43 protein-coding genes (1 of these 43 cut by a window edge) are annotated in these 56,998 nt (G+C 53.1%); 24 read left to right on the forward strand and 19 right to left on the reverse strand.

Annotation, left to right across the window (positions count from 1 at the left end):
- The 3 genes in view from BUE18_RS15335 to hsdR are tightly spaced (at most 18 nt apart) and all read right to left on the reverse strand, a layout consistent with a single transcriptional unit that may run on beyond the window.
- Nucleotides 1-1,007, reverse strand: partial view of a restriction endonuclease subunit S gene (locus BUE18_RS15335; protein WP_073477035.1) — the 5' portion only. The gene continues 511 nt to the left of window position 1, outside the view; the window shows 1,007 of its 1,518 coding nt (coding positions 1-1,007); it begins with the start codon at nt 1,005-1,007; its stop codon lies beyond the left edge, outside the window.
- Entirely contained in the window at nt 991-2,439 is a 1,449-nt protein-coding gene (locus BUE18_RS15340) for a class I SAM-dependent DNA methyltransferase (RefSeq protein WP_073477037.1), read from the reverse strand. The genes BUE18_RS15335 and BUE18_RS15340 overlap by 17 nt, the downstream gene beginning before the upstream one ends.
- 18 nt (nt 2,440-2,457) lie before the next feature.
- Nucleotides 2,458-5,886, reverse strand: a complete 3,429-nt coding sequence (gene hsdR, locus BUE18_RS15345; RefSeq protein ID WP_073477039.1) for a type I restriction-modification system endonuclease — start codon at nt 5,884-5,886, stop codon at nt 2,458-2,460.
- Nucleotides 5,887-6,106: 220 nt separating this feature from the next.
- Here hsdR and BUE18_RS15350 point away from each other — a divergent pair, with 220 nt between their 5' ends.
- Complete coding sequence (locus BUE18_RS15350; RefSeq protein WP_139264762.1) at nt 6,107-6,811, forward strand: hypothetical protein; 705 nt, start codon at nt 6,107-6,109, stop codon at nt 6,809-6,811.
- Between the two features lie 209 nt (nt 6,812-7,020).
- On the forward strand, nt 7,021-8,334 hold the full coding sequence (locus tag BUE18_RS15355; RefSeq protein ID WP_073477043.1) for a sigma 54-interacting transcriptional regulator: 1,314 nt from the start codon (nt 7,021-7,023) through the stop codon (nt 8,332-8,334).
- 10 nt (nt 8,335-8,344) lie between these two features.
- On the opposite strand, the gene BUE18_RS15360 is transcribed toward BUE18_RS15355, so the two are convergent.
- Together BUE18_RS15360 and BUE18_RS15365 are read right to left on the reverse strand one after the other, a co-directional pair.
- Nucleotides 8,345-9,454: a tyrosine-type recombinase/integrase gene (locus BUE18_RS15360; protein WP_073477045.1), complete on the reverse strand. Its 1,110-nt coding sequence runs from the start codon at nt 9,452-9,454 to the stop codon at nt 8,345-8,347.
- Between the two features lie 130 nt (nt 9,455-9,584).
- Nucleotides 9,585-10,646 carry a sensor domain-containing diguanylate cyclase gene (locus tag BUE18_RS15365; RefSeq protein WP_073477047.1) on the reverse strand — a complete coding sequence of 354 codons (1,062 nt, stop codon included), beginning with the start codon at nt 10,644-10,646 and terminating at the stop codon, nt 9,585-9,587.
- Nucleotides 10,647-10,925: 279 nt separating this feature from the next.
- On the opposite strand from BUE18_RS15365, the gene BUE18_RS15370 reads away from it, so the two are divergent.
- Nucleotides 10,926-11,663 carry a methyltransferase family protein gene (locus BUE18_RS15370; RefSeq protein WP_073477049.1) on the forward strand — a complete coding sequence of 246 codons (738 nt, stop codon included), beginning with the start codon at nt 10,926-10,928 and terminating at the stop codon, nt 11,661-11,663.
- Nucleotides 11,664-11,665: 2 nt separating this feature from the next.
- On the opposite strand, the gene BUE18_RS28515 is transcribed toward BUE18_RS15370, so the two are convergent.
- Nucleotides 11,666-13,564, reverse strand: coding sequence for a YecA family protein (locus BUE18_RS28515; RefSeq protein WP_244549331.1), 1,899 nt, complete (start codon nt 13,562-13,564; stop codon nt 11,666-11,668).
- Between the two features lie 385 nt (nt 13,565-13,949).
- Here BUE18_RS28515 and BUE18_RS15380 point away from each other — a divergent pair, with 385 nt between their 5' ends.
- Entirely contained in the window at nt 13,950-14,549 is a 600-nt protein-coding gene (locus BUE18_RS15380; RefSeq protein ID WP_073477051.1) for a TetR/AcrR family transcriptional regulator, read from the forward strand.
- 9 nt (nt 14,550-14,558) lie between these two features.
- Here BUE18_RS15380 and BUE18_RS15385 read toward each other — a convergent pair whose 3' ends face one another.
- Together BUE18_RS15385 and BUE18_RS15390 are read right to left on the reverse strand one after the other, a co-directional pair.
- Entirely contained in the window at nt 14,559-15,389 is an 831-nt protein-coding gene (locus tag BUE18_RS15385) for an ion transporter (protein WP_073477053.1), read from the reverse strand.
- A gap of 51 nt (nt 15,390-15,440) precedes the next feature.
- Nucleotides 15,441-16,619, reverse strand: coding sequence for a cyclic nucleotide-binding domain-containing protein (locus BUE18_RS15390; RefSeq protein ID WP_073477055.1), 1,179 nt, complete (start codon nt 16,617-16,619; stop codon nt 15,441-15,443).
- 415 nt (nt 16,620-17,034) lie between these two features.
- Here BUE18_RS15390 and BUE18_RS15400 point away from each other — a divergent pair, with 415 nt between their 5' ends.
- From BUE18_RS15400 to BUE18_RS15415, 4 genes are all read left to right on the forward strand, one after another.
- Nucleotides 17,035-18,348, forward strand: coding sequence for an amidohydrolase family protein (locus BUE18_RS15400; protein ID WP_170868379.1), 1,314 nt, complete (start codon nt 17,035-17,037; stop codon nt 18,346-18,348).
- A gap of 5 nt (nt 18,349-18,353) precedes the next feature.
- Nucleotides 18,354-19,367, forward strand: coding sequence for a fumarylacetoacetate hydrolase family protein (locus BUE18_RS15405; RefSeq protein WP_073477061.1), 1,014 nt, complete (start codon nt 18,354-18,356; stop codon nt 19,365-19,367).
- A 193-nt stretch (nt 19,368-19,560) separates the two neighbouring features.
- Entirely contained in the window at nt 19,561-20,412 is an 852-nt protein-coding gene (locus tag BUE18_RS15410; RefSeq protein WP_073477063.1) for a DUF7689 domain-containing protein, read from the forward strand.
- A gap of 187 nt (nt 20,413-20,599) precedes the next feature.
- Entirely contained in the window at nt 20,600-23,608 is a 3,009-nt protein-coding gene (locus tag BUE18_RS15415) for a DEAD/DEAH box helicase (RefSeq protein WP_073477064.1), read from the forward strand.
- A gap of 304 nt (nt 23,609-23,912) precedes the next feature.
- Here BUE18_RS15415 and BUE18_RS15425 read toward each other — a convergent pair whose 3' ends face one another.
- Nucleotides 23,913-24,197 (reverse strand): AbrB/MazE/SpoVT family DNA-binding domain-containing protein, encoded by a 285-nt coding sequence (locus BUE18_RS15425; RefSeq protein WP_073477127.1) that lies wholly within the window; start codon nt 24,195-24,197, stop codon nt 23,913-23,915.
- A 354-nt stretch (nt 24,198-24,551) separates the two neighbouring features.
- Here BUE18_RS15425 and sat point away from each other — a divergent pair, with 354 nt between their 5' ends.
- From sat to BUE18_RS15440, 3 genes are all read left to right on the forward strand, one after another.
- Nucleotides 24,552-25,826 (forward strand): sulfate adenylyltransferase, encoded by a 1,275-nt coding sequence (sat, locus tag BUE18_RS15430; protein ID WP_073477067.1) that lies wholly within the window; start codon nt 24,552-24,554, stop codon nt 25,824-25,826.
- 259 nt (nt 25,827-26,085) lie between these two features.
- Nucleotides 26,086-27,279 (forward strand): (Fe-S)-binding protein, encoded by a 1,194-nt coding sequence (locus BUE18_RS15435; RefSeq protein ID WP_073477069.1) that lies wholly within the window; start codon nt 26,086-26,088, stop codon nt 27,277-27,279.
- A 103-nt stretch (nt 27,280-27,382) separates the two neighbouring features.
- Nucleotides 27,383-27,934: a tetratricopeptide repeat protein gene (locus tag BUE18_RS15440; protein ID WP_073477071.1), complete on the forward strand. Its 552-nt coding sequence runs from the start codon at nt 27,383-27,385 to the stop codon at nt 27,932-27,934.
- A gap of 642 nt (nt 27,935-28,576) precedes the next feature.
- Here the strand turns inward: BUE18_RS15440 and BUE18_RS15450 are convergent.
- The 3 genes from BUE18_RS15450 to BUE18_RS15465 form a co-directional block, all read right to left on the reverse strand.
- Nucleotides 28,577-30,448: an acyl-CoA synthetase gene (locus BUE18_RS15450; RefSeq protein WP_073477075.1), complete on the reverse strand. Its 1,872-nt coding sequence runs from the start codon at nt 30,446-30,448 to the stop codon at nt 28,577-28,579.
- A gap of 470 nt (nt 30,449-30,918) precedes the next feature.
- Nucleotides 30,919-32,556: an ArnT family glycosyltransferase gene (locus tag BUE18_RS15460; RefSeq protein WP_073477079.1), complete on the reverse strand. Its 1,638-nt coding sequence runs from the start codon at nt 32,554-32,556 to the stop codon at nt 30,919-30,921.
- 100 nt (nt 32,557-32,656) lie between these two features.
- A complete protein-coding gene (locus BUE18_RS15465) occupies nt 32,657-33,826 on the reverse strand; it encodes a hypothetical protein (RefSeq protein WP_073477081.1) in 1,170 nt (389 codons plus the stop codon).
- 499 nt (nt 33,827-34,325) lie between these two features.
- Here BUE18_RS15465 and BUE18_RS15475 point away from each other — a divergent pair, with 499 nt between their 5' ends.
- The 8 genes from BUE18_RS15475 to BUE18_RS15510 all read left to right on the forward strand — a co-directional run bounded on the left by BUE18_RS15475 (nt 34,326) and on the right by BUE18_RS15510 (nt 43,760).
- On the forward strand, nt 34,326-35,054 hold the full coding sequence (locus tag BUE18_RS15475; protein ID WP_073477085.1) for a class I SAM-dependent methyltransferase: 729 nt from the start codon (nt 34,326-34,328) through the stop codon (nt 35,052-35,054).
- A complete protein-coding gene (locus BUE18_RS15480) occupies nt 35,044-36,123 on the forward strand; it encodes a phenyltransferase domain-containing protein (RefSeq protein WP_073477086.1) in 1,080 nt (359 codons plus the stop codon). The genes BUE18_RS15475 and BUE18_RS15480 overlap by 11 nt, the downstream gene beginning before the upstream one ends.
- Nucleotides 36,124-36,135: 12 nt before the next feature.
- Nucleotides 36,136-36,936 (forward strand): acyltransferase, encoded by an 801-nt coding sequence (locus BUE18_RS15485; protein WP_073477088.1) that lies wholly within the window; start codon nt 36,136-36,138, stop codon nt 36,934-36,936.
- Between the two features lie 40 nt (nt 36,937-36,976).
- Nucleotides 36,977-37,729 carry an alpha/beta fold hydrolase gene (locus tag BUE18_RS15490; RefSeq protein ID WP_073477089.1) on the forward strand — a complete coding sequence of 251 codons (753 nt, stop codon included), beginning with the start codon at nt 36,977-36,979 and terminating at the stop codon, nt 37,727-37,729.
- 4 nt (nt 37,730-37,733) lie between these two features.
- On the forward strand, nt 37,734-38,591 hold the full coding sequence (locus BUE18_RS15495; protein WP_073477091.1) for a rhomboid family intramembrane serine protease: 858 nt from the start codon (nt 37,734-37,736) through the stop codon (nt 38,589-38,591).
- 263 nt (nt 38,592-38,854) lie between these two features.
- Nucleotides 38,855-41,509, forward strand: a complete 2,655-nt coding sequence (locus BUE18_RS15500; protein WP_073477093.1) for a methyl-accepting chemotaxis protein — start codon at nt 38,855-38,857, stop codon at nt 41,507-41,509.
- A gap of 222 nt (nt 41,510-41,731) precedes the next feature.
- Nucleotides 41,732-41,932 (forward strand): cold-shock protein, encoded by a 201-nt coding sequence (locus tag BUE18_RS15505; RefSeq protein WP_015947224.1) that lies wholly within the window; start codon nt 41,732-41,734, stop codon nt 41,930-41,932.
- A gap of 535 nt (nt 41,933-42,467) precedes the next feature.
- Nucleotides 42,468-43,760 (forward strand): DEAD/DEAH box helicase, encoded by a 1,293-nt coding sequence (locus tag BUE18_RS15510; RefSeq protein ID WP_073477095.1) that lies wholly within the window; start codon nt 42,468-42,470, stop codon nt 43,758-43,760.
- 81 nt (nt 43,761-43,841) lie between these two features.
- On the opposite strand, the gene BUE18_RS15515 is transcribed toward BUE18_RS15510, so the two are convergent.
- The 6 genes from BUE18_RS15515 to BUE18_RS15540 form a co-directional block, all read right to left on the reverse strand.
- Nucleotides 43,842-44,879 carry a methyltransferase gene (locus BUE18_RS15515; protein ID WP_073477096.1) on the reverse strand — a complete coding sequence of 346 codons (1,038 nt, stop codon included), beginning with the start codon at nt 44,877-44,879 and terminating at the stop codon, nt 43,842-43,844.
- Nucleotides 44,880-44,936: 57 nt separating this feature from the next.
- Nucleotides 44,937-45,566 carry a TetR/AcrR family transcriptional regulator gene (locus BUE18_RS15520; protein ID WP_073477098.1) on the reverse strand — a complete coding sequence of 210 codons (630 nt, stop codon included), beginning with the start codon at nt 45,564-45,566 and terminating at the stop codon, nt 44,937-44,939.
- A 179-nt stretch (nt 45,567-45,745) separates the two neighbouring features.
- Nucleotides 45,746-46,993, reverse strand: a complete 1,248-nt coding sequence (locus tag BUE18_RS15525) for a mandelate racemase/muconate lactonizing enzyme family protein (RefSeq protein WP_073477100.1) — start codon at nt 46,991-46,993, stop codon at nt 45,746-45,748.
- Nucleotides 46,990-48,663, reverse strand: coding sequence for a PP2C family protein-serine/threonine phosphatase (locus BUE18_RS15530; RefSeq protein ID WP_139264765.1), 1,674 nt, complete (start codon nt 48,661-48,663; stop codon nt 46,990-46,992). The genes BUE18_RS15525 and BUE18_RS15530 overlap by 4 nt, the downstream gene beginning before the upstream one ends.
- Before the next feature lie 138 nt (nt 48,664-48,801).
- Nucleotides 48,802-50,601 (reverse strand): hypothetical protein, encoded by a 1,800-nt coding sequence (locus tag BUE18_RS15535; RefSeq protein WP_073477104.1) that lies wholly within the window; start codon nt 50,599-50,601, stop codon nt 48,802-48,804.
- 25 nt (nt 50,602-50,626) lie between these two features.
- Nucleotides 50,627-50,857, reverse strand: a complete 231-nt coding sequence (locus tag BUE18_RS15540; RefSeq protein ID WP_073477106.1) for an amphi-Trp domain-containing protein — start codon at nt 50,855-50,857, stop codon at nt 50,627-50,629.
- A gap of 304 nt (nt 50,858-51,161) precedes the next feature.
- Here BUE18_RS15540 and BUE18_RS15545 point away from each other — a divergent pair, with 304 nt between their 5' ends.
- The 5 genes from BUE18_RS15545 to BUE18_RS15565 all read left to right on the forward strand — a co-directional run bounded on the left by BUE18_RS15545 (nt 51,162) and on the right by BUE18_RS15565 (nt 56,125).
- Complete coding sequence (locus BUE18_RS15545) at nt 51,162-51,860, forward strand: histidine phosphatase family protein (RefSeq protein ID WP_073477108.1); 699 nt, start codon at nt 51,162-51,164, stop codon at nt 51,858-51,860.
- Between the two features lie 15 nt (nt 51,861-51,875).
- Nucleotides 51,876-53,081, forward strand: coding sequence for an acyl-CoA dehydrogenase family protein (locus tag BUE18_RS15550; protein WP_073477110.1), 1,206 nt, complete (start codon nt 51,876-51,878; stop codon nt 53,079-53,081).
- An 87-nt stretch (nt 53,082-53,168) separates the two neighbouring features.
- Entirely contained in the window at nt 53,169-53,870 is a 702-nt protein-coding gene (locus BUE18_RS15555) for a TetR/AcrR family transcriptional regulator (RefSeq protein WP_073477112.1), read from the forward strand.
- Nucleotides 53,871-53,877: 7 nt separating this feature from the next.
- Entirely contained in the window at nt 53,878-54,951 is a 1,074-nt protein-coding gene (locus tag BUE18_RS15560) for a phosphotransferase family protein (protein WP_073477114.1), read from the forward strand.
- A gap of 100 nt (nt 54,952-55,051) precedes the next feature.
- Nucleotides 55,052-56,125: a phosphotransferase family protein gene (locus BUE18_RS15565; protein WP_073477116.1), complete on the forward strand. Its 1,074-nt coding sequence runs from the start codon at nt 55,052-55,054 to the stop codon at nt 56,123-56,125.
- A gap of 143 nt (nt 56,126-56,268) precedes the next feature.
- Here BUE18_RS15565 and BUE18_RS15570 read toward each other — a convergent pair.
- Nucleotides 56,269-56,998, reverse strand: a 730-nt coding sequence (locus BUE18_RS15570) for an RHS repeat domain-containing protein (RefSeq protein ID WP_139264766.1), incomplete at its 5' end; no start/stop codon positions are given.

Here is a 56,998-nt window from a genome sequence, read left to right on the forward strand (position 1 = left end):
AGCCTGCTTTTCTTGAGCTTCTCATCAAAATCTTCCAGTATGTAAGCTAAATTTTCTTGCTCATAGCCATAAGGTCTTACGTTCTGGCAACGGAGAAATGGGATGCCATTTTCAACATACCTTGATTTCATCGGGCCAACATGCCCAACAGTTATCTCCCAGGCACATTGCTCAAAGCTCGCCCAACACCACCCCTCCGGCAATTCGGGCAGATCTGTCTTATCCACCGGCTCCGGTTCTTTATATTTCTTTTTCCATTTGTCGTCTTTGGGGGTTTTGCCTTTGGCTTCCATTTTAGCAAGTTCAGCTTCCTCCCAAAGGCGGCGGCGTTCTTTTTTTATCTTTTCCAGAAGAACGGATGCTGGCTCCACATCCGGGTTTTGGGCTCTCCATTCAGCGGTTAAATCACCACGAAAAGCAGACGCAAGAACTGATTGCCTGAATTTCTCCAATAAGGGCGGTATGGCTTCCAGAGCTTCCCTCGCCCGGTTTGACTTTTCTTGGAGTGCTTCTATCTTGGCAACTATTCGGGATTGTTCGTTCAGAGGCGGCAGGCTAATTACAAATTTTTTAACTTCTTGTGGTCTGCACCGGGTAAGTGAGCCGCCAACGCCAGAAACATTAGCACAAAGATTTTCTCTAAATTTCTCTTCTCTCAATCTGTGCATCATAAACCTTGAGTCAATGTCCTTGTTTCTGAGCACGATCCATTCGGTAGAGGCAATTTGAGGGTAGTCCTTTTTAGGGCCTACGAGCCAAACTCGATTTATTCTTGGATTGATTTTACAGAGCAAAACATCTTCAGGAATAACGCTCTGCTTATTTGAGCCCACCTCTTTACCCTTTACCATTTCAGGGGCATCATTTGGATAGGCTGGAACGCTCCATAGCTCGAATGTAGTTTCCGGTGATTCGGATGGTTTGATTAAAGTAGTTTTCTGAATCCCAAGGACTTCCAAGGACGCGGTAGCCCATCCCAGAGGCAATTTTTCAGGAAGACTTCCCATTGGTTGCCTCCCCGTTTTCCAGCAATTCCATTAGCCCTTCCATCTCTTCCATGGCCACCTTGAGATTATCCAAAATCTCGACGGCGATATCTTCAGGATCGGGCAACTTTTCACCATTCCCATTGCTTTCATCCCTAAGCCAGATGATATCCAGATTTTCCGCCCTGGCCTTTATTTGCTCACGAGTGAAGACTCGAAATCTGCTTTCTTCTCCTTGATCCCCTCTCTCGCCATCACCGAAAGGATCTTCTCCAAAGCATTTTTCAAAATCATCGAAATGCTCGCGGGTTAAGGGAGTTCTTTTACCAAAGGAGGGCATATTGGTTCGTAGATCATAGACCCAGACATTTTTTGTATTGCCTGTATCTTTACCCACAGCCCGAGTGAAGAAAAGCACGTTGGTCTTGACGCCTGGGGAATAAAATATCCCTGTGGGAAGCCTCAAAATTGTGTGAAGATTGCACTTATCCATAAGGTCTGCACGGATTTTCTGTCCCACCCCGTCCTCAAAAAGCACGTTGTCAGGCAAAACCACAGCCGCCCGACCTCCGGGCTTCAGCCCACGGTAGATGTGTTGCAAAAATGCAAGCTGCTTGTTGCTTGTGGGATAGGTAAAATCTTCCCGTGTTGGCTTTCCACCGCCCTTCTTTGTGCCGAACGGAGGATTGGTCAAAATAACATCTGCCTTAGGAAGCCGTTCTCCCTGGGGTGACAATGTGTCTCCAAGAAGAATGTCTCCCTCAATGCCATGCAGCATCATATTCATAAGAGCCAGGCGATGAGCATCCTGAACCAGTTCCATTCCATAGAAAGCCTGTTTGCGCTGGAAATTCTGCTCTTGTTCGGAGAGGTCAAATAGGTCGTCGGTGCGCTCTTTGATGTAAGCATCTGCAACTCGCAAAAATCCGCCAGTACCACAAGCCGGGTCTTGGACAAACTCTCCAGGCGCGGGTTTGATCAAATCCACCATGCACTCAATCAATGGGCGAGGGGTAAAATACTGACCGGCTCCACTCTTCTTTTCCCCTGCATTCTTCTCTAACAACCCTTCATAGAGATCGCCAAGACCTTCCTGCCGGGCGCTATACCAATCCAAAGAATCTATGCTTGTAATGAGCTTCTGAAGGTTCTTGGGTTGCCTAATAGAGGTGGTTGCGTTGGCAAAGATCGCCTGAACTCTACCAGAGCCTTCCGAACCCAACTGGACAAGTAAGATTCGATAGAAGTCCAAAAGCTCTGTACCGTCTTTATTTATCAGGTTAGCCCAACGGTATTCTTCTGGGAGATTCGATTCAGCCCCAGTCTCCTGGGCCATTTTCAGAAATAGAAGAAAGGTCAACTCGGTGACATATTGATGATAGGTGATTCCATCATCCCGTAGGACGTGGCAAAGACTCCAGAGTTTCGCGACAATATCTTGCGTGGTGCTCATGTTCTGTAAATGCCTATTCTAAGCGGATTCCGCCCATAATTCTTCGTTAATATCATCCAAAATAGTTTGGAGCTTCCCGTCAAAAACCTTGTTTAAACGATTGAAACCGCCTTGCGCCGCAAAAGATCCCTTATCCAGGGAATCCCTGTCTACGATAGTCTCCACCTTGAGTTGCTTGCCAATGCGTTCCAGCCATTTTCTTTGGGGAGCCGTCCATTGCGTACTTGCAATTATTTTCTGCATCGCACGGTCCACTCTTTCCGAATACGGGACCAGGGGAGAGCCCAAAGCCATACCACGGATATAACCGATGATGGAAGCTGCAATGTCTTGGTTTGTGGTCTCTCGATATGCAGTTTCGAGATTTGGTTCAGTGTAACCGGCATTATCCAAGGTGAGTTTGAGTTCTTTGAGTTGCTTCCGGGTTAGCTCCCTTGGGCGCTGGGTCACGATCATGAGAGCAGGAATTTCATTAATGTTATCTTGAATGAACTTCTTAAAAGATTCTAAATAGTCTTCAGGCTTCTTGCTCTCCCCATAGCCTCTTTCAACTCTCCGAAATTGGTCTTCATGTTCAGAAATAACAATCTTTTGACCTCCCATTGTAACTTTATCCAGAAAGGTCAGTAGTTCTGAGTGTTCTGCAAACCAATCAGTTATTTGCTTAGGCGTCCATTGGCGTAATTCTTTTATGAAATCTGAGGGAGTGCCGCCAGCAAGGGTTTGAAAATTTTCAAGGCTCTTACCCTTGAGTCTGCTTTTCTTCCTGTTCAACTTGGCCAAGAGTTGATCCTTGACCTGTTTCAGAGCCTCTTCATCTTCCAACGTTTCTAATTCGTTCACTAATTGAGCGAATGGAATGTTAGGATTGACCACCACTGGCTTCATCGTGTTATGTGAATCAAGGGCGGCGTACAAATCAACAGCGTCAAAAATCTTAAAACGCTCTTTATCTTCCCCCTCCCCAAAAAGGCCTGGGCATAACCGGGTGCCCCTCCCAAGCATCTGCTCATATAGTATTCGACTACGGACGCGCCGCATGAACACAATGTTGACGATCTCAGGAACATCAACCCCTGTGGTGAGAAGGTCTACCGTAACAGCTATTGAAGGCAGCCTCTCATTTTTATATCTCCGAATCAGTTCCAGAGGTTTGTCAGAGGCCCCCGTAATTTTGACTACGGCATCGTCTTCAATTTCCCCGTATTCCTCATCAAACGCCTTTTTAAGTTTATCCACCACAATGTCCGCATGAGCATCAGTGGCGCAAAAGATTAGAGTTTTTCCCGGAAGCTCAGGATCGATGTGATGTACTAACTCTCGACAAATCGTTTCGTTGAAGGGTTCTGTGACAACACGCTTATTGAATTCATCTATCTCAATCTTAACATCGTCGGGAACCTGGAAGAGGGATAGCTGTTCATTCTTAGCATCATAAACCTGCATCTCCTCTCCCTTTGCCCATTTAATGCCCTCTTCAGCCAATTGGGTGACGATTCTTATCGGTGGTTCATGATCAGATAACCAGCCGTCCACGACAGCCTGTCGATAAGAATAGGTAAAAATTGGAGGGCCAAATATCTCGGTAGTATGGAGAGCAGGGGTGGCAGTGAGCCCTATCTTCACCGCATCAAAGTATTCCAAAACCCTTGTGTACTTAGAAACGTAATCCATTTCGCTGCGAAATGTGAGTTCTGCATCAGACATCTCCCGGTCAAGGTTATACCCCCGATGGCATTCATCAATCACGATGCAGTCGTATTGATCCACTGGAATGGGAGAATTTTCATCAGATGGGAAGAGCAGCCTTTTAATCATGCCCTGAATGGTCGCCACTTGAAGCCGTGTGTCTGGTTCAGGCGCAACGTCTCCAAGCTCTTTGATGTCGTATATGTCGGCAAAACTTTGAAGATTTTCCAGGCGCACATCCTTAAACGCGCCGGTTGCCTGATCTCCCAGAGCCGTCCGATCAACCAAGAAGAGAATACGACGAAATCTTTTCACTTTGCATAGCCGATACACAAGCCCCAAACAGGTTATGGTCTTGCCTGTCCCAGTAGCCATGGCGACCATTATTTCTCTTCTGCCTTCTTCAATACCCTTTTCCACTGCATGAACTGCCTCGGCTTGATAGTCACGCAAGGGGAGATAATCCGTGGGTTCCTGCTTAAGTTTTTCGTTGGCTGCTTGTTTATCTTTTTGAAGTTCTGCCAATAGGCCTTCTGGAGAATACCACCCTAATAAAGGATAGGGATGGTTAGTAGAAATCCGGGCATCCAGAAACCAAATTCCGCTTTTAGTTTGAATTTGTTTGAGATAGGGACGGGCGTTGGTGGCAAAAAGGAATGGAATTTTGTAGTCGCCCCATGGGCCACCCGGAAGAACCTCGTCAGCCTTTATCGTGTATCCCTTGCTGTATCTCTTAGCCTGTTCAATGATGCCTGGAACATCTTTAACCTTGCGTTTTGCCTCGACAATAGCAAGAGGCTTTAAGCCAGCAAACAGTACGTAGTCCGCCGGTCCTTTCTCTGTGGGCCATTCAGCGATGGCAAGATTTTTCCCCTTCTGAGGACGAACTCCCTTTTTGTAAGAGATCGCCTGGGTATCGGCTTCCCATCCAGCGTCTCTGAGTTGAGAATCTACAATTTTCCGAGTATCGGCTTCATCCAGATCCAGGTCTTCCCCTGCTGTTTTTGCAGACTCAACTATAAGCGACATCTGCTCCTTTGTCGCCGAAGCGGTCTTTGCCTGAAGAGCTTGCAAACGGTCTTCAAACTCAATTTTCTGTTGATGAAGCTGCGCCTCCGTTTCTTCTGCCAATTCCATCGCGGCGGAAAGCTCATTGTACGCTTCTTGGGCCTTAGCTTGGGCTTCCGCTCTGCGGCGGGCTTCTTCCTTTGCAGTCTCCTTGGCAGCCTTTGCAGTCTCCTTGGCAGCCTTTGCAGTATCTTCATATTCTATTAATTTGGCCTGGAGATGCTTTAGCTCCTCTTGAAGCTCTTGAGTTGCGTCTTTTGGTTCAGGGGGAGGGACAAAACCTCCTGGCTTAAAACTGGGATCATGTCCGAATGTTTTATGAAACCAGACGGCAAGCGTTCTGGCAAACTTCAGTTGATGTAGGGCTTCCCCCTGAGTACCTGCATTTTTATGAACCGCTGCATTGCCTACTTTTCTAATTTGATGAAAGAGTTGGGAGACTTCGTCTGTTAAAATACCCCTGTTCCAAAGGCGATTAATGATGGCGAGTAGGTTATCTTCATTCTCAACATAGAGTCCTGAGTATGCGGCTGCATGTTGTGCAAGAACCTCAGCAAACTGCCTCAATTTGAAAAGGGCGGTGTTTGGATCATCAAAAACATACCTCTCCGCCTGTGAAGCATATCGAACCAATATCGGATCGTGTTTATCTAAAAAATTGAAATTTGGAGATTTTGGAATAGATGCCATTTACGCGCTCTCTTCACTCAATACTCAAACAAAATTTCTTGATAGACGACGGGGAGGTACTCATTATTTATCCTCCTTTAGCCATAAAAAGTCAATACCCACTTGAGAATTCAAGGATTTAGTGATAACGATTATTAACGAATTAGCAGGTCAATATCCAGGCGCGAACACTTACCAAGGATAGACTTGCAAGATTTTTCAACTGTGGGATCAATCAGCCTTGGACCAAACCAGAAACCCAAAACAGAGAACAGACCAATACGGACGCCCCTATGCAGGCAGTCAGCGCCTAATTCAGACCTATGTAAATTTCAGGCAGGATGCTCTGAATAGTGCGCTTCTTTCAGCTATCCCGGACTTCCCATCTGCTGGAGGTCTGGTCTGGGTATCTCCCTTGGAAAAAGATAATTTCGCAGAATACCAGGATCGGGCCTTTCTTGAAGCGTTGGGTATAGGTCATTACTGGGATAGGCTTCAATCTTTCTGGCCAAGACGTGGACCTGTGTGGGACGCCTTAGCCAGAATTGAGAACCAGGTTACAGACCAGGTCGAAGGTGTGGTTCTCGTCGAAGCAAAGAGCCACATAGATGAGATATACGGAAACGGATGCCAAGCCTTGAATCAATCCAGAAAACTCATTGATAAGGCTCTGGGTAAGGTTAAGGACTTTCTTGGTGTAGCTGCCGAAAATGACTGGACCGGGCCTTTATATCAGTCAGCAAATAGGATCGCCCACTTGTACTTTTTCAGGGAGATTTGCCAAGTGCGGGCGTGGCTGATCAATGTGTACTTCACTGAAGATCCCAACTACCCAACTTCGGCTGACAGTTGGAGAAGGGCTTTACCGAGGGTGAAGGATGATCTTGGGTTGGGGGATATAACTGTGGACGGATTGGTGGAGGTGGTTTTGGGGGCGGGAGATTAACTGCTGTTTTTAACCTTTAAAATTTGAAGTTCTTGAAAACCAGTTCATTTTCTGATTAATTTTACCTGTCTAAACACAGAATGCAGCAGACTGCGCCGGACGTAAAATCCCAATTTTTCAAGGAGGTCCGGGGCTAAGGCTCTCATCCTTGCATTTCTAACGGTCTTAGCAGCCCGGTTTTTGAACTATACTTTTTGAGGGAATTTGTCATGGGTAAGGTTGGCCTTAAACTGTCCGATCAGCATTTGACCCGTTACGTTGAACTTATTTTAGATAGTGGCAATATTGATTGGGTGCATCTTGAGGATCAATATAAGGCTCCTACGGGAGAAACGATCGATGATGTAGACGTGTTAATTTATGACCCTCACTTTAAATTTCAAAAAACTGAAGATCCATACAAATCTAAAGTATCTTGGTTTCCACTTTCTGAAGTTCGTTCTTTTACAAAGGGTTTTTCAGAAATACAAAGAGATGTACCAATAATTATTGCATCGGACTATTTTGACAAAAAGGCGGCGAAAGAAGCTCAAGAAATTGGAGCCATCGATTATATCTATTTAAAAGCTCCCTTTCCCGATGATCCTTCAAATCAGTTTGAGGCTCAACGACTTTTGGGAGAAGTTCAGTTTATTCTTGCTGATGATAATGAGCCATTATTCGACATACCTTTTTACCAGTCCGTATTTAGCAAGTTTAAGTTTTATAGCGAAGATGGATGGACGCAGGATCTATGTCGAAGAATTGTATTAGCCTCAAGACGCGATGATATAGTTTTATTGAGCGGAAACTCTATTGAAATTGCAAAATCGGTAGCAAGAGCTATTTATCACCTAAGCATTAGGAGGCGAAGAAGTAAAAGGATAGTTCATTATAAGGAAATTAACCTGGGAGGTACTCGTGAAAATAATTCGATTGATGAGACTCTTTTTGGAGTTGAAAACGCTGATGGGACTCTGGGCAAAGTAGGTGTCTTTGAAAAGCATCCAGGCGGAACAGTGTTGTTAACTAGACTTGACAAGTTATCTGGGTCTGACTGGGGCACCTGGGACACACTAATGAGGTTTATTGAGGAGGGGGATTTTTACAGGATTAATGGCAAAGAGCTTATTAAACCTGATTGTAGATTAATCGTTTGGTCCCCCGAGCCTATTGCAGAATTATCAATTTGGAATGCTATAGAGATAAGTTTGGGACGGCAGGGCGATGAAGGCCTTGCTTCTCAGGATCAGGGCATGGAAATTCAAGATGAGCGAAAAAAGGCAATTGTTAGTAAAGCCGCATCTGAAAACCGCGCGAAGGGCTGGGAAAAACATAATGAAGGGAAGCAAAAGGCCATTAAAATTGCTGAGGAACGATGGAAAAATGGAGATAAAACACTTCATCATGAAATGGCTGTGGAGCTATGCAAACAGTTGCAACCTGAGTACCCTAAATTAACGAAAGATATTATCAGAAAGGCTTTGAAAGAGACTGCCAAAAAGTATAATCGCTTGTTTGGAGTAAAAGGGGTTAAAAAGTGAACCTGACTAACTAATCCTCTTTCTTTTTCGAAATCATCGCCCCAAGTTTATTTGAAGCATCCAAAAGAGACTTATCCCGAAGGTGTGCATACCGCTGGGTCATCTGGGGACTCCGATGGCGCATTAATTTCATTAAATGATATAGGTCAACCTCACCACTTTCTGCCAGAGCACTTGCGTAGGCGTGCCTTAGACCATGCCATGGGCGAAAATCATCGGGAAGTTTCGCCATTTTTTTAATTCTTTGTGCAACCTTGGAATCTCCCCTCTTTTTCCCCGATCTACCGGGAAAGACGTATTCACTGTCAAATTTGGGATGAGTTTTCAAAGTTTCGTAAAGTAAGTCATTCATGGGAATCTTTTCCGGTTCGCCAGATTTTGGATTAGAAATGCGGATAATCCTATGTAGGAAGTCTATATCCTCCCACTTAAGACCAAATATCTCAGATTTTCTAAGCCCACCGAAAGCTGCAATTCGAACCATATTAGCGGATGCTTGGTTAGGATACTCATTCAGAGCGGCTTTCAGGCGCTCCCATTCTTCAGGAGAAAGAACCTCTGTCTTCTCGCTATTTCTTTTTGGCATCTTTAGTTTAAACGACAAAGGAGGAGACAAATTTCTGTCGGCTCCGAAATTTACTATCCGCCTAAACAGCTCTAGCACATTCCAAATGGTGCCAGCAGACTTTTCCCTATTTTTCAGATCCTTGATTAGTTTATCTATATCTAACTGAGTGATCACCCCAGGCTCCTTACTTCCAAGGCCAATCTTCAAATGATTCTCCCAACGATTTTCATCGTTTCGAATACTTTTAATGAGTGCTCCTGGCCCCTTAAAATACCTCTCGGACAGTTCGTTGCAGGTCAAAGGCCTTTCTTTTTTTCGGGGTAGATCTTCTCCATGACGAATAGACCTAATACGTTCTGCTCGAATATGAGCGGCAGTTTGCGGTGTGTATTTTTCTGAAGCCCATCCAATTTTCTCTCTGACCATTTTGTCTTGAGCGTTCCGGTATCGAATATAATAACACCGATCAGGACGCCCGTTGTGCCTCCTATTGGTTGATTCGTAATACTGCACCCCTACCCACTTTTTTCCTGCAGTGACAAACTTAGGCATGTCATACTCCATTGATGCTTATCTATCCATCAACCCAAAGGTATAAATTAGTCACGTATTAGTCACAAACTGCGTGATATGGGGTGATCCTAAGTGATTTCTTTAAAAAAGTCAATTTAAGAATTTCGTTCTAAAATGAATAGTTGTGATATAGAATGATCCTGAATGAATAGCATAGCAATCGGGTCAGGAACCCGCGCATTTCCTCTTCGGAAACCAATTCCTCGGCCTTTTTTTCAAGAATTTTTTGCTCGTACATTTTCAGGTCCGCTTTGCGAAGCACGCTGTCCATGTTTTCGGCCCGGGCTGCGTGGACCCCGATGCTCAACCCCAGGGAAACGCCGGGGATGGCGGGGTCCTGATTCCATTGCTCCAGCAGGTTCCGGATCCGCAAAGCCAGCTTGTCGCCGTCCTCCTGGCCGGCAAAAGGCATGAGGACGACGAATTCGTCCCCGCCGTATCGCGCCAGGATGTCGGATTTTCTCACGGACTGCTTCAGCACATCGGCCACCTGGACAAGCACCTGATCCCCTATCAGGTGCCCCAACCGGTCGTTGATGCCTTTTAAGCCGTTCACGTCCATGAACAGTATGCACAAGGTCTTTTTATACCGTTTAACCCGGTCCACTTCCCTGCGGATGGCCTCGTTGAAATACAACCGGTTGTTGATTCCCGTCAGAGAGTCGATCATGGCCATTTCGCGAACCCGCTGGTGCAAAAAGGCGTTTTCGGCGGCAATGCCCGTAAAGGCGCCGATGGAGTTGAGAATTTCCATATCCTCCTGCGTGAAGGATTGAAGACCGTCGTCGCCCTTTCCATCCGGGGACAATTTATTGATGAGTTCGATGGCGCCCACCACCTTGTTGCCGCCGTTCACCAACGGCACGCAAACCACGGAATGGGTCTTGAAACCCAGCAACTCGTCCACCCGGGGGCTGAACCTGGCGTCTTCCCGGACGTTCTCTATGACCAGGGGTTTCGCGTTCTGGCAAACCCAGCCCACAATGCCCTCCCCGCACTCCAGATAAAACCGGCGCAGTTTGGTCGCGTCCACGCCCATGACGATCTCAAAGCGCAGCCGTCCTGTGTCCTTGTCCACCAGAAGCAGGGACCAGTTTCGCGGGTTGAAGTGCTCGCCCACAAGGGCCATCACCCGTTCAAAGACGACCTTTGGGTCCAGGGAGGACGTCAAAATTCTCCCGATTCTGCAAAAAATGTTAGGGCTCATGTTGCAACCGTGCGTTGTTTGTTCGGAAAGATTGTTTGTCATAGTATGGCGCTCTAACGATCCTGGAGGTTTAAGGTGTTCTGCGGGGCGTTGCTCTATGGCGGCGTCCGGTGTTTTTGAACGATGATTATCACGACGACTGCATGGAGAGCAAGCCCGCGCCCCGCAAAATAAATTGTCCATGTGATCAATTCCTGCTATACCTCGCTATAAAGGATGCAATTTTCACACCAGGAGCGGAGCATGCGAAGTATTGTTTACGGCGGTTTGACCGCCTGGGGCGTCTTGGCCTTCCACCTGCCCCAAATGTGGCTGATGGTTTTCCTGCTTTTTCCCAAAACCGGGCCGGGAACCTGGCGGGATGCGGTTTTCAACGCCCTGATATTCGCCGCCTGGGGCTTGATGCACAGCATCCTGGCGCGGGACTTCTCCCACAGGATCATGGCGAGACTCGTGGGCGAGGATTTTGTTAAGCTGCTTTACGTCTCCATCGCCGGACTGACCCAGTGCGCCTTAATTTTTTTATGGAGGCCGCTGGAAGGGGTGTTCTGGCAGGCGGAAGGGGTTTGGCGCGGGGTGTTGATCGCCGCTTTTCTGGCCGCAGCCGGCGCAGTCTGGGTCACGTCCATTCTATTGGACTACATGGAAGCCTTAGGCGTGCGCGCCGTAATCAGGCGCTGGAAAAGGCAGGAGGCGCCGCCGCCGGCTCTGTCCATGAAAGGCCCCTACGCCCATTGCCGCCACCCGGTGTATTTTTTCACCCTGTTCTTCCTCTGGATCGGACCGGTCATGAACGCAACCCGCCTGGAATTCGCCCTTTTGGGGACGATTTACGTGCTGGCGGGCATGCGCCTGGAAGACAGGGACACGGCCAGAATTCTCGGGGAGGATTACCGGGAGTACCAGAAACACGTGCCTATCCTCATCCCCAGGCTCAAACCCTGGCGGCGGGAAAAAGGCGATCCGGCCGCCGGGATTTAATGCTATTTGTTCAAGCAGCATTTCTTGTATTTTTTGCCGCTCCCGCAGGGGCAAGGGTCGTTCCGGCCCACTTTAGGCGTCTCCCTGCGATAGGTTTCCTGGTCCTGAAACCCCATGAACGGATCATCCGGTTCGTCGTCCAGGTAGTCGTCAGCGAAGTCGACATCGTCGTCTTCAACGTAATCGTCTTCATAACGGTAGTCATCCCCTTCAAAAAATTCGTCATCATCCTCCTCTTCGTAAAAGCCCCCCTCCATGGCTTCTTTTACCAATTTGCCCGCCCAACCGCCTATGGATTTCCTGATTTCAACCAATTCCTCCTTCTCGGGAATGTCCTTTCCATGGAGCGCGGCCAGCGTTTCCAGGCCGTCCGCAACAATTTCATCGAATCCGTCATGAAAAAGATCCTGCAGAAAGGAAATCCCCCTTTCATCCCCGATCATCTTTAGCGTTTGGGCCAGGTCTTCCGCATCTTCGTCATCACCTTCACACTTCTCCCAATTGTCCACGGCGGCGTCAAAGGCTTCGGCGAAGGGAGCATTTTCAAACAGCATGATTTTTTCATGGGGTTCCAGCCATGTACTCTTCAAGACCGCCTCAAACAAAGGCTCCTGGGCGGCAATGGTGAAGCTTCCCAAAACCGTCATGGCGGCGTCCCTTATCATTTCATCGTCCCCGAAATTCTCCATCAAACGCATCAGGGAGGGGATAAACATTTTATTTTTCATCCTGAGCATTAAAGTCAAAGCCCATTTTAATCCTCGAAACGAAGGGCCGCTGTCCACATACTCAGACAAGGCCTGGGGGGCGCCATTGTTAACAAGAGCATTGGCAAGCGCCACAGGCATCCGGTCTTCAACGGCTTCCAGGGCGGACGTCTGGTCCTGGGGGGAGGCGCCCGGGGACAAAGCCTTTTTGATGAGGCCCCGGGCGTAGAATGTCAAAAAGCATGCTGTGGCGCCGCGGGACATGTCCAGAAAAATGCTGTTCTGATGTCCCGGATCGGCCCACCAGAACTCGTGGGAGGCGAAATGCCGCAGGATGGCCGCGGCAACCCGGTCCATCCCATGAATTTCCTCCATTTCCGCGGAGATTTCCTCTCCGGAGTAGCGTTCAGCAACCAGGTTCTCCGCTTCCTCGGCCAGGACGGCGGCATAATTCCGGTATTGTTTGCGCTTAAGGTGAACGGCGGCTTTTTCCAGAAAACCCCGTGAATCTTCAACCCAGGGCGCCATGCGGGACAGGTATTCCATAACTCCGGGAAACTCCTTCCGCAACTGGGGCGCCCGAAAATTCCGGAGCCATTCCAAATAAAGATTGCCATCCACGGAGAGGACAAGGTCCTTCAGAACATGCAAAGGAGACTTGGCGCCGCCCTGTTCCAAGTAAGGATCAAGAACCTCCGCCACATCCTCCGGCCGGCCGAACTTCAGCAATTTCATGCCGACATCGATCTTTTCATACAGGGGAGACTCTTTATAGAGATCCTTCAGCGCCTGGCGGCACTCTTCGATCCCTGTCCCGGCCAGGTAATCCTCCACGGATTCCCTCATGACGCCGTCGTATTCGGAGCCTGAGCGCCAAAGCCGGACAAGATCCGCAGCCACATCTTTGGCGCCCATTTCGATCAGGGCGTCTATTCCTATTTCCTGGTTAAGATCATATTCCGTCCAGATCAGGTCCATGATTTTAGGGGCATATTGAACGGCCTTGGAAGAGCCTAAAAGCCTCATCAGGCTGGGAATCATTTCGTCAGGCGGATTGTCCAGCAGGTTCTCAACCTCCTGCGGGCAGGACTCCGGGTATAAATTGGCTAAATTCTGCAAAGCCCACAATCTGACTAAAAGGTCTTCATGATTCAAGCGGCCAACGTAATCATTTTCCGTCCAAAGAAGCTGCATGGTTTCCTCCTCACTATTCATATTCCTGGGTAAGATAGGGTCCTTTATCAATGACACATCCCCCTTTCGGAGTCAAAAAGAGTCGGCCAATACCTAAAAACCATCCTTGGATTGGCGCCGGCCTCAAAAATCTTTATAAATGGGAACTTTTCCCCCACTGCCGGAAAGGCCATGCAAAGGTTCCTTTCCCTCATGCGCCTTCCATAGGCAATGCATAAATACTGAAAAATATATCATTAAAAAATATTAAATATATCATTTATCAATGAATAAATTCATTATGGAAAAATCTGTTTTCCGGGGGGCGTTCCCATAGCCTAAAAGCAATTCCGGCTTGCATCTCCTTGGCATTAATAATAATATGGCGCGCAGGGAGGATTGAACTATGCCGAAAAAGCGGAAACCCCATGGAAGGGATGAGGTAATGGCCTCGGTTTTGGAAGCCGCTTCGGAGCTGTTTGCCAATAAAGGCGTGGCAGGCGTGTCTGTAAGGGATATTGCGGCCAAGGCGGGAGTGAATCATGGATTGATTCATCGCCATTTTGGCTCCAAGGAAGTACTGCGCCGGCAGACGCAGGAAAAGCTGTCGGCCGATTTAATTGGCGAAATGGGCCCGGGATCAAGTTTTGAAGAAACCATGTCCATGGCTTGGGCGGCCCTGCTGAAGCACGACGCCTATTGGAGGGTGCTCGCCCGCACTCTGCTGGACGGAAAATGGCAGGGGGAAATCCAAAGCGATTTTCCGTTTGTGGACCTGGCTGTGCAAATGGCAAAAAAGGAGCAAGAACAGGGGCGGATCATTGAGGACGCCGACCCCGAAATGATCGTGGCCGGCATCATGGCCATGGCGTTGGGCCTGGAGGTTTTTCAGGATTACATACTCACAGCCGCCAAGCTAACGGACGGAGATCCATTGGAAACCAAGGCGAACATCCTGAATTTTTGGAGAAATCTGATAAAGCTAAAAGAAGAGCCCCCTGAGTGAAACCGCTTTCTATAGCGGAGCGCCGCAGTATTTGCAATATTCAGCATCCGGGTCGTGCCCCTCTTTGCTGCATTGAGGGCACGCCTGAGTGCTGATTTTTTTTTGCCCCGGGCCTTTGACCAGCTCCGCGGAGACAATCCCCGTGGGCACGGCGATGATGGCGTATCCCAAAATCATCACCAGGGCGGCCAGGGCCTGCCCGGGCGCGGTTTTGGGGGAAATGTCCCCGTAGCCGACCGTGGTGAGCGTTACCACAGCCCAATAAATGCTGGCGGGAATGGAGACGAACCCGTTTTTCTCGCCTTCGATCACGTACATGGCCGAGCCCAGGATGACCACCATGGCGGCCACGGCGAATAAAAACACCGTAATCTTGCGTCTGCTGGAAGCCAAAGCGCCCATGAGCACATTGGCCTCCCCCACGTATTGAGCCAGCTTGAGGACCCGAAAGACGCGGAGAAGCCGCAAAACGCGGATGACGGTCAGGTAATGGCTGCCGGGGATGAGAACGCTCAGGTAGGTGGGCAGAATCGCCAACAGATCGACTATTCCGAAAAAGCTGCCGGCGTAGCGCAGGGGCTTGCCCACGCAAATCAGACGCAGGACGTACTCCACGGTAAACAGCACGGTGAAACCCCACTCTAAAACATAAAGCGCCTTGCCGTATTGAACCTGGATGCTGTGAACGGAGTCGGCCATGACCACCAGCACGGAAAGCATGATGCTGATGATGAGAATCACATCAAAGGCTTTTCCGGCCGGGGTGTCGGCTTCAAAAATGATCTCATGGCCTAAGGCGCGAAGGCCGCCGGGCCGCAAATCCTTTTTATAAGTAGTCATGAGAGCTGATGATTGAAAACCGCCCGCGGAATAAACCCGCCCCTCGCCCGGCTATCTTTTCCGGGTCATTTTTTCAAAATCGCAGGCAATCAGGGTGGTCACGGAAACGCAGGCGGCCACGTGGTCCAAAATCGCCCGGATCATGGGGGAAGCCTCATCGTACTCCTGCTGCACAAGCTCCAGATCCAAAGGCGCCAGTTTGACGTCTTCCGTGGCGTACAGGGCCGCGCCCGAAGGCTCGTGCCCGGTGTTTATGCAGGGAATGTTCCCCACGTAATCCCCTTTTTCCAAAAACGCCAAAGGGATTGGGCCTTTTTTGGTCTTGCGCACCACGCAGACTTCGCCTTCTTCGATCAAGTGAGCCTGCTCGTCCGTAGAGCCCTGCTCCATGAGCAGGCGTTTTCCGGCCAGCACTTCCTTGACGTTCAATTGTTTCAGGTGAATGTCCACAACCGTATCCGTGGCTTGACGCAACCTTTTATCCAGACTTACCGCAATGGACCGGAACTTGGGCGTCAAAATGGAAAATTCCGTGTGGATGCGCTGCATGTCCAGCACGCCCAGGGCGACCCGGCCCCTGGCCACCAAAGTGGCGGTTCTGACGCTTTTGGTGCTCATGAGGGAAGAGATGTTGCCGATGAGCGATCCGGGCCCCAAACGGGTGATTGTCACCCCGTCCTTGGGCGTCTGGCGAATAACGTCCGCGTATCCGTCCAGCATCACGCATATCCAGTCCCCGTGCCGCCCCTGGGTCACGATATTCTTTCCGTTGGCGACTTCCTCCTCGTCAAGCACGTAGGAGTAGTTGGAGATAGGCCTTCTGACGACGGGCAGGTTGGAGCCGTCCGTGGTATTTTGGTCGTCTTGAGTGAACGCCTCTTCCGGACCTTTTTTGGCAATCTTTCCGTCGTCCAGCATCCGGGTGCCGTCCAGGATGATTTCCATCATTCCCGCTTTTATCACCCGGGAGGCGGTGACTTTTTCCGTGGAAAAAGTAAAAGTTCCTTCCACCCAGCCAAATAATTCATACAGGGCTTCTATGCCGCTTTTATCTTCAGCCAGGGCGTCAAGGGCCGCGCCTTTGCTAAAATAAACCACCCCCGGCGTCGGAGTGTATGGATTTTTAACCCGTAAAATACCCGAACAAGTATTGGTATGGAGAAGCTGCAGCACATCAGGCAAGGTCAAAAACTCCAGATTGCCGGACAAAGCGCTCGTATCAACAGTCATATCTATATTGCCCCTGTCGGTGGGTTAGTTTAAACAGGTTCGTTTTTAATAATTGAAAAATCGGCCTTCTATCTTCAATAACCCTAACAAATGCACCCCGGATTTGGCAAGCCTTTTGTAATCCGCCTTTCGTGAGGAATTTCACTGGAGCCCCATGAATTTTATCACTATTATTCATAGTTTTTACTTTCCCGGGCAGCAAGGAACTGTCATGCGCACCCTCTTTTCGCCGCTGTTTCGCCCTGCCCCCAATTTTTTCCATGATGGGCCTGAAAACCCAGCCATTGCATTTTCGGCAATTCTGTCGGATACACTAAGGAGTTTTCTCCGGCGGCCTGCAAAGGCCCAAGAAACCCGGCCAATGATCCCGGGGCGGTGCAAAAAACCATGCAGCCTCATGAAGAAAGGCGCCCTCATGACATACGACCTGATTATTGAAAACGGAATTTTGCTTACAGTGGACGCGGACTCCCATATTTATGAAGACGGTCTAATTTGCGTCGCCGGCGGCGAAATCATGTTCGCCGGCCCCAGGGAAAAGGCTCCGGAAGGCAAGGACGCCCGGCAAGTCCTTGACGCCGGCGGCGGAATCATCATGCCGGGCCTCGTAAACTCGCACACCCACGTTCCCATGAGCATCTTCCGGGGGCTGGCCGACGACCTGCCCCTGGAAACATGGCTGAACGAACACATATTCCCGGCGGAAGCCGCGCACATCAACCCTCAAACGGTCCGAATCGGGACCCTGCTTTCCTGCGCGGAAATGCTGCTTTCAGGAACCACCTGCTTCTGCGACGGCTATTTTTACGAAGACGCCGTGGCTCAGGCTGCGTCGGAGACCGGCCTCCGCGCCGTCCTGGCCCACGGAATCATAGACTTCCCGGCGCCCGGCGTTCCCGACCCCAGCCAAAACGTGCAGGCCTCGGTCAGCTACGCAAAGGAATGGAAAGGAAAAACGCCGCTTATCACGCCGTCCATCTTTTGCCACTCGGCCTATACCTGTTCGGCGGAAACCATTCAAAACGCCAAAAAGGAGGCCGCCGCCCTGGGCGTGCTCCTTCAAATCCACGCGGCCGAGTCCAAATTTGAGCACACGCAAAGCATGGAGCGGCACGGCCTTTCTCCGGTCCAATATTTGGACGGGCTGGGCGTCCTGGATCAAAACACCCTTCTGGTGCACGGCGTATGGGTGGACGACAAGGACATGGAAATCCTCTCTCAAAAAAAAGCCGCCGTGTCCGTGACCACGCACAGCGAAATGAAGCTGGCTTCGGGCGTGGCGCCCATCCCAGCCTACTTGCGCGCCGGAGTAAGGGTGGGCCTGGGTACGGACGGTCCGGCGTCCAACAACAACCACGATATGTTCGGCGAAACGGGCCTGACCGCCAAAATCCATAAGGCCCTGGATCTGGACCCCACGGAACTGGATGCAGCGACCGCCATCGCCCTGGCCTCCAGGATGTCGGCCGACGCCATCGGCCTGGGAGCTGTGACGGGCTCCCTGGAAAAGGGAAAAAGAGCGGACATCATTGTCATTGACCTGAACGCGCCCAATATGACGCCCATGTATCACCCGGACTCGGCGGTGGTCTATGCGGCTTCGGCGGACAATGTCAAGCACGTGTTCGTCGACGGCCGGCAGTTGGTTGAAGACGGACGCCTGACCGGCATGGACATAGGGCAAATCATGCATGAAGTGCGGGGTCTTGCAAAAATAATTGGGGGGTAAACAATATGAAACTATCCAGTTTTCAAGTAGACGCGGAATCCCGCCCCAAAATCCGCTTTGGGGCCTTGATGAAAAATGGAACAACCCTGGTCAGCTTCGCCGACGCAGCTCAGGCCCTGGACGGGAAAAAGCCCCGGGCTCTGGCCAATGCCCTGGCGTTTTTGGAAGGGGGCCCAAAGGCAAAGGAGCAGGCGTCAGACATTCTGGAAAGAGCGGAAAAGGAAAAACCAAGCGGAACCTGCTTTCCTGTGGACTCCGTCAGCCTGCTGGCGCCCGTCCCCAGGCCCGTGTCCATCCGGGATTGCCTGGCCTTTGAAAAACACCTGAACCAGAGCGCCCAGACCGTCATCAAGTGGCGCTCCCCGGCTTTGGCCGCGGCGAACCGGCTATTCGCCAAATATAAGGGAAGCCCTTTAATCAAGCCGCCCAAAATCTGGTACAAATTTCCGGTTTATTATACCGGCAACCCCATGTGCATGGTGGGGCCGGATCATGACATCCAGTGGCCGTCCTACTCCAAAAAACTGGATTACGAACTGGAGATGGGAATCTACATCGGCAAACAGGGAAAAAACATCCCAAGGGATGAGGCGGCCTCTTACATCGCTGGATACACCATATTCAACGACTTCTCGGCCAGGGACATGCAAATGCGGGAGATGGCAGGCAGGCTGGGACCGGCAAAAGGCAAGAATTTCGATACATCCTACGTCACCGGCCCCTGGCTGGTCACCCCGGACGAAATTCCCAATCCCTACAACCTGACCATGATCGCCCGGGTTAACGGCGAGGAATGGTCCCGGGGCAATTCAGGCGAGATGTATCATAAATTTGAAGACATGATCCGCCACATATCCCAGGACGAAACCCTCTACCCCGGAGAGTTGATCGGCTCCGGCACCGTGGGCGGAGGCTGCGGCCTGGAGCTGGACCGCTGGCTTTCCCCCGGCGACGTGGTGGAACTGGAAATTGAAGGCCTGGGCGTTTTGAAAAACCGCATCGTTCGACCCGCTGACTGAGTCTCTCCACGATAATTCTCCTCCTTTCTTCGGCCGAAATAAGTCTTGACCAAAATGTGTAGTATGTAGTAATCAATAAATAACCATCCAACAATTCCCCAAAAGCCAAGGAGGTGATGCCGCCCTGCGCCAGGACCAAGGCCGTTTGCCTTACTTTTCCGCTCATGACCCTACAAACTACAAGGAGAAAACCATGGACAGAGAGATGACCCCGTCTGAAAAGGCGGAATACAAAAGACACTTTCCCAACCTGGACGTAGACAGAGCCCGGGTTACGGACAACGCCACCGGCGTTTACAACTGCATTGCCTGGACCGTGGATGTGGATTGGGATTGGTTATGGCCCGGGTCCACCATCAATGAATTTGACGTGTTTTATCAAGGCTATGGCTTCGTGCGTCAAAATTCCGGCCCCGTGGCGGTTTGGGCGCTTAACGGCGACTACAACCAGATGACCCACGGATGCATATCCGGCCCTGGACACGGCCCGCGGTGGGAGTCCAAGTGCGGTGCAGGCCTTCGAATCCAGCATGGGCTGACGGAGTTGGAAGGGGCGATTTATGGACAGGTGATCGCGTATTATGCTAAATCAAGGGATTCCCGCGTGTTGGATAAAGCCGCCATGCTGAAAGACGAGGTGAGGAAAAGCAAGGAGGTGGGCGCCATGCTGCTGGACGAGTACCAGAAAAAAGCACTGGATGGTTTGAAGGAGGCTATCCCCAAGGACACGGTGGAGGCCTTTGAAAACCGCTTTAGCGCCTGGAAGGAGACCTGGAAATCCGGCCACCGGATATTGCTCTCCGACACCAGTTACGTCAGGCACAGCGATGAATTCGTTGAATTGGCCGGCATGGGCAAGGAAATAATGCCTCTGCTGATTGAGAAACTTGTGGAACCCGACAATTTTCGGGCTTTGCACCTTTATGACGCCTTGCAGACGGATAAATTCCTGAAAGTACCGGTCGGCGGCAGCGAGGAAGTCATCCTGAAAGGAGAGCGTTTCAGGGCCGAGGAAGTGGTCAAGCTGTTCCTTTCCAACACTTAGCCCCTTTTCTGCTGCGCCTCCTCTGTGGTCAAGCGGAGGCGCAGGTTCGTTCCTTTCCCTGGCGGCGCCATAAACCCACGCTCAACATGCCCTTGCTGTACGCCTTGCCCCGTGCTAAAACCTTTTTGGTCAAACAATTTACAACGGATAATCAGCAATTACTTATAGAACCAAGACCTCGCAAACAATGCCCCCAAAACCCGACAAAGTGGCGGAGTACATTAACGCCCTCAAAGCCTCCTCGCGCATGGCCGATCAGGTGGTGACCCACCGGTCTTTTCCCAAATCCAGGGCGCAGTACGGCCACCCCGAGGCGCCGTGGCCGGACCCCATATGCGGAATCCTTCAAGAGGCGGGCGTCAAAAAGCTGTTCAAGCATCAGGTGCAGGCCATTGACCTGATCCGGAGGGGCGAAAATATTGTGGCGGCCACGCCCACGGCCAGCGGCAAAACCTTTATGTACAACCTGCCCGTGCTTGAGGCTTTGGCGCAGGATCCCGGCGCTCATGCCCTGTACATGTTTCCGTTAAAAGCCCTGACCCAGGACCAGATCAAGACCTTCCGCAAGCTGGCTGCGAGCATGGAAAACGGGCCCACGGCCGAAATCTACGACGGAGACACCACGTCTTACCGGCGCCGTAAAATCAAGGAGGCGCCGCCCAACGCCATATTTACCAACCCGGAAATGCTGCATTTGGGTTTTTTGCCCTATCATCACAATTGGGAGGGTTTTTTCGGCAAGCTGAAATATATTGTCGTGGATGAGGTCCATACTTACCGGGGCGTCATGGGCTCCCACATGGCCTGGGTCTTTGCACGGCTTTTGCGGGTGTGCCGCTATTACGGCTCCGACCCCCAATTCGTGATGTGTTCGGCCACCATCGCCAATCCCCGTGATCTGGCGTGCAGGCTCACCGGCCGGGATTTTAAGCTGGTGGAAAAAAGTACGGCCCCCCGAGGCGCACGCCACGTGGTGTTCATGAATCCCCAGACAGGCCCGGCCCAGACGGCCATCATGCTTCTTAAGGCGGCCCTGGCAAGGGGGCTTCGCACCATTGTCTACACCCAATCGCGCAAAATGACCGAGCTAATCTCCATGTGGGCGTCCGAGCGGGCCGGGGAGTTCAAAGACAAAATCAGCGCCTACCGGGCCGGATATCTTCCGGAGGAGAGGCGCGAAATCGAAACAAAACTGGCCAGCGGCGAACTGCTGGCCGTGGTTTCCACCAGCGCCCTGGAACTGGGGATAGACATAGGCGCCCTGGACCTGTGCATCCTGGTGGGATATCCCGGCACGGTCATGGCCACCTGGCAGCGGAGCGGACGCGTGGGCCGGGATTTGTCCGAGTCGGCCATGGTGCTCATCGCCGGGGAGGACGCCCTGGACCAATATTTCATGCGCAACCCGGAGGATTTTTTCTCCCGCAGTGTGGAAAACGCGGTCATCAATCCCCTGAACCCGGTCATCAGCGCCAGGCATATTGAGTGCGCCGCCGCAGAGCTTCCCCTGAACCTGGACGACCCCATTCTCCAATCCGGCGCATTGGAAAAGACTATTTTCGGCCTGGAGCAGGAAGGCAAGCTGCTAAGGGACGCCAAGGGAAGCCGGCTGTACGCCTCCAAAAAGAAGCCCCAGCGGGACGTGGACCTGCGCGGCTCGGGCAGCCAGTTCACCATCATGGTCGCCGATCCTGAAGACCCGGAAGGCCCCGGCGGCCAGAGCGTGGGCCAGATCGACCTGTTCCGGGCTTTCCGCGAAACCCATCCCGGCGCCATTTACCTGCACCTGGGCAGAACCTACCGGGTGGACGCCCTGGATCTTGCCCGCAGGACCGTGTTTGCAAGGCCCGCCCAGGTGGATTATTACACCCAGGCCAGGGGCGACAAGGACACGGAAATCCTGGAGATCTTCGACGAAAGAACCGTGTGGGGAACCCGGGTGTATTGCGGCAGGCTGAAGGTTACGGACAAGGTGACGGGTTTTGAAAGCAAAAAGGTGCGCACCCGCAAAAGCCTGGGAATCACGCCCCTGGACCTGCCGTCCAACACCTTTGAAACCCAGGGATTATGGTTTGAAATCCCCGGCCATACCCAAAAGGCCGTGGAAGACAAGTTCATGCACTTCATGGGGGGCATCCACGCTATTGAGCATGCGGCCATCGGCATAGCCCCCTTGATCGTCATGGCCGACCGCAACGACCTGGGGGGCATTTCCACCCCCTTTCACCCCCAAATGGGAGGCCCGGCGGTTTTCATCTACGACGGCGTGCCCGGCGGCGTAGGGCTTTCCCTCATCGCCTTTAAAAAAGCCCTGGAGTTGTTCGCCAAAACCATGCAGGCCATCAAGTCCTGCCCCTGCGAAACGGGTTGCCCCAGTTGCGTGCACTCCCCCAAATGCGGATCCGGCAACCGGCCCATCGACAAGGAAGCATCTCTTTTTATATTGGAGTCCATCAGAGGCGCCAAGCCGGAAAAACGGAAAAGAATCGTTCTTAATAAACCTGAAGAGGCGAACAAGGCGGCTGAGCAGGCCCCGCCCCCGGAAAAACCGGCCATAAATATACAATCATCTGAAAACAAAGGTGTTGACCTGGGGCAAGCCTACGCCGCCGCCATTGACGCATTCATCCAACCGGAAAAAGAGCATAACCCCTTCAAGCCCCTGGAAAATTATGGAGTTCTGGACATAGAAACCCGGCGCAGCGCCGCGGAAGTGGGGGGATGGGGCAACGCCTACCGCATGGGAGTCAGCTGCTCCGTGCTTTACGACTCCCGGGATGACAAATTCCACGAATACTTTCAGGACGACACCGACGCCCTGGCCCAACACCTGACCCAGCTGGATTTGGTGGTGGGGTTTAATATTATAAGGTTCGACTACCAGGTGCTTTCGGCGCACACGGCCTTTGATTTTTCCGCCATCCCCACCCTGGACATGCTCCAGAAAATCTACGGCGTCTTGGGATACCGCATTTCCCTGGATAAACTGGCCCAGCACACCCTTGGAACGCAAAAGACCGCGGACGGCCTCCAAGCCTTAAAGTGGTGGAAGCAGGGAAAAATGGACAAGATCCTGAAATACTGCCGGGCCGACGTGGCCATTACCCGGGACTTGTTCCTATACGGCCGGGAGCACGGCCATCTTTTGTTCCAAAACAAAGCCAAAAAGGTGGTCCGGGTTCCGGTCAAGTGGTGAAAATGCAGTTTGGCTATCGAACAGCAAATTAAATCAATAAGGTTTAATGGTTACGGCTTTTCCAAAATGTCGTGGGCTCCAATATTTCTCAAGGTATAGACGTCTTCGTCGAGCTGAAATGTGAATCGATAGGATTTGGTTGCCCGAGCTTCCCAGATGTCTGGAACGCCCTGCATTTTCTTCATATTTAAAGAGGGGTGATTGGGGGCGGAAAGCAAGAGCCCCAACGGTTTGTCCGTTGCTTCCCGTATCTGCCGGGGCAGCTTTTTATATGCTTTGACGAATCTGTTTGTGAAGCTCAGCTTCATTCTTTGGCGTCTTTGAGAGCTTTTAGAGCATCGTCAATGTTGTCAAATGGGCCGGTCACGTTTCCTTCGGAAATATCCCGATCCGCTTCCGCCTCGCCCCTCTGCCACTCTTTGGTGTAAAACCAGGAATCTTCGGCATTGATAATCTTGGCGGGTTTGAGCACAACCCGCCCCTCCTCCAGTTCGGCATTCACAAAATCCCCGACCTTCAGCCCCAACGCTTTCCGGATTCGGGCGGGCAGGGTGACAGAGCCGTTGCTGGTGATTTTTATGGTCGTCATTTTCATAACCTCGTAATATATGAATTCCTTAATTTCATAACAGTACAATTTAGAAATTTGTCAAGCTATCCAGATCGGCTAACATGGGTCGGGTATGTTGAATAATTGTTCAAGACGTCCCTTGGCTGGACTGGCCAGGATCGTTGGGGAACAAATCGAAAAATGCTTAATTTCAGGCAATTATATTTGAGGCCATCATCATTTATTCTGGTTTGAGGGTTTCTCTTGACAAGTGTGCGCTTTGCATAATAAGGTGCTGTGTCTTTTTTCACATGCTCTATAAGGACCTGGTGAGAAAGCTCCGCAGGGCCGCGGGGCTGGTTTTTACAATAAAAAGCAAAAGGAGATCAACACATGTCGAATCTTATTCCCCCCCATGGCGGCAAAGGTCTAGTATGCTGCCTCCTGGAAGGCGCAGAACTCGAAGCTGAAAAGAAAAAGGCCGAAGGCCTGCCCAAGCTGAACATCAGCTCCCGTGCAAAGGGCGACCTGATCATGATGGGCATCGGCGGGTTCTCCCCCCTGGACGGCTTCATGACCAAAGCTGACTGGAAGGGCGTTTGCGAAAACTTTCTGATGGCCGATGGCACCTTCTGGCCCATCCCCGTTACCTTGGATGCTTCCGCTGACGACGCCGCCAAGATCAACGTGGGCGATGAAATCGCTCTGTACTATCCCAAACGGGATGAGATCATGGCCACCATGAAGGTCACCGAAAAATACGAAATGACCGAAGAAGACAAAAAGTTCGAGTGCGAAAAAGTCTTCATGGGCGAAGGCACCCCGACTGCGGAGGAATTCTGGAAGATCGCCAAGGATGATCATCCGGGCGTCCAGATGGTTATGCAACAGGGCGAATTCAACCTGGCCGGTCCCGTCAAGGTTCTGTCCGAAGCTGAATACCCCACGGAATATCCTGGAATCTATCAGCGTCCCGCAGAGTCCCGCGCCATCTTCGAGGAAAGAGGCTGGAAAGAAATCGCTGCCATGCAGCTTCGCAACCCCATGCACCGCTCCCACGAGTACCTCTGCAAGATCGCAGTGGAAGTGTGCGACGGCTGCTTCATCCACTCCCTCATCGGCAACCTGAAGCCCGGCGACATTCCGGCTGACGTCCGCGTCAAGTGCATCGACGCGCTGGTGAAGAATTACTTCGTGGAAGACAAAGTGGTTCAGGGCGGTTACCCCCTGGATATGCGTTACGCCGGCCCCCGCGAAGGCCTGCTGCACGCCACCTTCCGTCAAAACTACGGCTGCTCCCGTATGATCATCGGCCGCGACCACGCCGGCGTCGGCGATTTCTACGGCATGTTCGAAGCCCAGACCATCTTCGACAAAATCCCTTGCCCCACCGAAGAAGGCAAGGCTCTGCTCTGCACGCCTCTGAAGATTGACTGGACCTTCTACTGCTACAAGTGCGACGGCATGGCTTCCCTCCGGACCTGCCCCCACGACAAAGCCGACCGCGTGCTCCTGTCCGGCACCATGCTCCGCAAAATGCTGTCCGAAGGCGGAGAGCTTCCGGATCACTTCGGCCGCGACGAAGTTGTGGCTATCCTTCGCGAGTACTACGAAGGCCTCACCGAGAAGGTGGAAGTCAAGCTGCACGGCGCCGCAACCGGCAACTAGAAGTAAATCCTCCGGGATTCATTCCGGTTGAGTATTTGAGGGGAGTCCATTGGGGCTCCCCTCTTTTTTTGACCAAAGCGCCTCCTTTCCCATATCTCTCTGTAAAAAGTAAAATCCTCTCTTTAATTACTAGTTACTTAATGCTATACAAGTAATGTTGAACTTAACGATCGTGGAATTCCTGGCGGAAATTCCTTGAACCTTGTCTTCAAACCTTGGCCTTTATCCATCATCACGCTTGACTACGGAGGGGGATGTCATGAGCTTTATGGATTGCTGCGACTGGACCAAATGCACCCAATGCGGAACCTGTTTGAATAACTGCCCGGTTCTTAAACTGGATAACAAGGAAGGGGGAGAAACCATCCTTCACATGATTGAGGGGGGGCTGCCTGATTCCATCTTAAACCAATGCACTTTGTGCATGAGTTGCAACTCGTTTTGCCCGGAAGGCTTGAGGCCTTACGAACTCATCCTTCAACGGGTTTCCGAACAGCCCAAAAGAAAAGACGCCCTGCCCGGTCTGGTTCCTTATTTCCTCATGGGAACTCCCGGCCCGGTGTTTTTTCCCGACTTGTACGCCATGCAGAACCAGGAGGAAAAGGCCGTCCTGGACAAATGGGGCGAATTTCCCGAACCGTCGGACGAACTTTTGTGGATCGGCTGCATAGGCCGCCTGTTTTGCAAGGACTTGGAGAATTCCAAGGTCCTGGCCTCCCTGCCCAAGTTCAGCCCGGCGGACCTTTGCTGCGGAGAGCTTCACTACCGCACAGGCCAGTGGGACGCTTTCATGGAAAATACGGACAAGGTGTTTTCCGTGCTCAGCAAGGTGGAAACCAAACGGCTGGTTTGCTACTGCGGCTCCTGCTGCACCTTTCTGGGGACTATTCTGCCCGAGGTCGCGGGTAAAAAATTGCCTTATGAGGTGATATCCCTCTACCAATGGCTGCTGGAAAAACATCAGGCCGGGGAGTTGGAGTTGAAAAAGCCCCTGGGCTATGCAGCCGCAGTGCATGAATCCTGCTACGCCACGGAGCTGGGGGACGGATTTCAGCAAACCCTCAGGGACGTATATCAGGCGGCCGGGTGCCAGGTTGTGGAAATGGAGCACACGGGCGCCAGCGCCCTGACTTGCGGCGCGGCCAGCGTGGCCCGGGATTTTGACCTGGCCTCCGTGGTGAAGGTGCAGGCCAAAAGGCTTAAGGAAGTCAAAGAGGCCGGAACCCGGAATATGGCGCTCAACTGCCCCGGCTGTTATCTGACCCTGGCGCCCCACAGCTGGGTCAAGCGGGTGCGGCTGAAATACATGCCCGAGGAACTGCTCAAGGCCTTTGGCGACGAGATTTCCGCGCCCATCTCCCGGCTGATGCCCCGGGTCATCTATACTCTGGGCAAACGCGCGCCCCTCGCCTGGAAGAAGGCCGACCCCAAAACCATGCGGATTGTTAGTTGATTCGTCGGGGCGAGTTTCCGATCTGTTTTGATAAACGGCGAAAAATCTGCTAAAAACGCTGAGGCCTTACTCGTCACTTGGAAAATCAATACGGAAGATCGCCATGGGTGGAAAATTGGATTTTCGGGGGTGGTTTGCAAGAAACGCTTTCTTGATACTGTTCTGCCTGATTATGGCCGGGGGAATGGCCTACTTGTTCTGGCCTGAATCCCGCAGCGCGGAAGACCATCTGGAAGACCTGGAGAAAAAAGCCAACTACGCTTATACGGTGGGCAACTACGATCAGGCGGAGTCCCTGTGCCGGGAATTTTTGTCCGAATCGGAAAAAGCCTACGGGCTTTTTCACCCCAACGTGGCCTTCGCCCTCAACAACCTGGCCCTGGTGCTCCAGGCCAAAAATCGTCCCGAGGAGGCCCTGCCCTTGCTGCAACGCTCCCTGGCCATTAATGAGACGGCATGGGGCCCCAATCATAGGGACGTGGTGAAATCCCTTTGCAACCTGGCCTTATTAATGGAATCCATGGAAAACAACCAGGAGGCCGCCAGATTGTTCGGAAAGGCCGCCGCCTCGGCTAAGGCCGGCCTTCCTCCCTCGGATCCGCTTATACCCTACATCCAAGACAATTTGGATCGTTTGAATGAATCCGATTCCTAAAAAAGGTAAGGCCGGATCGTCACCTGATGTGACGATCCGGCCCTTGCGCAAGACCACCGGCTAACTAACCCCCCTTTTCTTGGATTTGTCCCCCCAGATCAAACCCGTGTACGGCTCGCCGGAGCCTCGGCCATAGGAAACCGGGCTCCTTGTTATGCCGCTGATTGTTACGCCGGATGTCCCCCTTACTTTGCATCCAGGCGGGTCGCGCAAAAAAGTGCACCCCTACTACGATTAAATCACCCTACCATGATACTGAAGATTCCTTCATAACCGACGGACGGGAGTGTTTTTCGCGTCCATCTGGCCTTCTATATATAGCTAATTCCGTGCCAAAAATTAACTGCCTGAAAACATGATATTTCCGTTTGGCGAAGTAAATTTAACAAGGGTAGAAACCGGACTAATGGGGAAAGAATGCCTCACAGGAAGGCATTGCGAGGCATTGTGTCCGGGTAAATACATCGCAGCGCGGCAAGCTCTGCTGGGAAAAATCTATCATGGAGCAAGGGCTCAAATTCCAGGGAGTTTAGGGGAAAGGCTGTGCGAAAGGCGGGCTGAAAGGTGCTGCAAAAAAAACAACCCCGCCCTTCCCTTGAAGATGCGGAAAGGCGGGGCTGTATATTTTTTTGAAGGCGGAAGCTATTCCACGGTCACTTCATGGTACACGGTGTAGCGGGCCAGGATTTCAGAGACCTTGTCCTTGATGGCCTGGGCGTCCTGTCCTGAGGCGGCCTTCACTTTGATTTCCGCGATGGTGCCGTGCACTTTATGCTCGCCCACGGCGACTTCCACGGAATCAGCCAAATCGCCGAGCGCTTCCAGTTCTTTTTCGTACATGCGCTTGGTGGCGTCCCAACGCAGGGCGGGCTTGAATATCTTTCCCACCGGAGTGAGGGGGATTTCAGGCGTGATGACGATTTCCTTGGGCACCGCGGCCTTTTCGCCCACATGCTCCTTGGCCCAGGCCATGACCTGTTCTTCGGTGAGGCCGGAGTTTTCCGCCACTTCCACGTAAGCCACGGGCACTTCGCCGGCATGGGCGTCGGGGCGGCCGACGGCCGCGACCATCTTGACGGAGGGCATCTTGTACAGGGGCTCTTCGATCATTGCCGGGTCGATGTTGTGTCCGCCGCGGATGATGAGTTCCTTTTTGCGGCCTGTCAACCAGCAGTAGCCGTCCGCATCCAGGCGGCCCATGTCGCCGGTGTTGAACCAGCCGCCGGGAACCCAGATATTCTTGTTATGGGCGTCTTCCACGTATCCCTTGAAGACATTGGGGCCCTTGATGCATACATTGCCGATCTCGCCCACTTCGCAGTCGCGGACGTATTCGCCGTCGTCGTTGCATTCCACAACCTTGATGCGCTGGAACGGCATGGGCAGGCCGATGCTGCCGATCTTGCGTTCACCGTCCTTGGGGTTCATGCAGGAAGCCACGGCGCCTTCGGTGAGGCCGTAGCCTTCCAGGATCTTCATGCCCGTGTGCTCTTCAAAGCGGCGGAAAAGCTCCACGGAAAGGGGCGCCGCGCCGCAGACCACGAATTCCAGGGACGAAATGTCCGCCCCGTTCAATGGGATGTCCAAAAGCACGGACAAAACCGTGGGAACCGCGGAGAACAGGGCGGGCCTGTATTTTTCCACGATCTTATAAAAATTCATCATGATGGAGGGGTCGCGGTATCCCATGGGGGACAGAATGACCACCCGGGAGCCCGTTGAGAAGGGCGCCAATCCGGTCACGATGGTTCCGTTGCAATGGAAAAGCGGCAGGCCGCACATGAGGGTGTGCTCCGGCTTGGAGCCGGCCATGACCTGAATCATCCAGGCCATCACCACTTCGTTGTAATGGGTGCGTTTGGCCAGCTTGGGCGTGCCCGTGGTGCCGCCGGTATGGTACAGGGAGGCGATGTCCTCCTTGTCGATTTCGCGATCGAAAATCAGCTTGTCAGAAGGATATTGTTCGATTTTCTCCTCAAAGCTGTATATTTTTTCCGCCTCGTCCGTGGGGCCCATCACCCGGATCACATATTCCAGGGTGGGGATGTCCTTGCGGATCTGATCCACTTTTTCCCAGATGTCCACGCCGGGCATTTCGCCCATGCACACCATGACCTTGGTCTTGGCCGCTGTGCAGATATCCTTGATGGTGGCTGCTTCCAGAAGGGGGTTGATGGGGTTGGCGATGCCGGCCGTTTCCGCGCCCCACAGGGTGTAGTGGGTCTGGGGAAGGCTGGGCAGAATATAGGTGACTACGTCCTCCGGCCCGATTCCCAGGTCATGAAACATGTTGGCGGCCTGACGAATTTTTCCGATGAACTGCGCGTAGGTAATCTCAATGGGATTCTCGTACGTATCGCCGTTCATGAGGAAGGCCATCGCCGTTGCGTCCGGATTAATGGCGGCGCCGCGCTCCAGGAGTTCGTAGGTGCTTTTTTCCGTTACCCTCTCTTGGTAGGGGACGTCCTCTAACGCCCTGATGTCATCCAGCCCCCTGATGAGAAGTTCTTCCATGGTGATTCTCCTTTCTACTTCTTGTCTCCCGTGAAAAAAATAAAAGCGCACCCTCGGCGTCCGGTCCCAAAACCGCTTCCCGGCCGCCTTTCCCCCGCAGCTTCAATCCAGAAATGAGGTCTCCCAAAACAAAGGGATAACACTGTTCTAATTTGTCACAACCCCATGGGTATTGCAATACTTAAAACAGGAAAAGGCGCCGTCAAATAAGAGCCTGCAGGCCTTGCTGGAAACGAACGTTCGCTACGGCTTGTCTTGCGAATGCAAGGCGCCCAAAAAGATACTTTGGCAGGTTCGAAAACATCATGGCGCCCAAAGCAAAGCCCTGAAATCAAGCAATTTATCCATAAGCAAACGGCCCAAAATACCGGGCGCCGGTTTTGTACGAAAAAAAGGAGGGAAACTGAAGAATACGGGAGTAATATGATCTTAAAAGGCGAAAAGGCCTTGCCGGGCTCGGCAGTCGATGGTTAAGGAGCGGCGCCCTCGGGCGGGGCCGCCATGGGCTTGTTTTGGCGAACCACGGAAAAAACGGCGCCCTGCCTCTGGACAATATACACAACCTGATTTTTAGGAAAGCATGCATGGTTGGAAAACCGGCTGCTTCCCACATAGTAGTCCAAAAAGTCAGGCATATAGGCTTCCGAAGGGCGTTTGTTCACCAGAACAATTTGAATGTGAGGGGCGGCAAAGTATTTGGCGCAGTTTACGGACAAGGGCTCCATGGCGACAAGCACCTTAATGGGTCCGTCTTTCGGGTCTGTGTTGTTATTCAGCCACTCCATACATTCCTTGTAACTGGTCAGCCAATAGTCCGTGTCGTACTTTCCATAGGCTCCCCCCACGCCTCCCGCGACGCCGTTAAAATAGGTCATCTGGTAGGGGTGAAGCTCTATCATATCAACCAAAGGCAGAACCAGCAGCCCGGTTAGGGTGATAACGGCCGCATTTCGGGCTTTGCTCTTCATAACCTGGACAAGCCAGGCCGCGCCTATTCCCGCCAACAAAGCCATTGCCGGGAGTATAAACAGAAAGTGCCTGATGCCGTCATAAATATTCGGATGAGTTGCAATAACGTATCCAATAGGGAACCAGAACCACAGCAAAAGGCAGACATAAAGCAGACTTTCATCATCCCTGAAGGCTTTCAGAACGCCGAAAATACTTGCGGCAACGCCCACGGCCATAAGAATAATAGTCGGCAGAGGGGCGCCGATCAGCAAGTACCAGGGCAGATAGTACCAGGGCAGATCCGGGCTTTGAATCACATTGCCTTGAAATAAGACCAGATAGGGTCTGTTGAACTGGGAAGCCAGCTTGAACGCCTCGATGGGATGCAAAAGCGGGCTTTCATGAGCCCAGGGCCAAAAAGCCACCATAACCAGCCAGGCAATGGCCGATGCGCTGACCAGTTTAAGCCCCAGGGCAACGCCTTTATACGCCAGACCTCCGGCGGCCTCCTCCCGCCAGGGCTTGTTCGCCAAAAAATAAAATCCCCCGACAGGCACTAGAAAGCAGAGGGCCAGCAGTCCGCCGGTCCTGACCGCCAGGGTCAATCCCAGGCAAAGCCCGAAAAACAGGAATTTGAACCATGAAAACCTGCGCCCCCTGAACAGCAGGGCCATGGAGAACATGGTCCAGGCAAAGCCGCAGGCAAAGGGAATGTCTTTGGTGTTTATGAATGCGTGGCCCACGAATCGCGGCATCATAATGAGAGCAAGCGTACTGAATATCAAAACCTTTCGTTCTTTAAAAAGAGCCGCCAAACTCATCATTCCCGCCAGGGCCAACAGCCCGGTTAGAGCGCTGATCAGATGCCGGATTTCAAATCGATGGCCGGGAAAATGGCTGTAAACCGCCGAGGACAGGACTTCCACCAACGGGCCGTAATAATGGGCGTCGTCGCATTGCTTGTAGGCCTGGCTGGTGAAGCCGGAGGTGAAATACTCCAGGACCGCGTCGCCGTAATCCGCCAGGCGGGCGCCGTCCCAGGCGATTCCATAGTCGTCGTGCAGGATGATAACGGCAATAAGGCAGACGGACAAAACCGTTACGAACCAGACGGTTTTGAAGCGTCTTTCATTGCTGGTCTGGATTGTTTCCTGCATGGCGGACCGGTCCCCGTGAAAGAATTGTCGCTTGGCAGTGCATAGCACGGCCAGCGCAGTTAGGCCAGATAAAGATATGTAAGCGGCGGCGGATTAAGGGCTAAAAGCCCATGAGGGAGTATTCGGGCATGCCGAATAATTGGCGGATGCAATAAGCCAGGGTTTCAGGCAAATAACGCCCCCAGATTTTAATGGGGATGTCCTGCAGTTCCACCTTGGGGCTGAGGCCAACGGCCAGCAGGTACTCCATGAGATATTCTATGTTGACCGGAATGTTGCCGAACACCCTTTGATTGCTGCGCTGGGCGAAAATCCGGGTTTCATGCATGCTGCGGCCGATTTCCGACTGAATCATCTCTTCGTAGGTGGTGAAAATCAGGTCGACGTATAAATCCCTGGCGCCGGTTTCTATAAAATCTTCAAAGTCCTGATGAATTCTGTCTCCAGGCAAACCTCTTTGCGCGTACACAGGGCCCTTGCCGTTCTGACGGAATTTTCCGCACAATTCCGGAAAATCCACATCCATCCGAATGACGTAATGGACCGCATTATAGTTCCCGGAGTGGCGCTCTTTCTCCATCACCTCGGCCCCGCCCAATCTTTTAATGGCCTGCTCCAGGCCTTTTTCGCCAAAGCCCAAATCCACAATCTTCAGCCCAAGCACGTCCTTGATGGTCATGGGCTCTTCCGGCAGCATAAGCCCCTTGGTCCTGATTTCCTGCATGACCTGCTTTTCCGCCTGCTCATACAGCTCCTGGGGATCGATGCCGTTGCGCACGCCCTGCTTCTCCCAGGCCTCCATCTGGGCCACCCCTTTGTCCCTGACCATTTCAAAAATCTGCCGCGAAGCGTACCGGTTGGATTTTTCCGCAATGCGCCGGGCCTTTTTAAAACGGCAGGAGCCCAACACATTCATGGCCTCATCATGGAAAACAATCCCGGCCATGGGAGCGCCCACATAGTAAAATTCAGGGGTCTCCGTGTATTTTTCGATCAGGGTTTGTATTCCCAAGGACTGCCTGCGCGCCGAATGGCAAAGAAAATCCTTCAACTCACGCTTGGACTTCACCCTCTGTTCGTGCAGCTTTTTTCCGGTCGCCCCGGTCAATATGCCTTGGGTAAGGCGAAGCAACGCCTCCCAACCGGCAAAACTGTCGTAAGTGATGATTCGGGTGATCTGAAGAGGATCGGTGGGTTTAAAATCGTTGCACAACCAGCGGTTGGTGATCTCAAAAAGTTCGTCTCTATGTAAAAATGCTGACAAATACATATGCGGCCGAGCCTGAAGCTTCCTTTCCCGCGGCGCGAAAAACAAGCGCGCCCATACGTTGTCAATGTACTATGTCATCGTCATTTTTCCAAGCCTTATTGTACGCACGGAATATAAAACCGGCTTAGCAGCCTTTCCCAACAACCTTGCATCGGCATACCCGGCTGCAATCTTTATCTTATGCGGCAAAACCGATGTGCGCCTTGAGATTTATTTCCTTGTTCCCGTCTGTACAGCCGTGCGCTCCCAGCCCTTCTCAAACGTTTTTTTTGCAATTTAATGCAAGTATATTATGTATGATAATGAAAAAGCAGCTTGGGGTCTGGCTTTTCGGCGGGAATCAAGGCGCAGCAGGCCTTAACGAGGGGCATTTTCGGCTTATGGGATGGGGACATAACTCCTTGTAAATGACCGGCGCCCATGATATGAATTACTTTTTTTTTGAAAGAGGGTTGCCGGAGCCCGGCGCAATCGCTCTGAGGGTCGGAAAAAATATCAAGTGCTGACAGTAGACTTTAATAGGCTGAACATCGAACCCGGATCCAGGGTTCTGGACCTGGGCTGCGGCCCGGGGCGCCATTCCTGGGAAGCCTACCGCAGCCCGGACGTGGATGTGGTCGCCGCTGATATTACGTACAATATCGTCGCATGGGCGTTGATCATGCTGCGCAGCATGGTGGACAACCGGGAGAGCGGAGGCGGCGACGCATACGGCGCGGCTGTGGACGCATCCCGTCTGCCCTTTGCAGACAATAGCTTTGATTATGTGATTTGCTCTGAAGTGCTGGAGCACATTCCCGACGATCAAAGCGCTGTCGCGGAAATGGCGCGGGTGTTGAAGCCCGAGGGGACCCTGGTTGTGAGCGTGCCCCTTTATTTGCCGGAAAAAATCTGTTGGGCCTTGGCGGACGAAACCTATCGCCGGATGGCCGGCGGCCATGTCCGCATCTATAAAAAGAAGGAGTTGGAACAAATTTTTGGGGAAGCCGGCTTAAAATGCCAGGCCAGACGCAGAGCCCACGCCTTGCACAGCCCCTTGTGGTGGCTTAGATGCATTGCGGTGCGCAGGGGCAAACCCGGGTTGCTATCCGCCGGTTATGACAAGTTCATCCACTGGCACGTAACCAAACGCCCGGCGCCCACGGTGTTTGCGGAAAACCTCCTGGCCCCGGTAATGGCAAAAAGCATTGTCTATTATTTGAAAAATGAGGGAAAAAATGACGCGTAACGCTTCGCCTAATCCCATATTTGACGCCATAGACGTCCGTTCCATGGCCGAAGCCATTTGCAAATTGCAAAAACCGGACGGAGAAATTCCCTGGTCCGTGGACGGCAAGACGGATCCTTGGGATCACGTGGAGAGCGCCATGGCGCTGGCCGTAGCCGGATATCTGAAGGAAGCCAGGAACGCCTTTGCCTGGTCGGCTTTCACCCAGAACGAAGACGGCAGCTTCTTCCCTTCATACAGAAACGGGCAGCCTGACGAAATGCGCAAGGACCCCAATATGAGCACCTACGTGGCTCTTGGGATTTATCATTATTATTTGATTTCGGGCGACAAGGATTATCTGGCCCAAATGTGGCCCACCATAGAAAAGGCCATCAATTTCGCCGTCAGCCTGCAATCGCCGGAAGGCCCCATATTCTGGAGCCAGGACATGGACGGCAATGTGGACAAGCGGTGCATGCTTACCGGCTCAAGCTCCATTTACATGAGCATCCAAAGCGCCCTGGCCATAGCCAAATGCCTTAACAAGTCCCGTCCTCAATGGGAGTTCGCCCGCCGCAAGCTGGGCAAGGCCATCCGGACAAGGCCGGAACTTTTCGACGAAAGCAAATCGCGTTATTCCATGGACTGGTATTATCCCATCCTGTGCGGCGCCGTTAGCGGCGAGGAGGCGCAGAATCGCATTGACCAATACTGGAACGACTTTGTGGTGGAAAACTGGGGAGTCCGGTGCGTTTCCGACAGGCCGTGGGTCACCATGGCCGAAAGCTCGGAATGCGTCCTGGCCCTGGCCGGCATCGGCATGTTTGAGCAGGCGGAAGCCATTTTCAAGTGGGTTAAAGGCTCCTGCTTTGACAACGGCCTGTACTGGACGGGCATTACGGTTCCCGACTCGGTGATCTGGCCGGAAGAGCAAACCGCCTGGACTACGGCGGCGGTGCTCCTTGCCGCAGACGCTTTATACACCTGGACCCCGGGATCGCATATTTTCTCCCATGAATATTGGAAAGACCACCGGACCCATGCCAAGTCCGGAATCGGTAAACGGGATAAATCTCCCGCGGCGTAAAGGTTTAACCACGTGAGAAAAGATCATAGACCCTACTTTGTAAAAAAGCTGCAAAATCAATATGTAAAATGGTACACGGACCGCTATTTGCGGCCCCAGTTTCGCCATCTGGGAAAAAGCCCGGCCTTAATCCGGCCCTGGCATGTCCAGGTTTTCGGATATTCCGTGGAGGTGGGCGACTACGCCACCATTATCGCAGAGCCCCATTCCAACGTGCATTTCGTGTCCTGGGCCCAGGCGGATTTGGAAGACCTGGCGGCCATCATGGACGGCTCGGATAAAAGAGTGGACGCCAAAGCCAAGGAGGAAGCCCGCGCCCTCGGCCAGGGTTTGATCAAGCTGGGAGACTATGTACTGGTCTGCCCGGGCGTACGCATCCAGGCGGCCACCAGAATCACCATAGGCAACGGGGTCATGTTCGCCCAAGGGGCTTATGTCACGGACGCCGACTGGCACGGAATTTACGACCGGTGCATGCCCGTAGGAAGCACGGCGCCGGTTGCAATCGGCGATAACGCCTGGATTGGCGATCACGCCATTGTGTGCAAGGGCGTGACCATCGGAGAGAACAGCATCATCGGCGCCGGTTCCGTGGTCAGGCGCGACGTTCCGGCCAACAGCATCGCCGCCGGCAACCCGTGCCAGGTGGTCAAGGAGCTGGACCCGGAGCGGGTTGTCAAAGGCCGGGAAGCCATGTTCGCAAATCACGAGGAACTGCAGAAAATGCTATCTGCGGCGGATAAAGACGCCCATGACCAAAACACCCTATGGGGCTGGCTCAGGTATCTGCTTTTTCCCCGCTACGGCGATTAGCTTTATTCCCCCCACCCCCAATTGCGTCAAGGAGGCCTGTATGCCATTTGTGGAAGTCAACGGTCAAAACATCCATTATGTCCATCAAGATGCAGGTTCCGCCATCAATCTTGTGCTCATCCACGGATCCGGCGGCAGCCATGAAAACTGGCCGGAGGAATGCCTGAATATCGGCTGCGCCAACGTCTATTTGGTCGACCTGCCCGGTCACGGCAAGTCCGAAGGCGAAAGCAAGGACGACGTGGGAGAGTACACAGCCTTTGTGGACGCATTCTGCAAAGCCCTCAACCTGGAAAACGTGGCATTGGGCGGCCATTCCCTGGGCGGCGCCATTGTGCAGCAAAGCGCCTTGAACAAGGCTTCCTGGCTCACCCGCCTGGTGCTTGTGGGAACCGGATGCAGGCTGCGGGTCATGCCCATGATTTTCGAAGCCATTGAAACCAATTGGGAGGGCGCCCGGGAAATGATGGGGCAGACCGTATTCGGGTCCAATCCAGCCCCGGAATTGGTCGCCAAGGAAAAAGAACGCTCCAGGAACTCCGATCCCCAGGTTCTGCTGGGCGACTTCCGGGCCTGCGACAAGTTCGACGTTTGCCGGCGTCTGGGAGAAATCACCCTGCCCACGCTCATACTATCCGGCGACGACGACAAGCTCACGCCCCTCAAATACGGCCAATTTCTTTTGGACGGCATTGCTGGCGCCAAGCTGGTGGTCATCACGGACGCCGGGCATCTCATGGCTATGGAGCAGCCGGCGCAATTCTGCCAGGCTTTGAAAGATTTTTTGTCATGACGCCATGACGCCTTTGTTCATAAAAAACCTGCCGGACAACAAGGCCAACCTGTACGGGTTGATTTTGGAAGCCTCCAAAATCCCCTATGAGTTTAAACGGGAGGAGGACGGCTGGCAAATTTTGGTCCCCCTAACGGACCATGACCGGGCTTTCGCCCAAATTACGGCATACACGGGCGAAAACCTGCCGCAAGACCTTGAAGAGCCGGAGACTGCGCAGTTTAAGACTTACAGCGGCCTTTGGGCCGCTGGCCTTCTGGCCGTCTTTTATGCAGGAACAGGGCCTTTTTCCGAAAACAGATGGCTTCTGGAGCAAAAAGGGGCTGTGGCGGAAAAAATCCTGGACGGCCAGATTTGGCGGGCCGTCACCGCCCTGTGCCTGCACGCCGATATGCTCCATCTCATGGGCAACATGGCCTTTCTGGCCATTTTCGCCACCGGAGTCTGCCAGGTCATGGGCTACGGCGTGGGCTGGCTGCTCATCCTGCTCGCCGGCGCCTTGGGCAACCTGGCCTCGGCCTGGATGTACCAGTCCCACCATCTTTCTGGCGGAGCCTCCACCGCGGTTTTTGCGGCCTTGGGCATATTGGGCGGCATCCGCGCCATCCGGCAAAAGGCCGGCTGGGGCTTGACGTCCAGAAGATGGATCGGCCTGGCAGTGGGCCTGGCTTTGCTGGCCTTTTTGGGCAGCGGCCCCAAGGCGGACCTTCTAGCCCACTTTTTCGGATGGTTTTGCGGCGTGGGCATGGGTGCGGCTTACGCCCTGCTCAAACCGGCGCCCGTACCTCAAGAACAACAGCTTCCCTTTCTCACCCTGGCGCTCGCCATTCTTTTATGGGCCTGGGCCTCTTCCGGTCTATAGCCGGCCGTCCCAAATTCTTCAGTTTTTTGACTGGATTGCGCCATGCTTTTGACGTTCCATAGCTGCTAAGTGATTCTTACATCGCTGCACCAAAGCCCTCCCGTCAAACTTTTTTAATATAATTTCAAATATTTAAATGTTTTAATATCCCCTCATGCCTCTTTTGGCATATTCGTTGATATTAGCATCTTACTGGATTCCATATCCTTTCAGCCCATAGTTCAGTCTCAAAACCCAGCAGCCTGCAAAAGGAAGATCCATTCATGAATTGGAAAAATTGGAAAATCGGAACTCGATTGGCCTTTGGTTTCGGCATTGTCACAGCCCTGTTGATTCTCGTGGGCTCCGTCAGCTACTTTGGCGTAGGAAACATAGTCACGGACGCCGATCAAGTAATCGAGGGCAATCGCTTACAAGGCTTTTTCGCCAAAAAGGAGCTGGATGCCATCAACTGGGTTGAAAAAATTCCCGAATTGTTTAATGACGACTCGGTATCGGCGCTTACGATCGAGACTGATCCGGCCCGAAGCACTGTGGGAGACTGGTATTATTCCGGGGAAAGAAAAGAGATTGAAGCCCAAATTCCTGCAGTGGCGGCCGCATTAGCCCAATTGCAGGCCCCTCTTGAAAAGCTGCACAGCTCCGCCCAGGAGATCAAGACTGTCTATAAGCAGCCGCACACCGGGCTGTCCGAGACTTTAAATGACCGCTTGAACGACCACATGGTCTGGATTGGCAAGCTCATGAGCGGCGTTGCCGAAGAAGCGGGCGGCATGTACCTTTACCAAGCGTCCATTAGAAATACCGTGGAAATCGCCTTGTCGCAAATCAAGGCGTGCGATGAAAACGCGGATCTGGGCGATTTGGATGCCCGCCAGGCAAAGGCCGTGGAAATGATAAAGGATATCCGATTTGGCCCTGAAAACATGGATTACCTGTGGATTCAGGACATGGATACCAAGATGCTCATGCATCCGTTAAGGCCGGACCTGAACGGAAAAAGCCTGGTGGACTTAAAAGATCCTACAGGCAAGGCCTTCGCCCTGGAAATGACCCGGATTGCCGAAACAAAGGGGAAGGGCTTCCTGACTTATCTATGGCCTAAAACCAAGGACGAGCCGCCCGTCTTCAAAGTAACTTATGTCAAATTATACGAGCCATGGGGATGGGTCGTGGGAAGCGGTTTATTCCTGGACAAGGCGAATCCCCAGGCCATTCAAAGGGCCAAAGACTTCGCCCAGGGAACCCCTTTTACCATTGATATTCAAACGGACCCGGCTCTCTGCCAATTCGGCAAGTTCATTGCGGCCCCTGAAACGCAGCAGCTTATGAAGGATTTTCCGGAGTTCGGGCGATTGGTCGAGGCCATGAAGGAACCGCACAAAGCACTGCATGTGTCGGCGAAAAAGATGATCTCATTCATCAATGATCAGAATATGGCGGAGGCTCTGGACGCCTATCACCAGGAAACCATTCCTTCCATGGATAAGCTCCGTTCGCTTTTTGAGCAGGCCCAGGCCCTGGAGGACGGCTTTATCGAAGGCTATAACGAAGCCAACGCGATTTATCGTGAAAAGACCACGCCCGCATACAAAGAAGTGAGAGACAGGTTACAGGCCTTGAGCGATCAAGTGAAGCAAAACACCCTTTCCGAGCAGGTCATGCTGGACTCCGCAAAAGGCGCCCAACGCTATGTCATGGCAGCCAGCGGCATTGCCTTCCTCGCGGCCGTATTTTTGACCTTCGTGATTACCCGGGCCATTACCAGGCCGATCAAAAAAACCTTGGGAATAGCGGAAGCCGTAAGCGCCGGAGACCTTACGCAAAGGTTGCAAACCGACGCAGCCGATGAAATCGGAGACCTGTCCAGGTCTTTGGATTCCATGGCTGACGGCTTAGAGGGCAAAGCTAAAATGGCCCAGGAAATAGCCGCAGGCGACTTGCGAGTCGAGGTCGCCCTGGCCTCTGAAAAGGACAGCCTGGGCAAGGCTCTGGAGCAGATGGTCAATAGCCTGAACAATATCGTGGGGAACGTGCTTAATGGTGCTTCTCAGGTTCAAAACAGCTCAAACCAGATCGCGTCCGCCAGTCAGTCGCTTTCGCAAAACGCCACGGAGCAGGCAGCCTCCCTGGAGGAAATAACCGCTTCCATGAGTCAGATAGGAACCCAGGCGAGAACGAACGCCGAAAACGCCTCCCAGGCGAATTTACTCACCACCGATGTTTTTGACTCCGGAAGCCAGGGAAACGAACAGATGGGCGTAATGTTGGAGGCCATGAAGGAGATAGAAGCTGCCTCCTCGGACATTGCCAAAATCAACAAAACCATTGACGACATTGCGTTCCAAACAAACCTTCTGGCCCTTAATGCAGCCGTCGAAGCCGCCAGGGCCGGCGTTCACGGAAAAGGTTTCGCCGTGGTGGCTCAGGAAGTTCGCAATCTCGCCGCCCGAAGCGCAAAGGCTGCAGGCGAAACCACGCAATTGATTGAAGACTCCCTTAAAAAGGTGGAAAGGGGCGCCCTTATCGCAGAGGAAACGGCCGATATCCTCCAAAAAATTGTGGAGGGAGTATCGAAAGTCTCGGATCTTATAGGCGAGATAGCAGCCTCATCCAACGAGCAGGCGCAGGGTGTAGCCCAAATCAATCAGGGGCTTGGGCAAATAGACTCTGCAACGCAGCAGAACACGGCCAATGCGGAGGAGACCGCGGCGGCGGCCCAGGAACTGCACGCGCAAGCCAGCGAGTTGAAAACACTGTTGTCCCATTTCAGAACCAAACGGATGCGGGAAGGCGCCCCGAATAAACAATCCGCCCTGGCCTTGCCTGAACCCGGACCAGCGGTCCCGGGTTCGCCGGAGCCGGAGCAGGACGGCTATGATGCAGTGGACGCCCGGCAAGTCATTTCTTTGGATTAGGAGGCTGCAGGTAAATGGGGAAACAGGGAGGCGGAGAAAAAAACTTGCGCCTCCCTGTAAAAAAGTCTTGCTTTTATTAAAAGTTGTGTTATCTTATCGAAGATTAAACGGCCCCGCGTTGGTTTTGCGGGGTGATTTTTTTCTGTAGGACCCTGCCGCAAACCAATGTCGCATCCTCCAGTCAAAAATCTTTGAAACTTTTATTTTAGGAGGATGATCTCCATGGCAAATGGTACTGTAAAGTGGTTTAACGATCAAAAAGGTTTTGGTTTTATTGAGCAAGACGGCGGCCCCGATGTTTTCGTGCATCATTCCGCAATCAACTCCAGCGGCTTCAGGAGCCTGAACGAAGGCGACCGGGTGACCTTCGATATCGAGCAGGGCGCCAAGGGCCCCTCTGCGAAAAACGTCACCGTAGGCTAAGTTTTCGCAAGAAAATTCCAGGGCGCGTTTCTTTTGGGAGGCGCGCCCTTCTCACTTTGTTTTTGAGCTTATGGCGCCGGAAGCGTCAGCCTTCCAAGTCATGCTCTGGGCCTTCCCCATCTTTATACAGGGCTCGCCCTCTGAGTGATCGCCTGTATTACTACGCTATCCGCCTCAAAAAAGCCGTGCTCTTATTCCCCAGGTTCAATTCGGGAAAAAAGCGCTATCTTTTTCTTCTGACAACATTAGAAGCTCGCTTAGCGATATAATTAAAGGCTTTTTAATGGTTTCGCCGGCTGACTTGGGCATTCTGCGGCAAGCGATTAATCAAACAATCAATCTAATACTCATTTAAAAAATGCAGTTTGATTGTGCAGTTCAGCAATTTTAAGCGCTAAGGCATCAAACGGCGATTAGCCATGACCCGCACGCCGATAGTTCGCGAGAGGGATGCATGTCCCTATAATGCCGCCAACGTCTTTTCATAAAGGGGTTATTGGACCCTACACACTTTTTTTATAAGGAAACATTTCATTTGAATTTTACCAGTTTTGGTTTTCATAAAAACGTCGCCGCCGGAATTTCCGCGGCGGGCTATTCCACCCCCACTCCCATTCAGGAAAAAGCAATTCCTCAGGTCATGCAGGGACGGGACCTGATGGGGCTTGCCCAGACCGGCACGGGGAAAACAGCCGCTTTTGTACTGCCTATCCTGCACAGGTTGATGCAAAAGCCCGGCAAAGGGGTGCGGGCCTTAATTATAGCCCCCACCCGTGAACTTGCGGAGCAAACGCATGAAGCCATAAATGCCCTGGGCGCCCAAACCAACCTGAAAAGCGTTTCGGTATATGGAGGCGTAAACCTCCAGCGCCAAGTGACGCGGCTGAAACAAGCTGACATTGTTGTGGCCTGCCCAGGCCGGCTGCTCGACCATTTAGGACGGAAAAACGTGGATCTTTCCCGTGTGGAAATGCTGGTTCTGGATGAAGCGGATCAAATGTTCGACATGGGCTTTTTGCCGGACATCCGCAAAATATTGACCTTTCTGACCCGCAAAGGACGTCAAACCCTCATGTTCTCGGCCACCATGCCCGTGCAAATCAAACGGCTGGCCGGGGAGGTCCTTCACAACCATGCTTTGGTTCAGATTGGGCGTGTGGCTCCGGCGGAAACCGTCAAACATGCTTTTTATCCCGTGGCGCAGCACCTGAAAACAGCCTTGCTCCTTCAATTGTTAGGCAGCACCGGGACGGAATCGGTCTTGGTGTTCACACGCACCAAGCACAAAGCCAAACAATTGGGGAACAAGCTGACCAAGGCCGGATTCAGCTCCACGTCCCTCCAAGGGAATTTATCCCAGTCCCGAAGGGTTGACGCCATGAACGGGTTCAAATCCGGCAAGTACCGGGTGCTGGTGGCGACGGATATCGCCGCCCGGGGCATAGATGTGGCCAACGTCTCCCATGTCATCAACTATGATATGCCGTCGACGCCTGAAACCTATATGCACAGAATCGGCAGGACCGGCAGGGCCGAACGCCGCGGTGAGGCATTTACTTTTATCACCAATGACGACCGGCAAATGGTCCGGGCCGTCAACCGGGCCATCGGCTCCAATGTGGAGCAGCGCACGGTCCAGGATTTTAACTATCGGGCCTCCACGCCTGAAACAGGCAGGCAGGCGGCTCAGGCCCCGCCCCGGCAACCCGCTAAAAAGAAAAAATCCCGGCAAGATTCTCCCCCGGTGCAAGTACGCAAAAAGAGCGGCTCAAGAAGGCGGGCTGACAGAGAGGCGAAAGGGGCTTTTACCTGGGTTTCTGCCGGGTAACGCATAGTTTCCAAAAACAAGGGGGCCATGCGGCCCCCTTGCCCATTTCAGGCAATCCATCCTGGGTCACATATTCAGAGATTATTTGCGGCCTTTTCGAGCGACGATCATGTCCATGGGCCCATGGGCCGCAATGGTTGCGTCTGTGACCATGGAGCTTTGAGTGGAGATAAATCCCGCCTTGATCATGGCGTCCGCCAAAAAACCCCGATCAAAAGACATGTCCATACCCTGCAGCGCCGTAGGCAGCCAGGTTATCACGGATTGCGCCGGCGCCGTCTTTTCCTCGCTCAGGCCGTCCGAGCTGACCAGCAGGACTCCGCCCGGACTAAGGGCCTCATAAATCCTGGCCATGAGTTCATCCATTCTGTCCCGGTAAAAATTCAGGGTGTAATTGGCCATGATGAAATCATAGCCCTCACCCATGGGGTCTTCCATATAATCCCCGGAGAGCGTCTTTATCCGGGATTCCATGCCGTATTCGGCAATAAGCTCCTCGGCCACCCGGCATACGGCGGGCTGCTCCATGATGGCGCACTCGAGAGAGGGGTGGGAAGCCAATACGGCGACCGCGATCATTCCCGGGCCGCCGCCCATATCCAGCATGCTGGAAAATGAGCTGAATTCAGGCAAAGCCGAAACATGCGCCGCAATAAGCTGAGCCCGGCCCGCCCGAGCGTTATTGATGCTAACCCGGGCGCCCTGCTCCCAAATCTCCTCCCGCCCCATGTTTTGAACGGGTTCAGGGCCGTCGCAGATAAGGTTTATCATGCCTCCGTTCATCATGGGTCCTGTCCATCTTTCCATAAAAAGCAGCATAGGGCCGATGCACTGCTCGCTGGCCGGGTCAAGATACGCCCTGGCCATGGATGTCATTTCAAACACGCCTTCGGACTTTTTCAGGCACCCCATGGCGGTCAAGGAATTTAGCATAAACTCCGTGTTTTCCGGCTGAGTTCCAATTTTTTCGGCCAACGTCCCGGCCGTCAGGGGCTCGTCAAAATGATGGAACACGCCCAATTCCAGGGCCGCCTTGATCAATTCCCATTTCACGGCCTCGTAGGGAAGCAGGGACAGGCCGTTGTCGTCGGGTCCTTTTGGCGGAAGCGATTTTTTCATTCTTTCATTCTCCTTTAAAACTTTTTCATCCCCGAATGCGTTTTCAATCCTCCCGGACTATTCCAGATCTCCGGGATCAGGCGACAGCCCGCGCAAAACAAAGCCGGTCAACTCATTCAAAAAACGGGCGTCCGCTTCGCCCCCCCGCCCCTGATTTTCTTCATGACGTAGAAAATGGTCGTGATACTCCCACCAAACATGGGCGGACCCGGTTATAAAAGAAAATATGTTCATGGGAGTCAGGTCCGCCCGGATTTCGCCCCGCGCCTGGGCTTGCAGGAAATACTCCTCATACATGTGATGCCATTCATCCTCGCCGGGCCAGGGGTCCTGCGCCCCCGCCAAATTGTCCCATTTGGAAAGCCGCAGCATAGTGGGATTGTCTCTGTAAAACGAAAACATGGCCCCCACGAATTCACGCAGGAATTCCCAAGCTGGAATCGCGGAATCCAGTACGGGGTGTTTGGCGCCGGCGTACCGGTCCACAATGGCCGCCTTCACCGCTTCATAAACCCCTTCCTTGCTCTTGAAATGAAACATGATCAAAGGTCCGGACACCCCCGCCTTTTCCGAGATTTCCCGAACAGACGTCCCGGCGAAGCCTTTTTCCGCAAACAGGTTCTCCGCCGCTTCCAGGATAACCGCTTTGGTGGCCTCTGCATTGCGCGTTTGTTTTTCCTTGGACACGCCCTTATTCTCCCTTCAAATTAGCTTACTAAACGTTCAATAAGTTAATAAAGGAAGAATGTCAAGAACTATTCCGCCCCCAATCAAATCCTAAACACCAACAAAAAAACCCCGCCGAAAAAAGCGGGGTTTTGCTTCTATTTACAAGGAGATATATTGATAGAATTTTGAGCGGGGAATCAGCCCTGGCCCATCCTTTTCTTGCGGGCCTTGTCCACTTCCAGGGAAACCTTAATTCCTCGATTTTTAATGGAATACCAAACCAGGCGCTTCTTATCCATGACGAAAAACCTGCGGCCGTACTTTTTCAGGGCCTTTTCATTGATGTTGAAACCCAGGCCCGGCAACGTGGGAGTCTGAAGCGAACCCGACTGGTGGGTGAAGGGGGTTTCCAGGATGCCGTCTCTGGCCTCGATGACCCAGCCGGGAGGCGCGTAGGGATATTCCAGGGCTTTTTTCCCGGCAAAGCCGCTGGCGGCCATAAGCTGCAGGTTGATGGCGAAGCCGATGCCGTTGGTCCAGGTGTGGGGGCTGTATAAAAGGCCGTGCTCCTTGCACAGCTTGGCGACTTCAAAGGTCTGGGCGATGCCGCCGGTAAAGCAGGCGTCGGGCTGGAATATGTCCAGGCAATGCCTTTTGATCATCATGGCCAGTTCCGGCAGGCCCGAGGAATTGAGCTCGCCGCCGGAAATAGGAACCTTGCTGTAGGCGGTCAACTCGGCCAGGTCGTCGTAAGCGTCCATGGGCAGGGGCTCTTCGATCCAGGCCAGGCCGGCGTCGGCGCAGGCGTCGGCGAAATATTTGGCCCGCTGCATGTCCCAAAGGGGCGCGGCGCCTACGACGGTCACGCGCCAGCCCTGGTTGGCGTCCACGCCGATGGCCATTTTATCGCCCATGGCTTTGGCGGTTTCCGTAACCTGCCGGATGTCCATGTCCGGGTCAAAATCATGGACGCGCAGCTTGACCGTGCGGAATCCTTCTTCGTATCTGGCCTGGACTTCCTCGATGCGCTCCTCCGGTCCTTTCACCTCTCCGGTGGAGGCGTAGAGGTCGATCTTGCAGGCCTTGCCGCCAAGAAGTTCGTAAACCGGCTTGTCCTGCTTCTTGCCCAGGATGTCCCAGAAGGCGGGTTCGATCCATCCCTGGCGCTGCCCAATGTAGCCCACCTCCCGGACCCGCTGCTGGATCAGGTCAATGTCCGTGGCTTCCTCACCGAGCAGATACGGCCCCAGCACCTCCCCGAGGCCCGCCCGTTCCCGGCCCATGGCCGTGCACGCGCTGTATCCGATGATGCCGTCGTCGGTGGTCACTTTAATCAGATCAAAGCGGTTTTCCGTTTGGGGGAGGCCGGGAATCCAACTGGGGTAAAAGGGCGCCGGCAGGGGAATGGCCACGTGATACAGTTCTATCCGCGCAATTTTGCTCATGCTTTTCTCCTTAGACAGATCATGGTGATGTCATCGAACTGGGGCTCTTCGGCCATGTGTTCAAACAGCGCTTTGTCCATGGACAAAACCAGGCCGTGGGCCGAATCCTGGGCGCCTTCCACCAGGGACAGGATGCGCTTCCGGGAAAAAGCCTCGCCTTTCGGGCTGCGGGCGTCCAAAACGCCGTCGGTGTATCCAAAAAGCAGGTCGCCGGCCTCCATGGCAACGGAGCCATGACCGAACTCAATGCCCTCCCGCAGGCCTGCTGCGGGCCCGGTGGGGTTCAAGAATTCCCGAGACCCGTTGTTTCTCGCCAGGATCGGGGGTTCGTGGCCTGCATTCACATAATCCAGCTTGCCGCCGGCCGGGTCCAGCACGCCCAAAAACACCGTGGCGAACATGCCCTGCTCCCCGTGCACGGAGGCGATGTAGTCGTTGGTGTGGGATACGGCGTACAAGGCGCTTTGGACGTGAGTTTCATAGTCATGGCTATCCTGGCAATCGTCCCCCAACTGCAAGGTGTACACACGCAAAAGGCTTCTGAACAAAGCCATGAACAAGGCTGAGCCAACCCCTTTGTCGCAGACATCAGCAATGACAAAGGCCACGCCGCCCCCAGGCAGCTTGAAGACGTCGTAAAAATCCCCCGCCACCTGCCTCGCCGGATGAAAATCAGCGTCAATCTCCCAGCCGGAAACCCCGGGGATGTCCTTGGGAAGAAAATCCTGTTGAATTTTTCGCCCTTGCTCCATCTCCAATTCCATGACCTTCATGCGTTCCTTATCCCTCAGAACGCCGATCATGTTGTTAAAACTTTCCGACACAATTCCCAACTCGTCATTGGAAACCAAAGGCGCCCTCACATTATAATCCCCGCCCTCCACCTTTCTGATAGCCCTTTCCAGATTTGACAAGGGAACGACAATGCTTCTGGCCGCCATGCGGGCTACAATAATCGTGGCGATGGTGCATCCCACCAGCAGGAAGGAAATGACAGCCAGCTGAGAATTCAGCAGGGACTCGGGGTCCTGCGCCAGCATGAGCCGGGTTTTATTGTATACCACAACGGACAGCATCAGGAAGGGAAGCACTCCGGTCACGACCAGAGAGATGATCATTCTCGTCCCCATGGTCATGCGCCAGGCGCCTTTCACGCCCGTAATTTTGTCATTAGGGAACAATTTCGGCCACAGCTCCCGGCTGAAAAGCTCCATATTAAAAAAGATCAGGCTTGTGGTTATGACCCCTGAAAACAAGATCCCTATGAACATGCGATAGGGCAAACGCGGGTCGCCGGAGATATTTTCAAGAAAGGGGATCATGATAGGAAAAACCAATGAGGCGGCCAGCCAGTTCCAAATGGTGGCCAGGGCGGATAAGTAAGGAAGGTTGATAACCTTCCTTTTGGCGATCTCCTTGATCCCGGGCGCCTCCTGCATCCGTCCGTTCAGGACGTCCATATACGCCACAACATCCCGGAACCATCTGCGAACAGCCAGGCCGGTGATCAGGATTTGCAGGAGAAAAATCCCCGCCGATCCATAGAATATCCCGCTTAAATTGTCTGCGACGGTGATTGAGTCGAAAAACACAAAATATAAGATGCAAAGCGCCATGCCCACAAAATTGCCGCCGACCGTCCTGCGGCGGAAGCTCTTCAGCAAAAACATTTTGCTGAACGATTCCGCCTCGCCTTGATTATTTTGTGTTTTGCCCAAGTCTTTCACTGCTCTTCCCCGCTGTCTGAACCAAAAGCCGGACGCCCCATGGCGCAGCGCCTCTATTGCATTTTGTCAAACTATAGCTGTTTATACAGAATGTCCACGACTTCGATAACTTTGTCTCGCAAAACACTCCCATATTAACAGGAGAAGGGCCGCCAGGCCAACCCCTGCCGCGATCCAAATTCCTTGGGGACGAAAGATTAACAGAATCTCTCTTTCCCCCGGCTCCTTAACATGGACTCCCAACAGGCCTTGTTTGTCCACAACCTCTCCGAAAGAAGACGACCAGCCCGGATCGTAATTCTGGTTGATTACGCAAAGCCCCGGCGTCTGCATATCACTATGAACCCTTACCCGATTATAGCTCACATCAAGGAGCCCGACCTCGCCCCGGCCTGAAGCCAGCCAAACCTCTCCGCGGTAATTTTGCAAATATTTCTCAGGGCCGCCGGCTTTCAAATCCAGCCGGGACGGTAAGGCGTTAGTGGGAATTTGAATGCTTGAATTCCACTTGATCACCCCCGTGTTTTCCATAAGGTTAATATACAAGGGGCCGTACAAAACCTGGCTGAAAGCCGCCCGCTGCTCCACTTTCGGAGGATCGTGAAAAAAAATCAGCGGTATGATCAGCCGGTTGGCCGCCAGGGGATAAACCGCCGCAAGGGCCATAAAAAGGGCTAAAGCTAACTTTATATTTCGGCTTTTCACCCAGTTGAACAGGGAGTGAAAAAAGCCTCCGAAACCCAGACAGATAAAGAATAAGATATAAAAATTAAAATACTTGACCGTATTGTACATGGCCCCAAACACGGGCAAGCGGGACAAAGGAGCAAAAAGGTCAAAGGGCAAGTATAAGCTAAAGCTGACGGCGATGGACAACCCCAGAAGGACTGCAACGCCTATATAGCGCCGAAAGGACAGCAGGGGGGACAAACAGGCCAGAGCCAGGGCAAGGCCCCCGCACCCGATATACTCCGGCCCCACAAGATTCGGCCCGACCCCGCCCGAGGACCTGGCAATCTCAATAAAGGGACGCGTCTTGACATAACCCTCCCAAAAGGCGGCGATCCCCTGGAACGGATTGAAAACCGGCAAGGCATCCTGGGCGGGCTTGAAGATCTGATAATCCACCGTCCTGGGATTGACCGCCAGCAAGCCGGTGAGCAGGTAAAACTTCACCGCTCCGATCAAACAGGCGAAGACGGCGGCCAGGATCAGATTTTTCAAGGTCAGCCTTCCGCTTAAGCCCCCGTTCTCCCGCCCCGGCAAGGCTTTGCCGAAGAGCCAAAGCAGCCCCAGGAAGAGCAAGGTCACGGGCAGGACGAAATTCGCCTCCGCCAACAACAAATATAACAACAGCACAGCGGCGAAAAAGTATCTTTTATCCCTTCCGGCGCCGGCCAGGCAAAAGGCGATGAGGGGAAATAGGTAATAAAAGGTCTCCCAGTAATTCCCCCCAAACAGGCGTGCAGGAAGCCACCCGGATACGGCGTACAAGGCCGTCGCGCTAAACACGCCCCACCGGTTGAACCCGAGTATCCGCCGCGTGTACAGGGCCATGCCGGCCGTCCCGGCAAGAAATATCAGGAAGACGTTTATGCGGCATCCAAGGATTTCTCCGGCCGCGAGTATGACGGGGAGCAACGGGGAAAAGGAAGGATCGTGCGGGTGGGCCGCCAAAGGAAACCCGCCGTTCACATAGGGGCTCCAGAACCCGGGTTCGCCCTGATCCAACAAGGAGTCCCGGGCCGCCTTATGGTGAAAATACAACTGCCGCCAGTCCCCGTTGGAAAAATCCGCCGTCTTGTTGGGGCGGAAAAACAGGGGGACAGCCATAATAAGGCACGCCAAAACCACCAACGCGGCCATTATGCGGTTTTGCATCCGTCTGCTTGGAATGAATCCCGGATCAGTCAGATTTATTTTCCCATTTGAACTGGAATTCCACTTCTTCCGAGTTTCCTTCCCGCTCATGCTCAATGTTGAAAACCGCGCCCGCCGGCACGTTGATCCTCTCCCCGGCAATCTGAATGCGGAAAGGCTTGCCGCTCTCCAGGCAATCCGCCAGGCGCCTGAGCTTTTCCACCGTCTGCTTGACGGAATACTCTTTGACGACGTCGCGTTCCTTCTTGGCTGCCATAACTGTCTCTCCTTATAATTCGTCGGGCGCTCAAAATAGCATATTCGCCCAGCCGATACAAGGCTGGGGCGTTTGAAGGGCTTTCCTGAAAACGCGCCGCAGCCTTCCCAAGTGGAAGGGTTTTTGCATGAAAATATAAATATTCCGGTTCGCCTGACCATCCTGGATTCACGCACAATTTCACGACCGCGCTAAAAAAAGAACGATCGCTCGTTTTTTTATTGACACCCGAGTAAATATGCTTGATAATTGCTCCAACATGCGGGCGAACCAGCCCGAACAACCTCAAGGAATGATATTGGCAATGAGCCTTCTATACATGGTGCGCCACGGACAAGCCTCCTTCGGGACGCCGAATTACGACAGATTGTCCCCCACAGGGCAAGAGCAGTCAAAGAATCTGGCCAGGCATCTCATTGACAAGCAATCCAAGTTTCATGCGGTGTACACGGGAAACATGCTGCGTCATCAGCAGACCGCCCAGCCGTTGGTGGATGAGGGCGGCCTTAAGGGCCTGTGCCCCGGCGATTTTACGGTGAACGGGGCTTTTGACGAGTACGACGCAACCTCCGTGTGGACCATCCAGATTGAGGAAATGATCCGGGAGGAGCCTTCCATCGCTCAGGAGTTAAGCAGGCTTCCGGACGACCGCGAGGTGTTTGAAAGGCTTTTCCGCCAGGCCATGCTCAGATGGGTGAGCGGGGACCAGGACGAAGAAAAGGGCCCCACCTGGAAAGCCTTTTCCAGCAGGGTGGCCAAAGGCGTTAAAGAAGTGATGGAGACTCACGGGGAGGATGAGAACGTCATTGTATTCTCGTCCGCCGGCCCGGTTTCAGCCGCGCTGCAATTCGCCCTGGACCTGGATTACGCCAAGGCCATGGAGCTGGCCTTTTCCACGCTGAACGCATCCGTTACTGTTTTTGAATTTAACAGGAAACATATAACGCTCCAAGGATACAACAATGTGTCGTATCTGGAAGAGTCACTCATTACCGATAGATAAACCAAGGAGGACTGCATGGATTTTACCATCTCTGAAAGAATGCAAACCGTTCTGGGCATGATTAGAGAATTTGTGGACAAGGAACTCATTCCCATGGAGCCGGAATTCCTGACTCATGAGTTCAGGGATATGGAACCCGAATTGGAAAAAAAGCGCGACATGGTCAAGAAAATGGAACTGTGGGCGCCCAACCATCCCAAGGAATACGGCGGAATGGGCCTGAACCTCATGGACCATGCCCTGGTGTCCGAAGCCCTGGGCCGCACGCCCATCGGCCACTATGTTTTCGGGTGCCAGGCGCCTGATGCGGGCAACATTGAAATCCTGAACCTCCATGGCACGCCCGAGCAAAAAGAAAAATACCTCCAGCCTTTGATTGAAGGCAAAATCCGCTCCTGCTTCTCCATGACGGAAGTGGAGCAGCCCGGCTCTAACCCCGTGATCATGGACACTACCGCGGTCAAGGACGGCGACGACTACATCATCAACGGCCACAAATGGTATTCCTCTTCCGCCGACGGCGCGGAATTCGCCATTGTCATGGCGGTGACCAACCCTGACAACGCCAAGTACATGCAGGCCAGCATGATCATCGTGCCCAGCGACACCCCCGGCTTCAACCTGGTTCGCAACATCCCGGTCATGGGCCACGCAGGCAGCGGCTGGTCCAGCCACGGCGAAATCCTGTATCAAAACTGCCGCGTACCCCAGTCCAACCTGCTCGGCCCCGAGGGCGGCGGATTCGTCATCGCGCAAGAACGCCTCGGGCCCGGCCGCATCCATCACTGCATGCGCTGGATCGGCATCTGCACACGCGCCTTCGACCTGATGGTTCACAGAGCCAACACGCGCATGATGGCCCCCGGACAGCCCTTGGGCTCCAAACAAATCATCCAGGCCTTTATTTCCGAAAGCGCCGCTGAAATTCAAGCGGCCCGCCTCATGGTTCTCCAGGCCGCATGGGCCATGGAAACCAAGGGACACAAGGAAGCCCGCAAGGAAGTCTCCTTGATTAAGTTCTATGTTGCCGGAGTTATGCAAAAAGTTATCGACAGGGCCTTGCAGGTTCATGGCGGACTTGGTATGACAGACGACACGATAATCGCCTTCCTGTTCAGGCATGAAAGAGCCGCCCGCATCTACGACGGCGCCGACGAAGTGCACAAGGCGAGCATTGCCCGGAGAATTTTAAAGGAATACGAAGGCAAAAACATCAGATAGAAGCTCTGGGAAAGGCCTTTCCGGGCGTCAGGCTCCGGAAGGCCTTTCCCTCCTACAAAGAAAACGGAGGGAACCACCGGCCCCGCTATGATGACTTATGAAGAGTTCAAAAGCATGGTCCATCTTTCGCGGCGAGAGATCTGCAAGGAGATCTTCAACGAAAACAAGGACCTGATCAAAGTCAAAAAGCCTGAAAGGGTGGTAAAGAACCTCGGGAAAATATTCGAGGCCACCCTGGCCTTGAGCAATAAAAAAGGGTTCCATGCCATGAGCCTGAGAGATCTCTCCTCAGGCGCAGGCCTTTCCATGGGCGCCTTGTATTCCTATTTTTCCAGCAAGGAGGAGTTGCTGCGCATGATCCAGGATCAGGGCCGGCGCATCACTTCGCGCATCCTGGAGGAGCAGATAGGAACCGTCGAGGACACCCGGGAAAAATTGCAGACAGCCATTGTTGTGCACCTTTATCTTTCCGAGGTCATGCAGCCGTGGTTTTATTTTTCCTATATGGAGGCCAAAAACCTGCCCAAGCGCGCTCAAAAGGAAGCCATCCTGAGCGAGTTGTCCACCGAGCAGATGTATGCGGACATCATCAAGCAGGGCCAGCGGGAAGGAATCTTTCAGCCAAGGGATCCGGAAATGACCTCGGCTTTTATCAAGGCCATGTTGCAGGACTGGTATTTGAAAAAATGGAAATACCAGGCCAGACAGGTTACCGTGGACGCATATGGCAAAGTTGTGGTAGATTGGGCCTTCGCGTACCTGGACAACCAAACTGCGATGGAACAATAGAACCGCCATGAGCCTGATACTGGATCAACCGCATGCCCCCCGGGAAGGAGAGGAGCTGGACCTTGCGTCCATCGAGCCTTTTTTAAAAGACTCCATCCCCGGCCTGGACGGCCCTATTGAAATAAGCCAATTCCCTTCCGGACACTCCAATCTGACATACAGCATTAAAGCCGGAGACAGGGACCTGGTCCTGCGCAGGCCCCCATTCGGCGCCAAAGCCAAATCCGCCCACGACATGGGGCGGGAGTACCGGGTGATGAGCGCCCTGCACGGAAAATTCCCCTATTGCCCCAAGCCCCTGGCCTACACGGAAGACGCCTCCATTATAGGAAGCCAGTTCTATGTCATGGAAAGGATCAAGGGGACCATCATCAGAAAGGACCTGCCCGAGGGCCTGAATCTTGGGCCGGAAAAGGCCAGGGCCTTGTGCCTGGAAATGATGGACGTCCTGGCTCAGCTCCACACCCTGGACATCAGGGAAGTGGGGCTGGAAAACTTCGGCAAGCCCAAGGGATACACCCAAAGACAGGTGCAAGGGTGGACCAGGCGCTACCACAACGCCAAAACGCCCGACACGCCTGATTGCGAACCCATCATAAAATGGCTGGAAGCCAATATGCCTCCGGAACCGGACCGGGCCTCCGTGCTTCACGGCGATTTCAAGATGGACAACGTAATCCTGGATCCCCAGAACCCCACCAAAATCATCGGGGTCCTGGACTGGGAAATGTCCACCACGGGCAATCCCCTGATGGATTTGGCGAACCCGATAAGCTACTGGGCTCAGGCCGACGACGACCAGGATTTTATCGACATTCGCATGATGCCCACCCACATACCGGGGGCATTGACCAGAAAAGAACTTATCGAGCGGTACGTCGAAAAAACCGGGTTTGACATCCCGGACTTCACTTTTTACATGTGCTTCGGCGTGTTTCGATTAATTGTCATAGACCAGCAGATTTATTATCGTTTTTACCATGGCCAGACCAAAGACGAACGTTTCGCCGAGTTTATCCACAGGGTGCATGTTTTAACGAAAAAGGCCAACGCCATTATTCAAGGCGGCATGGACCTGTAATAAATTTTTCGCCCTGGGAGCAAGCTGGCCGTTATTTTACCGGATGAAAACGATTTCCCGTCGTGTAAACGCCTGTGACAAAAATATTTAGGAGCAATCCATGAGCGAAACTTTAGACAAACCAAAAGAAATTCGGGAAGGCGAAGAACTGGAAGCCGCGGCAATCGAACCCTTTTTAAAGGACTCCATTCCCGGCTTGGAAGGCGAGGTGAAGGTCAGCCAGTTTCCCTCCGGCCACTCCAATCTGACCTACAGCATTTCCGTGGGAGATGCGGACCTTGTTTTGCGCAGGCCCCCCTTCGGCACCAAAGCGGCCACGGCCCATGACATGCACCGGGAGTACAAGGTATTGAAGGCGCTTCGCGAGGCCTATCCCTATTGCCCGGAAGTGCTGGCCTACACGGATGACGAGTCCGTCATAGGCTCCCCCTTTTACGTCATGAGGCGGATCAAGGGCATCATCCTGAGAAAAGAACTGCCCAAGGAGTTGAACTTCACGCCTGAAAAAACCCGGGCCTTTTGCGAGGAATTGATCGACGTCCACGCGGCGCTCCATAACGTGGATATGTATGAAGTGGGCCTGGACACCTTCGGCAAGCCCGAAGGATACACCCGCAGGCAGGTGGAAGGCTGGAGCAAGCGCTATCGCAAGGCCAAAACCCCGGACGTCCCGGACTGTGAAGCCATCATGGCCTGGCTGGCCGAACGCATGCCCCCGGACCCGGACAAAGCCACCATCCTCCACGGCGACTTTAAGCCCGACAACGTCATCCTGGACCCCAACAACCCGACCAAAATTATCGGCGTCCTGGACTGGGAAATGGCCACCATCGGCAATCCCCTGATGGACCTGGGCAGCTCTCTCGGGTACTGGACCCAGAAAGGCGATCCCGATGAAATGCGGTCCGCCCCCATGATGCCGCCGGAGCTTGGAGAGGTCATGTCCCGGAAGGAGATCATTGACCGCTACGCCGAAAAAACCGGCATCAACATGGACAACTTCAACTTCTACTGGTGCTTCGGCATTTTCCGCCTGATCGTCATCGCCCAGCAGATTTACTATCGGTTCTACCACAAGCAGACTAAGGACGCGCGCTTCGCCCAATTGGGCTTTGCCGTGCATATTTTGGCCAACGCCGCCGACCGCATTGTGGAGGGCAAGCTGGAAATCTAATTCCGGCGCTTTTCAAATTGCAAAAAAAACAGCCCCGCCTCCGCAATTGAGTTTGCCTGTCAGGCGCTCGCGCGAGCGGGGCTTTTTTGTTATCCGTTTTCAGTCATCCATCCCTGGACGCCGCTCCGAATTGCTAAAGATAGTCAATTAATCAAAGACGTCCCTAAAAATTCCCTAATCGTCTTAACACGGCCCAGGGCGTCCGTGATGGAGGCAAGCCTGTCCTGGCCGCTATATTCATACAGCGTGTCATTGCCCATGACGTCGTTCACACGGGTCAGCAGGCCGTCCGTATAATAATATTGAACGCTGCGGGTTTCTTCGTCCGCTACGGCGGCGTCCCGGATTTCGGAAATCAGGCCATCCTCGTTGTAGTCGATCCAGACAATCTGGTTTCCGTTCTTATCAGCGTAACCCGAAGGCAGGATGCTTTCGTAATCGTCGTACAACACAAAGGCCCGCACCCCCTCGTCGTTTCCGTAGGAGACCATTCTGCCGTATGCGTCGTAATTGATCCAGACTCCGGATTTGTTCTCCCAGTGGTAAACCACGTCTTCCAAAGTTTCAAAGCCGGGCAGGACCAGGACTTCCGGGTAGGAGTCAAAGGTGACGTACCGGACCTTGTATATTTTGTCCGTGTCGTTCTTGAACACGGGCGCGGCCTGATACCAGCCGTATTGGTCGCCCGTCATATTTGACAAGGAGGCCAGGGAGATCTCCTCGCCCAGGTCCATTTCCGCTTCCGTGATGTCGGGATAAATGGATGAAGAGGCCAGCTCGAACTTGTATATGCCCTTATTGATGACGGACGTGAATTCCCTGGCGCCGAAGGTTGCCGTTTCCAAGGTCGGCAGATCAGGTTGCGCCATATTG

The organism is Desulfatibacillum alkenivorans DSM 16219, from assembly GCF_900142135.1.
Taxonomy (GTDB): domain Bacteria; phylum Desulfobacterota; class Desulfobacteria; order Desulfobacterales; family Desulfatibacillaceae; genus Desulfatibacillum; species Desulfatibacillum alkenivorans.

What these genes read in the sequence shown, in the direction of transcription:
- BUE18_RS15390 (WP_073477055.1), bottom strand. Translation starts at nt 16,619, where the DNA reads ATGACTGTTGATACGAGCGCTTTGTCCGGCAATCTGGAGTTTTTGACC.
- BUE18_RS15500 (WP_073477093.1), top strand. Translation starts at nt 38,855, where the DNA reads ATGAATTGGAAAAATTGGAAAATCGGAACTCGATTGGCCTTTGGTTTC.
- BUE18_RS15535 (WP_073477104.1), bottom strand. Translation starts at nt 50,601, where the DNA reads ATGCAAAACCGCATAATGGCCGCGTTGGTGGTTTTGGCGTGCCTTATT.
- BUE18_RS15410 (WP_073477063.1), top strand. Translation starts at nt 19,561, where the DNA reads ATGGACAGAGAGATGACCCCGTCTGAAAAGGCGGAATACAAAAGACAC.
- BUE18_RS15405 (WP_073477061.1), top strand. Translation starts at nt 18,354, where the DNA reads ATGAAACTATCCAGTTTTCAAGTAGACGCGGAATCCCGCCCCAAAATC.
- BUE18_RS15495 (WP_073477091.1), top strand. Translation starts at nt 37,734, where the DNA reads ATGACGCCTTTGTTCATAAAAAACCTGCCGGACAACAAGGCCAACCTG.
- BUE18_RS15450 (WP_073477075.1), bottom strand. Translation starts at nt 30,448, where the DNA reads ATGGAAGAACTTCTCATCAGGGGGCTGGATGACATCAGGGCGTTAGAG.
- BUE18_RS15400 (WP_170868379.1), top strand. Translation starts at nt 17,035, where the DNA reads ATGACATACGACCTGATTATTGAAAACGGAATTTTGCTTACAGTGGAC.
- BUE18_RS15435 (WP_073477069.1), top strand. Translation starts at nt 26,086, where the DNA reads ATGAGCTTTATGGATTGCTGCGACTGGACCAAATGCACCCAATGCGGA.
- BUE18_RS15440 (WP_073477071.1), top strand. Translation starts at nt 27,383, where the DNA reads ATGGGTGGAAAATTGGATTTTCGGGGGTGGTTTGCAAGAAACGCTTTC.
- BUE18_RS15380 (WP_073477051.1), top strand. Translation starts at nt 13,950, where the DNA reads ATGCCGAAAAAGCGGAAACCCCATGGAAGGGATGAGGTAATGGCCTCG.
- BUE18_RS15355 (WP_073477043.1), top strand. Translation starts at nt 7,021, where the DNA reads ATGGGTAAGGTTGGCCTTAAACTGTCCGATCAGCATTTGACCCGTTAC.
- BUE18_RS15545 (WP_073477108.1), top strand. Translation starts at nt 51,162, where the DNA reads ATGAGCCTTCTATACATGGTGCGCCACGGACAAGCCTCCTTCGGGACG.
- BUE18_RS15415 (WP_073477064.1), top strand. Translation starts at nt 20,600, where the DNA reads ATGCCCCCAAAACCCGACAAAGTGGCGGAGTACATTAACGCCCTCAAA.
- BUE18_RS15460 (WP_073477079.1), bottom strand. Translation starts at nt 32,556, where the DNA reads ATGCAGGAAACAATCCAGACCAGCAATGAAAGACGCTTCAAAACCGTC.
- BUE18_RS28515 (WP_244549331.1), bottom strand. Translation starts at nt 13,564, where the DNA reads ATGCAGCTTCTTTGGACGGAAAATGATTACGTTGGCCGCTTGAATCAT.
- sat (WP_073477067.1), top strand. Translation starts at nt 24,552, where the DNA reads ATGTCGAATCTTATTCCCCCCCATGGCGGCAAAGGTCTAGTATGCTGC.
- BUE18_RS15555 (WP_073477112.1), top strand. Translation starts at nt 53,169, where the DNA reads ATGATGACTTATGAAGAGTTCAAAAGCATGGTCCATCTTTCGCGGCGA.
- BUE18_RS15490 (WP_073477089.1), top strand. Translation starts at nt 36,977, where the DNA reads ATGCCATTTGTGGAAGTCAACGGTCAAAACATCCATTATGTCCATCAA.
- BUE18_RS15540 (WP_073477106.1), bottom strand. Translation starts at nt 50,857, where the DNA reads ATGGCAGCCAAGAAGGAACGCGACGTCGTCAAAGAGTATTCCGTCAAG.
- BUE18_RS15515 (WP_073477096.1), bottom strand. Translation starts at nt 44,879, where the DNA reads ATGAAAAAATCGCTTCCGCCAAAAGGACCCGACGACAACGGCCTGTCC.
- BUE18_RS15360 (WP_073477045.1), bottom strand. Translation starts at nt 9,454, where the DNA reads ATGCCTAAGTTTGTCACTGCAGGAAAAAAGTGGGTAGGGGTGCAGTAT.
- BUE18_RS15530 (WP_139264765.1), bottom strand. Translation starts at nt 48,663, where the DNA reads ATGTTTTTGCTGAAGAGCTTCCGCCGCAGGACGGTCGGCGGCAATTTT.
- BUE18_RS15480 (WP_073477086.1), top strand. Translation starts at nt 35,044, where the DNA reads ATGACGCGTAACGCTTCGCCTAATCCCATATTTGACGCCATAGACGTC.
- BUE18_RS15550 (WP_073477110.1), top strand. Translation starts at nt 51,876, where the DNA reads ATGGATTTTACCATCTCTGAAAGAATGCAAACCGTTCTGGGCATGATT.
- BUE18_RS15505 (WP_015947224.1), top strand. Translation starts at nt 41,732, where the DNA reads ATGGCAAATGGTACTGTAAAGTGGTTTAACGATCAAAAAGGTTTTGGT.
- BUE18_RS15560 (WP_073477114.1), top strand. Translation starts at nt 53,878, where the DNA reads ATGAGCCTGATACTGGATCAACCGCATGCCCCCCGGGAAGGAGAGGAG.
- BUE18_RS15370 (WP_073477049.1), top strand. Translation starts at nt 10,926, where the DNA reads ATGCGAAGTATTGTTTACGGCGGTTTGACCGCCTGGGGCGTCTTGGCC.
- BUE18_RS15385 (WP_073477053.1), bottom strand. Translation starts at nt 15,389, where the DNA reads ATGACTACTTATAAAAAGGATTTGCGGCCCGGCGGCCTTCGCGCCTTA.
- BUE18_RS15465 (WP_073477081.1), bottom strand. Translation starts at nt 33,826, where the DNA reads ATGTATTTGTCAGCATTTTTACATAGAGACGAACTTTTTGAGATCACC.
- BUE18_RS15340 (WP_073477037.1), bottom strand. Translation starts at nt 2,439, where the DNA reads ATGAGCACCACGCAAGATATTGTCGCGAAACTCTGGAGTCTTTGCCAC.
- BUE18_RS15525 (WP_073477100.1), bottom strand. Translation starts at nt 46,993, where the DNA reads ATGAGCAAAATTGCGCGGATAGAACTGTATCACGTGGCCATTCCCCTG.
- BUE18_RS15565 (WP_073477116.1), top strand. Translation starts at nt 55,052, where the DNA reads ATGAGCGAAACTTTAGACAAACCAAAAGAAATTCGGGAAGGCGAAGAA.
- BUE18_RS15425 (WP_073477127.1), bottom strand. Translation starts at nt 24,197, where the DNA reads ATGACGACCATAAAAATCACCAGCAACGGCTCTGTCACCCTGCCCGCC.
- hsdR (WP_073477039.1), bottom strand. Translation starts at nt 5,886, where the DNA reads ATGGCATCTATTCCAAAATCTCCAAATTTCAATTTTTTAGATAAACAC.